The 57,671-nt window shown below is 45.8% G+C and carries 53 protein-coding genes (2 of these 53 only partly in view); 45 read left to right on the top strand and 8 right to left on the bottom strand.

Going from position 1 to position 57,671, the window contains the following annotated elements; translation table 11 throughout:
• The 10 genes from dnaK to thiI all read left to right on the top strand — a co-directional run.
• A protein-coding gene (gene dnaK / locus AC27IJ_RS12110) for a molecular chaperone DnaK (protein ID WP_312500538.1) crosses the window boundary here: on the top strand, positions 1-634 show its end. The gene continues 1,229 nt to the left of window position 1, outside the view; 634 of the gene's 1,863 nt are visible here — the last part of the coding sequence; its start codon lies beyond the left edge, outside the window; it ends in the stop codon at positions 632-634.
• A gap of 190 nt (positions 635-824) precedes the next feature.
• The gene (dnaJ, locus tag AC27IJ_RS12105) at positions 825-1,961 is read left to right on the top strand and encodes a molecular chaperone DnaJ (protein WP_312442434.1); all 1,137 of its coding nucleotides are present in this window, start codon (positions 825-827) and stop codon (positions 1,959-1,961) included.
• 40 nt (positions 1,962-2,001) lie between these two features.
• Positions 2,002-2,565, top strand: coding sequence for a glucan-binding protein (locus tag AC27IJ_RS12100; RefSeq protein WP_487149016.1), 564 nt, complete (start codon positions 2,002-2,004; stop codon positions 2,563-2,565).
• A 206-nt stretch (positions 2,566-2,771) separates the two neighbouring features.
• On the top strand, positions 2,772-3,122 hold the full coding sequence (locus AC27IJ_RS12095; protein ID WP_312442436.1) for a nucleotidyltransferase domain-containing protein: 351 nt from the start codon (positions 2,772-2,774) through the stop codon (positions 3,120-3,122).
• On the top strand, positions 3,107-3,511 hold the full coding sequence (locus AC27IJ_RS12090; RefSeq protein WP_312442438.1) for a HEPN domain-containing protein: 405 nt from the start codon (positions 3,107-3,109) through the stop codon (positions 3,509-3,511). Before AC27IJ_RS12095 ends, AC27IJ_RS12090 begins: the two co-directional genes overlap by 16 nt.
• 468 nt (positions 3,512-3,979) lie before the next feature.
• Positions 3,980-4,726 (top strand): sulfite exporter TauE/SafE family protein, encoded by a 747-nt coding sequence (locus AC27IJ_RS12085; RefSeq protein ID WP_312442439.1) that lies wholly within the window; start codon positions 3,980-3,982, stop codon positions 4,724-4,726.
• 9 nt (positions 4,727-4,735) lie between these two features.
• On the top strand, positions 4,736-5,692 hold the full coding sequence (gene prmA / locus AC27IJ_RS12080) for a 50S ribosomal protein L11 methyltransferase (RefSeq protein ID WP_312500542.1): 957 nt from the start codon (positions 4,736-4,738) through the stop codon (positions 5,690-5,692).
• Positions 5,693-5,755: 63 nt separating this feature from the next.
• Complete coding sequence (locus tag AC27IJ_RS12075) at positions 5,756-6,493, top strand: 16S rRNA (uracil(1498)-N(3))-methyltransferase (RefSeq protein ID WP_312442442.1); 738 nt, start codon at positions 5,756-5,758, stop codon at positions 6,491-6,493.
• 76 nt (positions 6,494-6,569) lie between these two features.
• On the top strand, positions 6,570-7,724 hold the full coding sequence (locus AC27IJ_RS12070) for a cysteine desulfurase family protein (protein WP_312500544.1): 1,155 nt from the start codon (positions 6,570-6,572) through the stop codon (positions 7,722-7,724).
• Between the two features lie 94 nt (positions 7,725-7,818).
• On the top strand, positions 7,819-8,997 hold the full coding sequence (thiI, locus tag AC27IJ_RS12065) for a tRNA uracil 4-sulfurtransferase ThiI (RefSeq protein WP_312500546.1): 1,179 nt from the start codon (positions 7,819-7,821) through the stop codon (positions 8,995-8,997).
• 150 nt (positions 8,998-9,147) lie between these two features.
• Here thiI and AC27IJ_RS12060 read toward each other — a convergent pair whose 3' ends face one another.
• Positions 9,148-9,381, bottom strand: a complete 234-nt coding sequence (locus AC27IJ_RS12060; protein WP_312442446.1) for an HPr family phosphocarrier protein — start codon at positions 9,379-9,381, stop codon at positions 9,148-9,150.
• A 152-nt stretch (positions 9,382-9,533) separates the two neighbouring features.
• Between AC27IJ_RS12060 and mtaB the strand changes: the two genes are divergently transcribed.
• From mtaB to AC27IJ_RS12015, 9 genes are all read left to right on the top strand, one after another.
• Entirely contained in the window at positions 9,534-10,895 is a 1,362-nt protein-coding gene (mtaB, locus tag AC27IJ_RS12055; RefSeq protein WP_487149011.1) for a tRNA (N(6)-L-threonylcarbamoyladenosine(37)-C(2))-methylthiotransferase MtaB, read from the top strand.
• A gap of 80 nt (positions 10,896-10,975) precedes the next feature.
• Positions 10,976-11,236, top strand: coding sequence for an IreB family regulatory phosphoprotein (locus tag AC27IJ_RS12050; RefSeq protein WP_312442448.1), 261 nt, complete (start codon positions 10,976-10,978; stop codon positions 11,234-11,236).
• 141 nt (positions 11,237-11,377) lie between these two features.
• Complete coding sequence (gene ruvX / locus AC27IJ_RS12045; protein ID WP_312442449.1) at positions 11,378-11,818, top strand: Holliday junction resolvase RuvX; 441 nt, start codon at positions 11,378-11,380, stop codon at positions 11,816-11,818.
• Complete coding sequence (locus AC27IJ_RS12040) at positions 11,808-12,089, top strand: DUF1292 domain-containing protein (RefSeq protein WP_312442450.1); 282 nt, start codon at positions 11,808-11,810, stop codon at positions 12,087-12,089. Before ruvX ends, AC27IJ_RS12040 begins: the two co-directional genes overlap by 11 nt.
• Positions 12,090-12,244: 155 nt before the next feature.
• Positions 12,245-12,712, top strand: a complete 468-nt coding sequence (locus AC27IJ_RS12035; RefSeq protein WP_312442452.1) for a Fur family transcriptional regulator — start codon at positions 12,245-12,247, stop codon at positions 12,710-12,712.
• 15 nt (positions 12,713-12,727) lie between these two features.
• A complete protein-coding gene (locus AC27IJ_RS12030; protein ID WP_312442454.1) occupies positions 12,728-14,395 on the top strand; it encodes a ribonuclease J in 1,668 nt (555 codons plus the stop codon).
• 52 nt (positions 14,396-14,447) lie between these two features.
• Positions 14,448-14,936, top strand: a complete 489-nt coding sequence (locus AC27IJ_RS12025) for an endolytic transglycosylase MltG (protein WP_487149007.1) — start codon at positions 14,448-14,450, stop codon at positions 14,934-14,936.
• A complete protein-coding gene (locus AC27IJ_RS12020; RefSeq protein ID WP_312500551.1) occupies positions 14,933-15,574 on the top strand; it encodes an O-methyltransferase in 642 nt (213 codons plus the stop codon). The genes AC27IJ_RS12025 and AC27IJ_RS12020 overlap by 4 nt, the downstream gene beginning before the upstream one ends.
• Positions 15,575-15,697: 123 nt before the next feature.
• The gene (locus AC27IJ_RS12015) at positions 15,698-16,924 is read left to right on the top strand and encodes a peptidase U32 family protein (RefSeq protein WP_312500553.1); all 1,227 of its coding nucleotides are present in this window, start codon (positions 15,698-15,700) and stop codon (positions 16,922-16,924) included.
• On the opposite strand, the gene AC27IJ_RS12010 is transcribed toward AC27IJ_RS12015, so the two are convergent.
• Positions 16,925-17,788 carry an AraC family transcriptional regulator gene (locus AC27IJ_RS12010; RefSeq protein WP_312500555.1) on the bottom strand — a complete coding sequence of 288 codons (864 nt, stop codon included), beginning with the start codon at positions 17,786-17,788 and terminating at the stop codon, positions 16,925-16,927. It lies immediately after the preceding gene.
• Between the two features lie 277 nt (positions 17,789-18,065).
• Between AC27IJ_RS12010 and AC27IJ_RS12005 the strand changes: the two genes are divergently transcribed.
• The 19 genes from AC27IJ_RS12005 to AC27IJ_RS11915 all read left to right on the top strand — a co-directional run bounded on the left by AC27IJ_RS12005 (position 18,066) and on the right by AC27IJ_RS11915 (position 40,500).
• Positions 18,066-18,512, top strand: coding sequence for a VOC family protein (locus AC27IJ_RS12005; RefSeq protein ID WP_312442461.1), 447 nt, complete (start codon positions 18,066-18,068; stop codon positions 18,510-18,512).
• Positions 18,513-18,574: 62 nt separating this feature from the next.
• Positions 18,575-20,032 (top strand): extracellular solute-binding protein, encoded by a 1,458-nt coding sequence (locus AC27IJ_RS12000; protein ID WP_487149003.1) that lies wholly within the window; start codon positions 18,575-18,577, stop codon positions 20,030-20,032.
• A gap of 55 nt (positions 20,033-20,087) precedes the next feature.
• Positions 20,088-20,942, top strand: a complete 855-nt coding sequence (locus AC27IJ_RS11995; protein ID WP_312442463.1) for a carbohydrate ABC transporter permease — start codon at positions 20,088-20,090, stop codon at positions 20,940-20,942.
• A gap of 6 nt (positions 20,943-20,948) precedes the next feature.
• A complete protein-coding gene (locus AC27IJ_RS11990; protein WP_487149000.1) occupies positions 20,949-21,839 on the top strand; it encodes a carbohydrate ABC transporter permease in 891 nt (296 codons plus the stop codon).
• A gap of 9 nt (positions 21,840-21,848) precedes the next feature.
• A complete protein-coding gene (locus AC27IJ_RS11985) occupies positions 21,849-22,583 on the top strand; it encodes an SDR family NAD(P)-dependent oxidoreductase (protein WP_312442465.1) in 735 nt (244 codons plus the stop codon).
• Between the two features lie 33 nt (positions 22,584-22,616).
• The gene (locus tag AC27IJ_RS11980) at positions 22,617-23,777 is read left to right on the top strand and encodes a Gfo/Idh/MocA family protein (protein WP_312442466.1); all 1,161 of its coding nucleotides are present in this window, start codon (positions 22,617-22,619) and stop codon (positions 23,775-23,777) included.
• 92 nt (positions 23,778-23,869) lie between these two features.
• Complete coding sequence (locus AC27IJ_RS11975; RefSeq protein ID WP_312500563.1) at positions 23,870-24,340, top strand: VOC family protein; 471 nt, start codon at positions 23,870-23,872, stop codon at positions 24,338-24,340.
• Positions 24,341-24,356: 16 nt separating this feature from the next.
• Positions 24,357-25,190 (top strand): sugar phosphate isomerase/epimerase family protein, encoded by an 834-nt coding sequence (locus tag AC27IJ_RS11970; RefSeq protein ID WP_487148998.1) that lies wholly within the window; start codon positions 24,357-24,359, stop codon positions 25,188-25,190.
• Positions 25,191-25,523: 333 nt separating this feature from the next.
• A complete protein-coding gene (locus tag AC27IJ_RS11965) occupies positions 25,524-26,825 on the top strand; it encodes a citrate transporter (protein ID WP_312442471.1) in 1,302 nt (433 codons plus the stop codon).
• Between the two features lie 89 nt (positions 26,826-26,914).
• A complete protein-coding gene (locus AC27IJ_RS11960; protein ID WP_312442473.1) occupies positions 26,915-29,041 on the top strand; it encodes a hydantoinase/oxoprolinase family protein in 2,127 nt (708 codons plus the stop codon).
• Between the two features lie 12 nt (positions 29,042-29,053).
• Entirely contained in the window at positions 29,054-29,689 is a 636-nt protein-coding gene (locus tag AC27IJ_RS11955) for a hypothetical protein (protein ID WP_312442474.1), read from the top strand.
• 78 nt (positions 29,690-29,767) lie between these two features.
• On the top strand, positions 29,768-30,565 hold the full coding sequence (locus AC27IJ_RS11950) for a GntR family transcriptional regulator (RefSeq protein WP_312442475.1): 798 nt from the start codon (positions 29,768-29,770) through the stop codon (positions 30,563-30,565).
• Between the two features lie 551 nt (positions 30,566-31,116).
• Positions 31,117-32,502 carry a TrpB-like pyridoxal phosphate-dependent enzyme gene (locus AC27IJ_RS11945; protein WP_312442477.1) on the top strand — a complete coding sequence of 462 codons (1,386 nt, stop codon included), beginning with the start codon at positions 31,117-31,119 and terminating at the stop codon, positions 32,500-32,502.
• A gap of 227 nt (positions 32,503-32,729) precedes the next feature.
• Complete coding sequence (locus AC27IJ_RS11940) at positions 32,730-33,554, top strand: YdcF family protein (protein ID WP_312442479.1); 825 nt, start codon at positions 32,730-32,732, stop codon at positions 33,552-33,554.
• Between the two features lie 190 nt (positions 33,555-33,744).
• Entirely contained in the window at positions 33,745-36,669 is a 2,925-nt protein-coding gene (locus AC27IJ_RS11935) for an insulinase family protein (RefSeq protein WP_487148997.1), read from the top strand.
• 17 nt (positions 36,670-36,686) lie between these two features.
• Positions 36,687-37,592, top strand: a complete 906-nt coding sequence (gene era / locus AC27IJ_RS11930) for a GTPase Era (protein WP_312442481.1) — start codon at positions 36,687-36,689, stop codon at positions 37,590-37,592.
• 15 nt (positions 37,593-37,607) lie between these two features.
• Positions 37,608-38,273, top strand: a complete 666-nt coding sequence (recO, locus tag AC27IJ_RS11925) for a DNA repair protein RecO (protein ID WP_487148996.1) — start codon at positions 37,608-37,610, stop codon at positions 38,271-38,273.
• A gap of 194 nt (positions 38,274-38,467) precedes the next feature.
• Positions 38,468-39,097, top strand: a complete 630-nt coding sequence (locus tag AC27IJ_RS11920) for a hypothetical protein (protein WP_312442484.1) — start codon at positions 38,468-38,470, stop codon at positions 39,095-39,097.
• A 14-nt stretch (positions 39,098-39,111) separates the two neighbouring features.
• Positions 39,112-40,500 (top strand): glycine--tRNA ligase, encoded by a 1,389-nt coding sequence (locus AC27IJ_RS11915; RefSeq protein WP_312442485.1) that lies wholly within the window; start codon positions 39,112-39,114, stop codon positions 40,498-40,500.
• 102 nt (positions 40,501-40,602) lie between these two features.
• Here AC27IJ_RS11915 and AC27IJ_RS11910 read toward each other — a convergent pair whose 3' ends face one another.
• The 5 genes from AC27IJ_RS11910 to AC27IJ_RS11890 all read right to left on the bottom strand — a co-directional run bounded on the left by AC27IJ_RS11910 (position 40,603) and on the right by AC27IJ_RS11890 (position 46,270).
• A complete protein-coding gene (locus AC27IJ_RS11910; RefSeq protein WP_312500570.1) occupies positions 40,603-41,070 on the bottom strand; it encodes a cupin domain-containing protein in 468 nt (155 codons plus the stop codon).
• A 231-nt stretch (positions 41,071-41,301) separates the two neighbouring features.
• On the bottom strand, positions 41,302-42,255 hold the full coding sequence (locus AC27IJ_RS11905) for an ABC transporter permease (protein ID WP_312442488.1): 954 nt from the start codon (positions 42,253-42,255) through the stop codon (positions 41,302-41,304).
• Positions 42,252-43,361, bottom strand: coding sequence for an ABC transporter permease (locus AC27IJ_RS11900; protein ID WP_312442489.1), 1,110 nt, complete (start codon positions 43,359-43,361; stop codon positions 42,252-42,254). The genes AC27IJ_RS11905 and AC27IJ_RS11900 overlap by 4 nt, the downstream gene beginning before the upstream one ends.
• Positions 43,358-44,893 (bottom strand): ABC transporter ATP-binding protein, encoded by a 1,536-nt coding sequence (locus AC27IJ_RS11895; protein WP_312442490.1) that lies wholly within the window; start codon positions 44,891-44,893, stop codon positions 43,358-43,360. The genes AC27IJ_RS11900 and AC27IJ_RS11895 overlap by 4 nt, the downstream gene beginning before the upstream one ends.
• A gap of 207 nt (positions 44,894-45,100) precedes the next feature.
• Entirely contained in the window at positions 45,101-46,270 is a 1,170-nt protein-coding gene (locus AC27IJ_RS11890) for a BMP family lipoprotein (RefSeq protein WP_312442491.1), read from the bottom strand.
• Positions 46,271-46,505: 235 nt separating this feature from the next.
• Between AC27IJ_RS11890 and AC27IJ_RS11885 the strand changes: the two genes are divergently transcribed.
• Complete coding sequence (locus tag AC27IJ_RS11885; RefSeq protein ID WP_487148991.1) at positions 46,506-47,837, top strand: MATE family efflux transporter; 1,332 nt, start codon at positions 46,506-46,508, stop codon at positions 47,835-47,837.
• A 267-nt stretch (positions 47,838-48,104) separates the two neighbouring features.
• Positions 48,105-50,729, top strand: coding sequence for a pyruvate, phosphate dikinase (gene ppdK / locus AC27IJ_RS11880; RefSeq protein WP_312442494.1), 2,625 nt, complete (start codon positions 48,105-48,107; stop codon positions 50,727-50,729).
• A gap of 251 nt (positions 50,730-50,980) precedes the next feature.
• Here the strand turns inward: ppdK and AC27IJ_RS11875 are convergent, their stop codons facing one another.
• Positions 50,981-51,463 carry a MarR family winged helix-turn-helix transcriptional regulator gene (locus tag AC27IJ_RS11875; RefSeq protein ID WP_312442496.1) on the bottom strand — a complete coding sequence of 161 codons (483 nt, stop codon included), beginning with the start codon at positions 51,461-51,463 and terminating at the stop codon, positions 50,981-50,983.
• 277 nt (positions 51,464-51,740) lie between these two features.
• On the opposite strand from AC27IJ_RS11875, the gene AC27IJ_RS11870 reads away from it, so the two are divergent.
• The 5 genes from AC27IJ_RS11870 to cooS all read left to right on the top strand — a co-directional run.
• Complete coding sequence (locus AC27IJ_RS11870) at positions 51,741-52,934, top strand: MalY/PatB family protein (protein WP_487148988.1); 1,194 nt, start codon at positions 51,741-51,743, stop codon at positions 52,932-52,934.
• A complete protein-coding gene (locus tag AC27IJ_RS11865) occupies positions 52,935-54,320 on the top strand; it encodes a cation:dicarboxylate symporter family transporter (RefSeq protein ID WP_487148986.1) in 1,386 nt (461 codons plus the stop codon).
• Positions 54,321-54,352: 32 nt separating this feature from the next.
• On the top strand, positions 54,353-56,050 hold the full coding sequence (locus AC27IJ_RS11860) for an FAD-dependent oxidoreductase (RefSeq protein ID WP_487148984.1): 1,698 nt from the start codon (positions 54,353-54,355) through the stop codon (positions 56,048-56,050).
• Between the two features lie 143 nt (positions 56,051-56,193).
• The gene (locus AC27IJ_RS11855) at positions 56,194-56,817 is read left to right on the top strand and encodes an undecaprenyl diphosphate synthase family protein (RefSeq protein ID WP_312442501.1); all 624 of its coding nucleotides are present in this window, start codon (positions 56,194-56,196) and stop codon (positions 56,815-56,817) included.
• Positions 56,818-56,915: 98 nt separating this feature from the next.
• Positions 56,916-57,671, top strand: the 5' end (the start) of a protein-coding gene (gene cooS / locus AC27IJ_RS11850; protein WP_487148981.1) for an anaerobic carbon-monoxide dehydrogenase catalytic subunit. It continues 1,158 nt past the right edge of the window; the window shows 756 of its 1,914 coding nt (coding positions 1-756); it begins with the start codon at positions 56,916-56,918; its stop codon lies beyond the right edge, outside the window.

Raw genomic sequence — 57,671 nt, 5'->3', positions numbered from 1 at the left:
CATCCACGTGGTACAGGGTGAGAGACAGTTTGCAAGAGATAACAAGACCTTAGGCCAATTCCGTCTGGATGGAATTCCGCCTGCAAGAAGAGGCGTTCCTCAGGTCGAGGTTACCTTTGATATCGATGCCAACGGTATCGTAAATGTTTCTGCTAAGGATTTGGGTACAGGCAAGGAACAGCATATTACCATCACTTCCGGCTCCAACATGTCTGACACCGATATTGATAAGGCAGTCAAGGAAGCAGCTGAATATGAGGCTCAGGATAAGAAGCGTAAGGACGGCATTGACGCAAGAAACGATGCGGACTCCATGGTATTCCAGACAGAGAAAGCTCTGCAGGAAGTAGGAGAAAAGATCGATGCAAACGATAAGGCATCTGTGGAAGCAGATTTAAATGCATTAAAAGAAGCGATAGGCAGAGCTCCGATCGATGATATGACTGATGCTCAGATTGAAGACATCAAGTCCGGCAAAGAAAAACTGATGAACAGTGCACAGGCTTTGTTTGCAAAGGTTTATGAGCAGGCCCAGGCTGGGGGCGGAGCCCAGGGCGCAGGCCCTGATATGGGAGCAGAAAATGCCACCTATCAGGACAGCGATGTAGTTGACGGCGATTACAAAGAGGTGTAAACTAGTCTGGTCAGTAGACAGGACTTTGGAGAAAGTGTTGTAGCGATACAGCACTTTTTCCGAATTTCTTCAGGCATGAGTTCCTCGACAGCGAAGACTGTGGTTTACCCTTAAGGGTATTTGGGAGCTTTGCCGTTCGGTGAGCCAAAGGTGAATCGAATTTCCTTAATCTATGAAAGGTAGACCTAAGATGGCAGAGAGTAAGAAAGATTATTATGAAACCCTGGGCATTCCAAAGGATGCGGATGATGCAGCGATTAAGAAAGCTTACAGGGCATTAGCTAAGAAATACCATCCTGACACAAATCCCGGAGATGCTGCGGCTGCTGAGAAGTTTAAGCTGGCTTCCGAGGCCTACAGTGTCCTTAGCGATCCTGATAAGAGACGCCAGTATGACCAGTTCGGTTCTGCTGCCTTTGACGGAAGCGGGGGAGCAGGTGGCTTTGGCGGCTTTGATTTTAGCGGAGCAGACATGGGAGATATATTCGGAGATATATTCGGAGATATCTTTGGCGGAGGACGAAGAAGCAGCGCCCAATATAATGGGCCATCTAGGGGAGCCAATGTCAGAACAAGCATCCGCATCACGTTTGAGGATGCGATTTTCGGCTGCGAGAAGGAGATTGAGATCAATTTCAAGGAAGAGTGTTCCTCCTGTCATGGAAGTGGCGCAAAAGCTGGAACCTCACCAGTTACATGTTCAAAATGTAATGGAAAAGGAAAGATCATGTATACCCAGCAATCCTTCTTCGGCCAGATACAGAACGTCCAGACCTGTCCGGACTGCGGAGGCAGCGGGAAAATCGTTAAAGAGAAATGTCCGGATTGCTATGGCAGCGGATACAATACAAAAAGAAAGAAATTTAAAGTCACCATTCCGGCAGGAATTGACAACGGACAGTCCGTGCGCCTTGCAGGTGCAGGAGAGCCGGGAACCAATGGCGGAGAGAGAGGCGATCTGCTGGTAGAGGCAGTGGTATCCAACCATCCGATCTTCAAACGCCAGGATACCAGCATTTTCTCAACGGTACCTGTTTCCTTTGCTAATGCTGCCTTAGGCGGAACCATCCGGATCAAGACTGTGGATGGGGAAGTGGAATACGAAGTGAAGTCGGGGACCCAGACAGATACCAAGGTACGTTTAAAAGGAAAGGGTGTTCCTTCCTTACGCAACCGGGCCATTCGGGGCGACCATTTTGTCACTTTGGTGGTTTCAGTGCCGGAGCGTATGTCAGAGGCTCAAAAAGAAGCGCTTCGTAAGTTTGACGAAGCCATGAACGGCACAGGGGAAGGCGACAAACATAAAAAAAAGGGAATCTTTAAATAAAGAATCCGTAAGGTACATGGTTTTAAATGGAGGGGAAGGTATGGGAAGGTTTGCAAAAAAGCTGGCCCTGACAGTTGCTGTTATATGGATAGCAGTTCTGTTTCCGGCGGCCGCCATGGCCGCAGACGGGCAGGCTGTCCGGGATTTTCCGGGTTGGAACGGCTCAGGCACGAAAATCAGAGGGCCTATTGAAGGAAGTCAATCCTTTGACTTCTGGGATGATGACGATGATGACGATGACGACGGACCAGGCAGCTACAGTTGTCAGAGAGGCTGGCGCTACAGTCCTTCCGGCTGGTGGTTTCAGTACAGTGACGGAAGCTGGCCTTCAAACTGCTGGAAGTATATCGATGGCAGATGGTACCGGTTTAACTGGGAAGGCCATATGCTGACCGGCTGGTATGCTGATGAGGGAGGCCTCCGGTATTACTTAAATCCGGTGGATGACGGTACAATGGGCGCTATGAGGATAGGCTGGCAGATCATTGGTGGAAAAGCTTATTACTTTAACACCATGTCCGATGGCTATCTGGGCAGGCTGCTTACCAATACGACCACTCCTGACGGATATAAGGTGGGAGCTGACGGCGTATGGATACAGTAAACTTGACTGAATGGTATTAAAAGGTATGGCGGAAATTTTCTGCTGTACCTTTTCTTTCATTTGAAATTCATGTATAATAATGGAAAAGAAGTTCGGTTCGCCTAAGGGCTCATCGAACGGCTGATTTACTAAGTGCCCTATGGGTAGAATTCAGGCTGTACTTTGTTTGCCTTCGTTAAGTAAATTATGCCAAAGGAATTAATCAGATGAGTGTTGAACGGAGGGATCTCATGGAGCGGCATATGCAGTCAATAAAAAGTGCTTTAGAGGTACTTTGCAGTGAAGCTTACAGGCCTTATGTAGAAGCGGTTTATCTTTATGGAAGCTGTGGGAGAGGAAATCAAAGATTTGACAGCGATGTGGACCTTTTAGTGCAGTGTAGCGAGAAATTCACGACTGATATTGGACGCAGTATGAGGATTCATGCAATGCCGGAGGATTGGAACCTGCCGGATGTGGAATTAAAATTTGTCTATGGAGACAGCTGGAAGGCCGGGAAGGACCAGTTTTCCCGCAATTTAATAAAGGAGGGAGTTCTGCTGTGGGAAAGGAAGTAAATTATTATACGTTTGCTGAAGAGGATTATTTATTTTTAAAGGCCAATATAGAAGAAAAGAGGATAGGTAATGCGATGACAAGCATTGCACAAAATGTATGTGAACGATATTTAAAACATATAATATCCGTTTTTTGTATTGAGTTAGATAGTACAGCAGTCTTAAAAACTCATTCTTTAAGAAAGATTTTAAGGTTCATTGAAGAAAACCTGCCGGATTTTAAAATTAATAAAAATAAGGTGATTTTGTCAGATGGATATTATTTCTCTTCACGGTACCCGGGAGATGAATCATTCTTTGCAAATGGGGAAGATGTGGCAATATGCTGGGAAGCAGTTTTGGAGACAAAAAGAGCGGTTGACCATTATATGCAAAACCATAAAAAGTGAAATAGAAAGCTTGAATCATAAAAAGCAAGGGACGCACCAGACGGCTGAAATGCATCGGCCATAAGGTGCGTCCCCTGTTTTTCATTACAAATATATTTGCTTTGTAATTTGTGAAAATAGTTCCTGTTCCAATTCCAATCGCTCAGGCGGGTGTGATGGGGTGTAATGCATCAAGGAATTTCGTTTACTTGATATTTTTTTTTGCCCTTGCGATCGGAACGAAACAAAAGTTATTCTCATCCGTTCAATAGGTTAATGCAACAGCTACAGTTTTTATTGCATCTTTTTTAAAAAAATATTTTTTTTTTATTAATTGCGAAATAACCCTTCAAATTTCGTACATGTTAGACGCTTGCAAGCGATTTCATTGTATGTTATGATATCTTGTGATTTAAAGCTGAGAGCAAAACGTTCATATACTATAATGAGAAAGTCCGGCTCCCGGATGCCAAAGAAAGGAAACAGAATATGTACCAATATTTGATCGTATGCCCTCTTGTTTTTCTGGCGGGTTTTGTAGATTCCATAGCAGGAGGCGGAGGCCTTATATCCCTTCCGGCATATCTGGCAGCAGGGGTACCTCCTCATTTGGCCATTGGAACCAATAAACTGGGTTCTACCATGGGAACCGTGATCTCTACGGCCAGGTATGCGAAAGGCGGCTACATTAAAGCAAAGCTGTCTCTGCTAGCCGCAATTTTTGCTGTGGTCGGTTCTGTAATCGGAGCGCACTTATCCATGCTTGCCAGTGAGCGGCTATTAAAGGGCATGATGCTGGCGGTGCTTCCGGTTGTTGCCTTTTATGTTCTTAAGAATAAAAATTTGGGAGATCAGGAGGAGAGCAGCAGTCTGCCTGAAAAAAAGATGTTTTTGATCAGCATATGTGCAGCACTGGTCATTGGAGGCTATGACGGATTTTATGGACCAGGCACGGGAACTTTTTTACTGCTGATTCTGACTGGATTAGCCAAAATGGATGTCAGGAGTGCATCAGGCACCACGAAAGTGATTAACCTGTCCTCCAATATTGCAGCATTGGCGACTTTTTTAATAAATGGAAAGGTTTTGATTCCCCTGGGACTTGCATCAGGACTTTTCTGCATAGCAGGCCATTATATCGGATCAGGCTTAGTGGTGAAAAATGGATTAAAGATTGTGCGCCCGGTAGTTTTAGTGGTACTTTTGTGTCTGTTTGTGAAAATTATAAAAGGATAGGGAATTGTTATGAAATGGAAAAAATTTACGCTGACCACCACGACAGAAGCCGTGGATTTAGTCAGCAGCATGTTTGATGAAATCGGAATAGAAGGTATTGAAATCGAGGATAACATCCCTCTTACGGAAGCGGAGACAAAAGGCATGTTTATCGACATTCTGCCGGAGCTTCCGCCGGATGAGGGCGTTGCAAAGGTCAGCTTCTATCTGGAGCCGGATTCTGACATCGATGGTATGTTAAAGCGTGTGGAAGAAGGGCTTTCCGAACTTTCTATGTTCACGGATTTAGGGGAATGCACCATTGTGTCCGGCGAGACCGAGGATAAGGACTGGATCAATAACTGGAAACAGTATTTTAAGCCGTTTACCGTGGATGATATCCTGATCAAACCTACCTGGGAAGAAATCCCGGAGGAACACAAGGACAAGCTTTTGATTGAGATCGATCCGGGAACTGCCTTTGGAACCGGACAGCATGAGACGACCCAGCTTTGTATCCGTCAGCTGCAGAAATACGTTACGAATGAGACAACCCTTCTTGACGTGGGAACCGGAAGCGGTATTCTGGGGATCACTGCCTTAAAGCTGGGTGCAAAAGAGGTATTTGGAACGGACCTCGATGAAAATGCCATTGTTGCTGTTAAGGAAAACATGGAAGCCAATGATGTTCCTGTGGATAAGTTTTTAGTATTACAGGGAAATATTATTGATGACAGGACAATACAGGAGAAAGCAGGCTTTGAAAAATACGATGTGGTGGTAGCCAATATCCTGGCAGATATCATCATCCTGCTTCAGAAGGAAATTTCTGTTCACATGAAAAAAGACGCTATTTTCATTACTTCCGGTATCATTAACATGAAGGAAGAGGCTGTGAAGAAAGCATTTGAGGAAAATGATGCTTTTGAGCTTGTGGAAACCACCTATCAGGGGGAATGGGTTTCTATAACAGTCAGAAAGAAATAAGAAGAGGAACGCCTTGCAGGCATACCTCTAGTCCAGAAGGCATGGACAGGAAAGAGGAATGAGATGTATCACTTTTTTGTTAATCCTGATCAGATCGGAGATTCCGCAATCCGGATCATAGGGCCGGATGTGAACCATATTAAAAATGTCCTGCGCATGGGCGCCGGAGAACAAATTTTAATCAGCAATGGTGTAGACAAAGATTACTTATGCGAAATTATTGAAGTAGCTTCCTCGGAAGTGACGTCCAAAATCCTGTCTGTAGATGAGGGAGGTGCAGAGCTTCCTGCAAGGCTCTATCTGTTTCAGGGGCTGCCAAAGGGCGACAAAATGGAGTTAATCATTCAGAAGGCCGTAGAGCTTGGAGTACACCAGATCATCCCGGTGGAGACCAGACGGGCTGTAGTGCGTTTGGATAAAAAGAAGGAAGAATCAAAACTCCGCCGATGGAGGGCAGTGTCTGAAAGCGCTGCCAAGCAGTCCAAGCGGCTTATTATACCGGAGGTGTCCGGTGTCATGACGTTTCAGGAAGCTCTTGCCTTTGCAAAGGAGCTTGATATAACGGTCATTCCGTTTGAACATGCAAAAGATATGGCAGAGACAAAAGAAATCCTGTCCGGTATAAAACCCGGAATGAGCGCGGGGATATTTATCGGACCGGAGGGCGGCTTTGAGGATTCTGAAATGGAACTTGCAAAGAGTTTCGGAGCAAAATTGATTACCCTGGGAAAACGGATCTTAAGGACGGAAACCGCTGGCCTTGCTATTGTATCCGTGCTGGCCTTCCAGCTGGAAGGCTGACGGGGCCGGAGGAAATACCCTCCGGATATCCTTTAATGTCCGGAAATACGGGCAATAAGAGGAAAGGAAGACACATATGGAAGCTTATTTTGATAATTCGGCGACAACCAGAGTGTTGGAGTCGGTAAAAGATATTGTTGTAAAAATCATGACGGAGGATTATGGAAATCCTTCCGCCAAGCATAAAAAAGGAATGGATGCGGAACGGTATATTAAGGAAGCGGCAGAGATCATAGCCGGGACGTTAAAAGTCGCGCCAAAGGAGATCGTTTTCACCTCCGGTGGTTCTGAATCCAACAATATGGCCTTAATTGAGACAGCCATGGCCAATAAAAGGGCAGGAAACCACATCATCAGCACCGGCATTGAACATGCCTCAGTATATAATCCTCTGGCATTTTTAGAGGAACAGGGCTTTTCCGTGACTTATCTTCCTGTGGATGCCCAAGGCCATATCCGCCTGGAAGAACTGGAGGCGGCTATCCGCCCGGAAACTATTCTGGTCTCCATCATGTATGTGAATAATGAAATCGGCGCAGTGGAACCGATCGAGGCCATTTCAAAGGTCATAAAAAAGAAGAATCCGTCCATCCTGTTTCATGTGGACGCCATTCAGGCTTACGGAAAATTTGTCATCCGGCCAAAGCGCCAGGGGATTGACCTTTTATCCGTCAGCGCCCATAAGATACATGGACCAAAAGGAGTGGGATTTTTATACGTTGACCAGAGGGTGAAAATAAGACCTTTGATTTATGGAGGCGGCCAGCAGAGAGGGATGCGTTCCGGTACGGAAAATGTTCCGGGAATCGCAGGCATGGGAGTGGCGGCTAAAATCATGTATACGGATCATGGAGAGAAGATGCAGTCCATGACCGCCCTTAAGGATTATATGATAGACAGGCTTTCAGAGATCGACGGGGTTACGGTAAACAGCCTTTCCGGTGATTTGTCGGCGCCTCAGATCGTCAGTGCAAGCTTTTCAGACATCCGAAGCGAAGTGCTTTTGCATGCTCTGGAAGAAAGGGAGATTTATGTGTCATCCGGATCTGCTTGCTCTTCCAACCATCCGGCTGTCAGCGGAACGTTAAAAGGAATCGGTGTAAAGCCTGAGCTTCTGGATTCCACGCTGCGGTTCAGCTTCGGGGTTTATAGCACCAAAGAGGAGATCGATTACAGCATTGATGTGCTTAAGGAGCTTTTGCCTGTTTTAAGGCGGTATCAGAGAGGTTAAGCAAGAGCGCGTTCCCTTAAGCAACTCATGTTAGATAAAATTACCATACCTTTATGCCCAAAAACCACGGGCAGGAAAACAGAAAGGATAACAGATGCAATATCAATCATTTTTAATTAAATATGCAGAGATCGGAGTAAAGGGAAAAAACCGTTATCTGTTCGAGGATGCCCTGGTGGCACAGATCCGCCACTCTTTAAAGAGGGTAGACGGCGATTTTGTGGTTTCCAAGGAATCAGGACGTATCTATGTTACTGCAGAGTCGGACTATGATTTTGACGAGGTCATAGAAGCTCTTAAATGCATTTTCGGCATTGCCGCCATCTGTCCCATGGTTCAGGTGGAGGACAATGGTTATGAAGATTTAAAGAAGCAGGTGCTGTCCTATGTGGATGAATTCTATGAAGATAAGAATTTCACCTTTAAAGTCAATGCCCGAAGAGGAAACAAAAAGTATCCGGTAAATTCGGAGCAGATCAACCGGAATCTTGGGGAACTGGTACTTAATGCTTTTCCTGAGACAAGGGTGGATGTCCATAAGCCGGATGTGATGCTTCATGTGGAAGTCCGGAATAAGATCAATATTTACTCCCATACTATCCCTGGTCCGGGCGGTATGCCGGTGGGAACCAATGGAAAAGCCATGCTTCTTTTATCCGGCGGTATTGACAGCCCGGTAGCAGGCTACATGATTGCAAAGCGCGGCGTTAAGATCGATGCCGTTTACTTCCATGCGCCGCCATATACCAGCGAGCGGGCCAAGCAGAAAGTGATCGATTTAGCAAAGCTGGTTTCTAAATATTCCGGGCCGATTCACCTTCATATTGTGAATTTCACGGATATCCAGCTTTACATTTATGACAAATGCCCTCATGAGGAGCTTACCATCATCATGAGGCGTTATATGATGCGGATTGCAGAGCGTTTGTCAGTGGAAAGCGGAAGCCTTGCCCTAATTACGGGAGAGAGCATCGGCCAGGTGGCTTCCCAGACCATGCAGTCTCTGACAGCTACGGATGCAGCCACCACCATGCCGGTATTCCGCCCTGTCATTGGCTTTGATAAACAGGAAATCGTGGATGTATCGGAAAAGATCGGAACTTATGAGACTTCTGTGCTTCCGTTTGAGGATTGCTGCACCATTTTTGTGGCAAAGCATCCGGTGACGAAGCCAAATTTAAAGATGATTGAACGGTCGGAAGAAAAATTAGAAGAAAAGATTGGTGAATTGGTCGAGACAGCAATAAGCACGGTGGAAAAGGTTTGGTGTTAAAGGAAAAATGAAATCGGGGTCCGGCTCCTTCTGGAAAAGGCCGGGCCCCGATAGACATTAAGGAAGTTCGATTCGCCTGACGGCTTACCGAACGGCTGATTTTCTAAGTCCAGTATGCACTTGCGCTTGACTACACGAAGAAAAGTATGCTTAATCTACAATATATGGAGATAAAACGTCTAAGATTTCATCGGCATTATTTTCGGAGTGGATATTTAAATCGATGGGTTTGGAAAGATCCAGGCTGAAAATGCCCATAATAGATTTTGCGTCAATTACGTATCTACCGGATACCAGATCAAAATCAGTATCAAATTTTGTTAAATCGTTTACGAAAGATTTTACTTTGTCGATGGAATTTAAAGATATACGAACTGTTTTCATGTGAAAAACCTCCTTAGGTGAGCTCTTTTATTTAATTAATAGGGACCGCCCCTTTTTCAATTCAATACTACTGATATATTGTATAAAAGTCAATGGTAATTTTACATGAAAATACTGAAAATAAACTGATTATTTAGATAGGAGAAAACAAGATGAAAAAGGCAGCCCTGCATAATCTTGGGTGCAAAGTTAATTCCTATGAAACAGAGGCCATGCAGCAGCTTCTTGAAAGCGCCGGATATGAAATCGTTCCTTTTGCGGAAGGAGCTGATGTTTATATCATTAATACGTGTTCCGTAACAAATATCGCGGACCGCAAGTCCAGGCAGATGCTTCACAGGGCAAAAAAAATGAACCCGGAGGCAGTGGTCGTGGCGGCTGGATGCTACGTCCAGGCGGCAGGAGAAGAGCTTAAAAAGGATGAAGCAGTGGATTTAGTCGTTGGCAACAACAAAAAAACTGAGCTGGTTTCCATTCTGGAGGATTACTTTGTACAAAGGAAAAATACGGAAGAAGAATCATCCTGGGAGCATACCGCTGCGCCCGGTAAAGCGTTGGAACATGTAATTGATATCAGTGACACCAGAGAGTATGAGAATCTGTCCATTGACAGGATCTCGGACCATACCAGGGCATTTATCAAGGTTCAGGATGGCTGCAACCAGTTTTGCAGCTATTGCATCATACCCTATACCAGAGGACGGGTGAGAAGCCGGAGGTCCGATGAGGTGTTAGAGGAAGTAAAACGTCTGACCGCTTCCGGTTACAAAGAGATCGTTCTTACAGGAATCCACTTAAGCTCTTATGGAATGGATTTTCCCGAGGAAGAGCGGCTTACCCTTCTGGATCTGATCAGGAGCATTCATGAAGTGGAAGGCTTAAAACGGATCCGCCTTGGTTCTCTGGAGCCCAGGATCGTGACCGAAGAGTTTGCGTCGGCACTTGCAGGACTCGATAAAATATGCCCCCATTTCCACTTATCCCTTCAAAGCGGATGCAATGATACCTTAAAGAGGATGAACCGCCACTATACCACAGAGGATTATTTAAACCGCTGCCAGATTTTGCGGAAGGCATTTCATAATCCTGCCATTACCACCGATGTGATCGTAGGATTTCCGGGAGAAACAGAAGATGAATTCCAGATGACCAGGGAATACTTGAAAAATGTCCGGTTTTATGAGATGCATGTTTTTAAATATTCCAAAAGAAACGGTACCAGGGCGGCGGTGATGCCGGAACAGATACCGGAATCCGCAAAGGCGGAGCGGAGCAATGAACTTCTTTGCCTGGAAAAGGAAATGTCCCTTGAGTACCGGAAGTCATGGTTAGGCTCCAGGACTGAGGTGCTTATGGAAGAGGAATACTGGTTAAATGACGTCCATTATATGATCGGCCACACCAGAGAGTATGTGAAGGCCGCAGTTCCCTATGAAGAGGGCTTAAAGGGCGTGGTGACAGATGGAATTCTAATGGAAATGATGAACGATGAAGTGGCATTTTTAAAGCATTAATAGACAAAATTTATTTTTGGCTTGCCGAATCCTAAATTTTGGTTTAGAATATAGTAGAACAGTTAAAGGACGTGAGAAACATGGGCGATATTCATAATACGCAATTTTTCAAGACAGTGCAGGAAAATAAACTGAATGTAAGCCAGGTACTGGAACAGGTTTATATTGCCCTTACTGAGAAGGGCTATAATCCTATCAATCAGATCGTGGGCTATATTATGTCAGGAGATCCTACTTATATTACCAGCCACAAGAACGCCAGAAGTCTTATCATGAAAGTAGAGCGGGATGAGATTCTGGAAGAGCTTATGGGGGTATATATTGATACGAAGTTGAAGTAAGGCTGTGGATAATCATAAGTCTAGCTGTCAGATGAAGTGAACGAAGGCGGAGTCTGACAGTTTGTTTTTATATGGTTGGCTTTGGACCAGCTTTCTTTTGCTGCATAAAGATTGGAAGAAAAGCAACCTTGGAGGATAAATATGAGGATTATGGGGCTTGATTACGGTTCTAAAACTGTAGGAGTTGCAGTTTCCGACTTACTTGGTATAACAGCCCAGGGAGTGGAGACAATTACGAGAGAAGACGAGAATAAACTGAGAAAAACCTGTGCCCGGATTGAGGAACTGATCCGGGAATATGAGATTGAAGCCATTGTCCTCGGTTACCCGAAAAATATGAATAATACGGCCGGTGAACGGGCCGAAAAAACAGAGCAGTTTAAAGAGATGCTCATGAGGCGGACCGGACTGACCGTCATACTCTGGGATGAGAGGCTTACGACTGTGGCATCGGAGAGAATATTACAGGAAAGCGGTGTAAGACGGGAACACCGCAAGGCAGTCATTGATAAGGTGGCGGCAGGACTGATCCTGCAGGGCTATCTGGACAGCTTAAGTCAGGAGACAGGAAATGAACAGTGAAGAGAAGAAGATTACCCTGACAACGGATTCAGGGGAAACCGTGGAGTTTTACGTTCTGGAGGAAACCAGAATTAATGGGATGAATTATCTGCTGGTAACTGATGCGGCAGATGAAGATGACGAAGGGGAATGTTACATCTTAAAGGATTTGTCAAAGCAGGAAGATAGCCAGGCTTTGTATGAGTTTGTAGAGGATGATAACGAGATAGATTATTTATTTAAGATATTTTCCGAACTGCTTGAAGGAGCAGATGTGGATATTCAGATTTGAAAGAAAAGCATCTTTCAAGCCTGGGTTTGTGAACAGCATGCCCCGCTTTAATGGGCACAGTGCGCCCCGCTTCACCGGGCGCCAATTGGATATGCAGGCATATCCGCTTGAACACTCGTACACAAAAATGATGGTGAGTAATTGAGGAATGTTGCATGAAACAGGATATTTTTAAAAATATGCTTCGAGAGAAAGGACTCAAGGTGACCAACCAGCGCATGCTGGTTCTGGAACTCATGGCAGAGCGCCCCGGGCAGCATCTGACTGCGGAAGAGATCTATGATCTGGCCAGGCAGAAGTGCCCGGAGATTGGGCTTGCCACGATTTACAGGACCGTGCAGGTACTTGTGGATCTATCGGTGATTGACAAGGTCAGTTTTGACGATGGATTCGCCCGCTATGAATTAGGGGGCTTGGATCGTGAGTCCAGACACCACCACCACCACGCGATTTGCAACCGATGCGGAAACGTATTTTCCTTTCAAGGCGATTTACTGGATACGCTGGAGCAGGCCCTTCTTGACAGGACAGGTTTTTTTGTGACAGATCATGAAGTGAAGCTGCACGGGTATTGCAGGGAATGCCGGGAGGCAATGGAAGAAGAACAGGACGGAAAATCATAAGATGGAGGTAAAATATTGAAAAAACAAGACAGCAACGCGAAAGTTAAAATCATTCCTTTAGGTGGAATGGAGCAGATCGGTATGAATATCACTGCTTTTGAATGTGAAGACAGCATCATCATAGTGGACTGCGGACTGGCATTTCCCACAGATGATATGCTTGGGATCGATCTGGTCATACCGGATGTCTCTTACCTGAAACAGAACATAGATAAGGTAAAGGGATTCCTTATCACCCATGGTCACGAAGACCATATCGGCGCCCTTCCTTATATCCTAAGGGATATTAATGTACCGGTATACGGAACAAAACTTACCATTGCCCTGATTGAGAACAAACTGAAAGAACATAATTTACTGAAGAACACCAAGAGAAAGGTGATCAAGCACGGTCAGTCCGTAAACTTAGGCTGTTTCCGTATCGAATTTATTAAAACAAACCACAGCATCGCCGATGCCTCCGCCCTTGCCATTTTTTCACCGGCCGGCGTGATTCTGCATACAGGCGATTTTAAGATTGATTATACTCCCGTATTCGGGGAACCGGCTGATTTGGAGCGTTTTGCCGAGCTGGGTAAAAAGGGCGTTCTGGCCCTGATGTGTGACAGCACCAATGCTACGAGAGCAGGGTTCACTCCTTCGGAAAAGACCGTGGGAAAAACCTTTGATAACATTTTTGCAGATCATAAGAATAACCGCATCATTGTAGCCACTTTTGCCTCAAACGTGGACCGGGTGCAGCAGGTCATCAATTCCGCAGCCAAGTATGGACGCAAGGTAGTGGTAGAGGGCCGCAGCATGGTCAATGTCATCGGCACGGCCAGTGAGCTTGGCTATATAAATATTCCTGATGGAACCTTAATTGAAATTGACCAGTTAAAAAATTATCCCGATGAGCAGACCGTGCTCATCACTACCGGAAGCCAGGGGGAATCCATGGCAGCCCTTTCCCGAATGGCAGCCAGTACCCATAAGAAGATTTCCATTAAACCAACTGATGTGGTGATTTTAAGTTCACATCCGATTCCTGGCAATGAAAAGGCTGTTTCCAAGGTCATTAACGAGCTTTCCAGGAAGGGAGCAGAGGTGATCAGCGATGACACTCATGTATCGGGACATGCATGCCAGGAAGAAATCAAGTTGATGTATGCCCTGGTCCGTCCTAAATACGCGATTCCCGTCCATGGCGAATACCGTCACATCATGGCCCAGAAAAATTTAGTTCAGGCGATGGGAACCCCCAAGGAGAATGTGATCATCATGTCATCCGGTGATGTGGTGGAGCTGGGTCAGGAATCCTGGAAGATCGTAGACCACGTGCAGGCAGGAGGAATCCTGGTAGACGGCCTTGGTGTCGGAGATGTAGGAAATATTGTTTTAAGAGACAGACAGAACCTGGCACAGAACGGAATTATCGTGGTGGTTCTGACCCTGGAGAAATATTCCAATCAGCTTTTGGCCGGACCGGATATTGTGTCCAGAGGATTTGTCTATGTGCGTGAGTCGGAGGATTTAATGGAGGAAGCCAGGAACATTGTCAATGACGCTGTTTCAGACTGTCTGGACCGCCATGTCAATGACTGGGGCAAGATTAAGAATGTTATACGGGACAGTTTAAGCGACTTTTTATGGAAGAGAATGAAACGGAATCCTATGATTCTGCCGATCATTATGGAAGTATAGCACAAGGAAAAAACCATACCTCTAAGGCGAAACACCCTGGGGGTATGCCTTTATGCTCTGTGAAGCGGACGATAATAATGAAACACCCTGGGGGTATACCTTTATGCCCTGTAAAGCGGGCGATAATATTGAAAGGAAGCAGGAAATGAGCCGTGCAACGAATGAGATAAATAAAATAACAGGAGCGGTTATCGCGATTTCAAGCAGGCTTATTATCCTTGCCCTGGTGATCCTTCTGCTTTATGAGGGAGTCACCAGAGGATATGAGTTCGGTCATGAAATATTCTACGCCTCTGCAGTGGAAGCAGAGCCGGGACGGGACAAGGAGATAACCATCAGCAAAGGTACTTCTGTGGCCCAGGCGGCAAAGCTATTAAAGGACAATGGTTTGATATCCAATGAATATTCTTTTATCATACAGGCGGAGTTTTTTGATTATAAGGTAAAACAGGGAGATTATACCTTTAATACTTCCATGACCTCCAAAGAAATCCTTCAGTTAATGAATGAGAATACAGAGGAAAAGGAAGAAAAAAAATGATTGTAAATGACAGGATAACGGAATATATCAAATCTCTGGAAACAGACAGAAGTCCGCTCCTTTCAGAGATCGGAAAAAAGGCAAGGCAGGAAGGCGTTCCAATTATCAGGGAAGAGACTGCCGCATTTCTTCAGACGATGACCGCTGCCATGAGGCCAAAGGCCATACTGGAGGTTGGTACTGCGGTGGGTTATTCCACTCTGTTAATGGCCAAAGCCATGCCGCAAAACTGTCATATCACCACCATAGAAAAATATGAAAAAAGGATTCCAGAGGCGAAAGAAAATTTTAAAGAGGCCGGAGAGACAGAGCGGATCACCCTGCTTGAGGGAGATGCTCAGGAGATATTAAAGGGGCTTGACCGCCCCTTTGACCTTGTTTTCATGGATGCGGCCAAGGGGCAGTACCTTTTGTGGCTGCCAAGGATTTTAGAGCTTATGGCACCCGGAGGTATGCTGATTTCTGATAATGTCCTACAGGATGGAGATATCATAGAATCCCGCTATGCAGTGGAACGCCGGAACCGGACCATTCACGGTCGGATGCGGGAATACCTCTATGAGCTAAAGCATTCTGAGCGGCTTATAACAACCATTGTACCAATCGGTGACGGAATTACCGTCAGCATTCTGATCTGATTTATTTCATGAAGGCAGCAAGGAGCGGCCCGAGTTTTACCCATATAACATTGTAAACTAGTCGTTCGATGAGCCGCCAGGCGAGTCGAACTTCTTTAAATATAGACATAAGAAAGGATTTTCATGAGAAAGACCGAACTTTTGATTCCGGCGGGCAGCCTGGAAGTACTTAAAACTGCGGTTGTTTACGGCGCAGATGCTGTCTACATCGGAGGAGAAGCCTTTGGCCTCCGTGCCAAGGCAAAGAATTTTTCAATAGAAGAGATCCGGGAAGGAATTGCTTTTGCCCACGAAAAAGGGGTAAAGGTTTATATCACGGCCAATATTCTGGCCCACAATGATGACCTGACCGGTGTAGAGGAATATTTTAAAGAATTAAAGGAAACAGGCCTTGATGCCTTGATTATTTCCGATCCGGGAGTATTTGCTATCGCAAAGCGCATGATGCCGGATCTGGAAATCCACATCAGCACCCAGGCCAACAACACCAATTACGGGACCTATCTGTTCTGGCACCAGCTTGGAGCCAAGCGGGTCGTTTCTGCCAGGGAGCTTTCTCTGGCAGAGATTAAAGAAATACGCAGCCAGATTCCGGAAGACATGGAGATCGAAAGCTTCATCCATGGGGCGATGTGCATTTCCTATTCCGGACGCTGTCTTTTAAGCAATTTTATGACAGGAAGAGATGCCAATCAGGGAGCCTGTACCCATCCATGCCGCTGGAAGTATTCCATCGTTGAGGAACAACGTCCCGGAGAATACATGCCAGTCTATGAAAATGAACGGGGAACTTATATCTTCAATTCCAAGGATTTATGCATGATCGAACACATCCCGGAGATGATGGATGCGGGGATTGACAGCTTTAAGATCGAGGGCCGCATGAAAACCGCCCTTTACGTAGCCACCGTGGCCAGAACCTACCGGAAGGCCATTGATGATTATAACAAGGACCCTGAAATCTACCGTGCCAATATGGAGTGGTACCGCTCTGAAATCGGCAAATGTACTTACCGGGAATTTACCACCGGCTTTTATTTTAGTAAGCCTGATTCTACCACTCAGATCTATGACAATAATACTTATGTGAAAAACTATACGTATCTGGGAACTATTGAAGCAGTGGATGAGAGAGGGTTTGCCCGTACCACGCAGAAGAACAAGTTTTCCGTAGGAGACACCATTGAGGTGATGAAGCCCGATGGCAGGAACTTGGAAGTCCTTGTAAAAGCCATTTATGATGAAGAAGGAAAATCCCAGGAAAGCGCCCCCCATTCCAAGCAGGTGCTGTACTTAGAATTTGAGGGAGACGTACCGCAGGAATACGACATTTTGCGCTGCAAGGCCTGATCAGGCTGGAAAATGGTCGAACATTTTCCGGAACTGGGAAGGCGTGCAGTTGTTACTCTGTTTAAAGGTCCGGTTAAAGGACGACAGGCTTAAAAAGCCGGACTGGAGTGCCACGTCCACAATGGATATCTCCGGATTTTCCAACAGCTCCTTGGCTTTGGAAATACGGAAGGAAGTGATGTACTCCGGCAGGGAGGTCTGGTAGTGGGCCTTAAAGATTCTGGAAAAGTGGTATTTGCTGAAGCCTGCAAAGGCAGCTAAGTCCTCTAAGCTGACCTGTTCCATATAGTGCTGCCCGATATAGTCTGACACCATATCGAACTTTTTGTCATAAACCTTTTGCTGCGGCGTTTTCTGGGCAGAAAGCTTGTTTTCGATCTGGTAGTTGTGTTCTCCTATAACAATAAAAAAATGTAGAAGCTCTTCATACATGCGCATTTCTTTAAAGGAAATGCCGCTGTAGTAGAGCTTTTTTATTTTTAACAAAATATCAATAGGGTTTTCCATAAAAGAAGCGCTGCCGTTTACCTCCAGAATGGGCTGACAGAACAAAAGCTGCTTATGGTGGATGAAATCCTGCAGTTGAGGTAAAAACAAGTCGGAGAACTGGACGACCAGACAGGGGCTTAAACTGTTTTTGGTCAGAGAATGGAGGTTGCGGGGAGGGATTAGGACAAACTGGTTTGCTTTTAGCGTAAAGACTTCATTGTCCAGGGTAATGGACATGTCATCGGATAAAGGCGCTAAAATCTCCATAAAGCTGTGCCAGTGAGTTGGGAAAACGGAGTAAAAATGCCCGTAAGACACATTGATGGACATGTCGTGTATAAATTGCATAGGCTCTGATAAATCCGGTTTAATCATAAAAAGCCGCTCCTTCTGTCAGGTTTTATAAAAATACTGACCATATTTTTTAATTATAGTTCAAAAATTGCTTTTGAAATATAGGAAAAGTGCATAAAAATATAGTGTTGTATATAATAAAATGTACTATATACATATTTGTAAAATGTAATCCCTTATAAAAATGAGCAATAACTAATGTATGAGTAGCAATATATAGTTAGAAATGCAGGAGCCGGAATGTTATAGTGAATATAACAAAAAGGAAATAAAAACCAACTGCGGAAAGGAGATTAAAATGGGAGTGATCGATGGAAAGACCATATGCCAGGTGGCATTGGTGGTAAAGGATTTGGACAAGACAGTGGAAGAATATGCAAAGCTGTTTGGAGTTCAAATACCGGCGCCCTTTTGTGTGCCGGAGGAATCGGAGGCCCATACGAGGTTTCAGGGAAAGCCAACCAAAACCAGGGCCAGGCTTGCGGTGTTTGATTTGGGGCAGGTGGTGCTTGAAATTACAGAGCCGGACGAGGAACCCAGTTCATGGAAGGATTTTCTGGAAAAGAACGGGGATGGGATTCACCACATAGCCTTTATGACGGAAGACCGGGAGGCTGCGGTAACGTATTTTGAAGAAAACGGTATGCCGGTCCGCCACTACGGGGAATACGAGGGAGGCAATTATACGGTATTTGACAGCAAGGAGAAATTAGGAACCTTCGTACAGGTAAAATACGAGCCGTAAAACTTTAAAAGCATGGGGTATAGCATTGTCTTAAATTTATTAACGATGGAAAGGAGAAAGGTATGAGAAGAAGATTAACAGCAGGCTTGCTGGCCTTTGTGACGGCAGCAGGAGCATTGGCAGGGTGCGGCAGCTCATCAACCGGAGGCCCACAGGCAGGAGGATCCCAGGCGGCCCAGGCCCAGGAAAGCCAGACCATAAGCGAGGATGTAAAGAAAGCTCAGGAGTCCGTTAAGACCTCGGCGGACAGGCTGAAGGAGTTGGGGATTGAAGTAGAGGATACAGATTTGACCGGAGAATTTACATACTGGTCCGGTTTTACCGGAGATTCTAAGGTATGGGATCAAAGCCGGGTAGATGCATTTAACGAGCTTTATGCTGACAAGGGAATCAAATGCAATGTGCAGTTTGTACCAGAAGGAGCGGGAATAGATAATGGAAAGCTGTTGTCCGCCATTGCCGGAGGTCAGGCACCGGATCTGATTGTCTGTGACAGAGCGGTATCCGCTTATTCCTATGCGGCCAACGGAAGCTTTGAGATGCTGGAAACCTATTTAAATCAGGTTGGCCTGGACGTAGACAGCTTTTTTGAGGGCTGCAAGGATATTATTTATTATAAAAATGAACCTTACTTAATCCCTCAGGATACCAATGTCATATTGCTTTATTACAATCCGGACATTGCTGCGGAGGCAGGGCTTGATGTGGATAATCCTCCCAGGACTTTAGAGGAGTTAGACGCCTGGGCGGAGGCTATGACCATACAGAATGAGGATGGGAGCTATCAGAGGTTTGGCTTAATCCCGTGGCTGGATTTAAAGAGCGACGCTTTCACCCTGCCATTCTTCTTTGGGGCAAACGTATATGATGCAAAAACCAACCAATTAAACTTAACTTCTCCGGAGATGGTTGCCAGCATGGAATGGCTTCAGGCTTATGGGGAAAAGTACGACCCGGAGCGGATCTCGTCCTTTACCTCCGGCCTTGGAGGAATGTTCTCCCCGGACCACGCCTTTATGACGGGAAAGGTCGCTATGACCATTACCGGAAACTGGTTCTCCAACGCCCTTCGGGTTTATGCACCTGATATCAATTTCCGTGTGTGCAGCGTGCCTGTGCCGGAAGGCGGACGGGCGGACAGCACCCCCTTCGGAACCAATGTATTTGCAATTCCGAAAGGCTCTAAGAATCCGGAGCTTGCCACCTTATTTATCAAATTCTGTATGTCAGGAGCCGTAAACGAGGACAACTTTGCCCAGTGGAGAAGCATTCCAACCAGCGACAAGGAATTTGACAACATAAGCTTAACGAAAAACGGGGATGAAATGTACGCCCTGGAAAGAAAGATAGCCAATTCGCCGAAAAACGGAATTCCAGCCATGTGCGCCGTTTCCGCAGAGCTCTCCCAGGTACTTATCACCTTCCGGGAAGGAGTAATTTACGGAAATATCCAGGACATTGAAGGAGAATTAGGAAAGCTGCAGGAGAAATACCAGGCGCAGCTTGACAACAGCCAGTAAGGGTATCCCTCTATGCCCAAAGTACATGGGCAGGAATAAGGAAAGGAGAAGTAAAATGGCAAGAGCGAAAGGAAAGACAAAGCAGGCCCTGCCCAGTCTGGAAGTGGTTTTTCTATATGCATTCCTGATTGTCTTAGGCGTGTTGTTTGTCCTGCCTGTTTTTTATTTATTCATGGGCGCCTTTAAAGCCCAGAGCGAATTGTTCCGGGTACCTTTTAAATGGCTGCCGGATCGTTTCACACCGGACAACTTCGTAAACATGTTCCGATCCATTCCATTTCTTTTGTATTTTAAAAATACAATGGTTATCGTATTCTTTAATATTGTCGGGTCCCTGATTTCCTGCTCCTTAACGGCCTACGGCTTTTCCAGGCTGCGCTGGCCCGGCAGGGACAAGGTGTTTGTCCTGGTGCTGGTAACGATGATCCTGCCTTCACAGGTTACGCTGGTTCCCTTGTTTCTCATGTTTACCAAAATGAGGTGGGTTGGAACCTTTCTGCCTCTTACTGTGACCTGCTTTTTCGGAAATCCTTTTTTCATCTTCCTTCTGCGCCAGTTCTTTACCGGAATTCCCCAGGATATTTCCGAGGCGGCCCGCATTGATGGGGCAGGGGAGCTAACGATTTTCTGGAGGCTGGTGATTCCTGTTGCAAAGCCGGTTCTGACGACTGTTTCGATTTTTGCTTTTATCCGGTCCTGGAATGATTTTTTAGGCCCGCTGGTATTTTTGGGAAGGGACCAGCTCTATACCCTGTCCTTAGCGGCTTCCATGTTGAAGTCTAATTTAGACCCAAACTGGAGCGTGCTGTTAGCTTTGGGTACTGTTATGGTTCTGCCTGTACTTGTTTTGTTTTTCGTAATGCAGAAGTACTTTATCCAGGGCATCGCAATGTCCGGAATCAAAGGGTAAGGAGGAATGAATGTGAAAAAAATGACAATTAGAAAAAGAGAACTGATTTACGGACTGCTGTTTATTTCTCCGTGGCTGGTGGGATTTTTGGTGTTTACCTTATTTCCCATCTGTTCCTCCTTATATTATTCTATGTGTGAGTACCAGGTAATTAAGGCTCCGGTTTTTGTTGGGCTTGACAACTACAAGACCATGTTTCAGGATAAAACATTTTTAAAGGCATTAAGTAATACTTTTTATATGGTACTGTTTGGAGTTCCCATTACCACCATTACTGCGGTAGGAATTTCCATTATTATGAATCATAAGGAACTAAAGGTTACGGGACCCTTCCGGGTGGTGTTTTTTATTCCTACCCTGGTACCGACCGTTGTGGCTTCCCTGCTGTGGATCTGGGTTATGCAGCCGGAAACGGGAATTATCAACAGGCTCCTAGGCTATATCGGAATACGTGGGCCGGGCTGGCTCTCCAGTATTTTCTGGTCCAAGCCTGCGCTGATTGTCATGATGATATGGACCTGCGGAAATGCAATTATCATTTACTTAGCCGGTCTTCAGGATATTCCTGTAAGCCTTTATGAATCAGCCTCCTTAGACGGAGCCGGATTTTTCAGCCAGACCTTATTTGTTACCATACCGCTTTTGCGCTCCACCATCCTTTACAATGTGGTGACGCTGATTATTAACGTGTTCCAGTGGTTTGCGGAGCCTTACATCATGACCAACGGAGGGCCGGACAACTCGACGATGTTTTACTCTCTGTACTTGTATCAGAATGCATTTTCCTATTTTAAGATGGGCTACGCCTCGGCCATGGCCTGGATTCTGCTTCTGATCGCCCTTGGTGTTATTCTGGTGCTTTTTAAAGTGTTCCGCTTCGGGGAATCCGACTATTAGGAGGTTTCTATGATTGGACTGATAACAGGAGCCAGCCGGGGACTTGGCTATGAGCTGGTGAAGGAAGGGCTTTTACGGGGGCATACCATGATTGCCGCCTGCCGCAAGGGCTTTAAGGGAAATGGAAGCGGGGACTTGCTCCGCTTAAAAGAGCAGTACGGGGACAGGCTTTTCGTCCTTTCCATGGATGTTACGGACGAGGAGGAGATAAAGAGGGCGGCACAGGCGGTCAGGCGTCAATACGGATACATAGATTTTCTGGTAAACAACGCCGGAGTGCTGTTTGAGAAAATGAAGATGCCGGGGGACGCCATAGAGGATCTGGACATAGGAAGGTTTCGGGAAACCCTGGAGGTGAACGTAACAGGCCAGGCCCTTGTGCTCAAATACTTTATCGGCCTGATTTACGATTCCGGGGACGCCTGTATTATGAATATCAGCTCGGAAGCTGGGCATTTAAGCCCCCATGGCTACAACTATCTGGCCTATTCCGTTTCCAAGCACGCTTTAAACATGTATACCCAGAAAATCCGTAATTATTTAGCGGAGGAAAAGGCAGATAAGCACATACGGGTATATATGGTTCATCCAGGCCGCATGGATACGGTGATGGGGAAGGAAAATGCCCAGATCCCGCCTTCCCTGCCAGCGTTAAGTATTATAGACATTCTGGAAAGGAAAACGAGAGTTCCGGATATGGAAGTTCCGTTTATCAATTACAAAGGGGAGCTGATGCCTTATTAGGCTCCATAGGGAAAGGAGGATTGTTGAGTCTATATGAGAAAGGTAAATGTGGGAATCCTGGGCTGCGGCGTGATCAGCAACACCTATATCCGGGATATGAAACGGTTTTACAAAAACCTTCATATAGCGGCCTGTGCAGACGTAAATCCAGGGCTTGCAAAGGCCCATGCTGAAAAATACGGAATCCCCGCAGGCTGTACGCCGGAAGAACTGCTGGCAATGGAGGAAGTGGAGCTGATCGTCAATTTGACACCGCCTCAGCTTCATGGAGAGTTAAACAGTAAGATCCTGAAAGCAGGCAAGCACGTATTCTGCGAAAAGCCCTTTGCCCTTACGGTGGAAGAAGCAAAGGAGGTCATGAACCTTGCAAAAGAGAAAAACCTGTTAATCGGCAGTGCACCGGACACCTTTTTAGGCTCCTCCTTACAGACCTGCCGAAAGCTATTAGACGACGGGTGGATTGGAACACCTCTTTATGCAAGCGCTAATATGACTTCCATAGGGGTGGAAACCTGGCACCCTGCGCCGGAGCATTTTTACAGGAAGGGAGCAGGACCTCTCTATGATATGGGGCCCTATTACTTTACCGCCCTTGCCGCCCTTTTGGGACCGGTGAAATCCGTCAGCGCCTTTTGTGCCACAGGCTTTTTAGAAAGAAATATTTATGCAGGCCCTCGTGCAGGGAATCAGATTTCCGTAGAAACGCCTACCCATTATTCGGGAGTTGCCAGACTTTCGTCAGGGGTGATTGTAAGCCTGAATTTGAGCTTTGATATCTGGCATTCCAGCCTGCCCAAAATGGAAATTTACGGGACGGAAGGCACCTTAGAGGTTCCGGACCCCAACATGTCCGGAGGAAAGCCCAGGGTTTACCGGAAGGAGCGCACCCTTGACCCGCTGTACGACGACAGCATTCAGACCAGGGAAAAGCTGGGGGTCAGCGTGGAGATTCCGGAGCTGTATCCCCATATCGGAGATTATACCAGGGGCAGCGGAGTATTTGATTTGGCATGTGCGGTGGCAGAAGGCCACAGACCCAGGGTGAATGCGGAAATGGCTTGCCATGTGGTTGAGGCTATTACGGGGATGATGGAGTCGGCGGAAACGAAGAAGGTTTATGAGATGAAGACGTCTTGTGAAAGGCCGCTGCCTCTTGCCATGGGGGTAGATGGTTTGATCATTACACAAAAATAAGAAAGAAAGGTACGCCATGGGGGCATGCTTTACACCCTGTAAACACGGAGTGGGTCTTGCCCAATGAAAATAGGCGGAAAAGAGGAAGAATCATGAACGGAGCAGTAGGAACAGAACTGGTTTGCCAGGTAGGATTTATTGTAAAGGACATTAACGAGGCAAAGAAGAAATGGGCTCAGTTTTTAGGAGTGGAGGAACCGGAAGCCACTCTGTGCGGAGAATATGGGATTACACAGACGGAATTTATGGGCCAGCCAGCGCCGGAGGCCAACAGCCTATTAGCATTTTTTGACGTAGGCCCCGGTTTGCAGCTTGAACTGATCCAGCCCAATGAAGCGCCCTCTACATGGAGAAATGCGTTAAATGAAAAGGGGGAGGGAATCCACCACGTAGCCTTTCAGATCCAAGGAATGAAAATGCAGGAAGCGGTAAAGCGCTGCGAGGATTTTGGCATGACTTTGGAACAAAAAGGTGAATACGGGGACGCCAGCGGAAGATATACCTATATGAATGCTTACAAAGATTTAAAATGTATTGTGGAACTTTTGGAAAGCGATAAGTAACAGGAGGAAAACGCATATGAAATTGGGACTTTCCAGCTCTCTGGAACATAAAACCCCACAGGAATGGGCCCGGAAGCTTAAGGGATTGGGCTGTGGCTGCGTGAACTTTCCGCTGGATTACAGCCACGGGGAAGCGCTGATACAAGAATATGCGGAAGCTGCAAGAGAGAACGGTCTTGTAATTGCGGAAGTGGGAGCCTGGTGCAACCCCATCTCTCCGGATAAGGAAGTAAGGGAAGCAGCCCTTTTCCGGTGTAAGGAACAGCTTAAGCTGGCGGACCGGATTGGCGCCAAGTGCTGCGTCAATGTATCAGGCTCCAGGGGAGAACGCTGGGACGGGCCTTATAAAGAGAATTTGACGGAAGAAACCTGGGGTCTTGTGGTGAAAAGCATTCAGGAAATCATTGATGAGGGGAAGCCGGAGCATACCTATTACACCATTGAGCCTATGCCCTGGATGTATCCTATGGGTCCGGATGAGTACCTCCGCCTGATCAAAGATGTGGACAGGGAGCATTTTGCCGTACATATGGATGTGTTTAACTGGATCACCACATTGGAACGGTATTTTAACAATGAGGATTTTATGGAAGAGTGCTTTTCCAAGCTAGGGCCTTATATTAAAAGCTGCCATTTAAAGGATGTGGCTCTGAAACAGGAATTTACCCTGCAATTTAGTGAAACAGGCTGCGGAAAAGGCGGCTTAAACTTGGAAAAGTACGTTTGCCTTGCGCAGGAGGCCGATCCGGATATGCCTTTGATTATCGAACACCTGGAAGGGGATAAGGCCTATGTGGAAAGCCTTGGTTATGTGAAGCAGCGATTTGCCGCTATGGAAGTAATGCTCTAGGCCGGCAGAACGCGCATCAGGAAATTAAATCAGACAATTGCTGGCAATGTGGAAGTCTTTGCACCTCCACTTTGCCAGCTTTTTTAGATTCATGGCGGCATACTTATTATCCTATCTTTTCTTTTGGCTGGTTGGACACTCCTTAAATGTGTATTATTTATAAAAAATTATTTATTTTTTATAAATAATGCATATAGTATCTCTACTTTTTATGTGATATATTATATCTGATAACTGATATATCAGATGAAATTTTAGTTGCAGTACCAAGTAACAAATCCGGAAACAGGTATGAAGCTGCTAAAAATTACAATGAAAAAGGAGAGAGAAACTATGCTTGACATTATTACTGGCATACTGCTGCTGCTGGTCTTTGTGGGGCTGGTAGTGTACTGCATGAAAGGCGGAAATCTATTGATCGGATTTATTGCCACAGCCGTTTTATGGTGTGTAATTGGACGTGTGCCGATCAATGAGGTGGTAAGCGATGTATTCCAAAAACCCCTTGATGATTATGGAAAAACCATAGCAATCATTATCTTTGGTGCATGGTTTGGACGTATCCTGGTGGATACGGGAATTGCCGGCTATATCATTAAGAAGACCGTAGAGTTTGCGGGCGACAGACCTTTGGTGACTACATTGCTGCTGTGCATCACCTGCAATCTGCTTTTTACCAGCGTTTTTGGTGTAGGTTCCGTTATGGCAATCGGTATGATTGTACTTCCCATTCTGTTTTCCATGGGAGTGGAAAAAAGAGCGGCTTTAGGCGCCTATATGCTGTCAGTAGCCGGCGGAATGTACTTAAATATTGCTTATGTGAGCCAGTTTGAAAAGGTATTCGGGGAAGAGGTGGCTTCCTATAATGACAACTACATTCGTTTTGCCCTGATGGCAACTGCCATTCACATGGTCATTATGATCGCGTTTGTCGTGTACCATCATTTCAAGAACAGTAAAAGGGGAAGAAGACGGGCCTGGGAAGCCGGCTTCCAGGAAAGCTACGAGGAAAGACCACTTGGCTGGTATTGCTTCATCGTACCTTTTGTACCCATTGCAATGGTAGGCATTTTTAAATGGCAGCCGGTTCCCGCCTTCCTGTTAGGAAGCTTTATAGGACTTTTATTTACACGGAATTTAAGGACTTACAAGACTGCGGTGGATAAGACCCAGAAGACGTTATATGATGGAGTTGCAGACAGCGGACTTTTGATCGGTATGCTTTACAGCGTAAATATTTTCCAGGGAGCCGCTACCAAGGTTGTGCCTTATCTCCAGACCTTGCTTGGGGATGTTGTTCCCAGATCCGAAATCGTGGTTCTGGTTGCATTCTGCATCCTGGCGCCTCTGGCATTGTTCCGCGGACCGTTAATGATCTGGGGTTCCGGTATAGCACTGTATTCGATCTTAAATGCAACGGGGGCATTTAATCCCCATTTCCTGTATGCTATTTTCTTAATCCCTCCGGTTGCTATCGTAGCAAGTGCATGTCCTACCCAGTCCTGGACCATGTGGGGCTTAAGCTATGCAAAGGTAGAACCCAAACAGTACATAAAAACCAATCTGCCCTGGGCCTGGGCGAGCCTCATTGCCATTGAAATCCTTATTTACTTCACGATAGGAAGAATGGTTTAATTCTCAGCTTTGGCAGATGAAAAAGTTTCACAGACAGGGGCATACAAAATGTCTGTATGCCCTTGTCCGTTTTAGATGGAGGACAACGAATGAGCAACAGAGCAATAAGAATTGGCATTGATGTGGGCGGAACCCACACAAAGGCCGTAGCGATTGACAACAGCACAAACGAAATTGTGGGAAAAGGATCGGTAATGACAACCCACCACGACGAAAACGGCGTGGCAGCAGGTGTTGTGGAAGCATTTAAGAAATGCCTTTCTGAGAACGATATTAAACCGGAGGAAGTAATTTTTATTGCTCACAGTACCACTCAGGCTACCAATGCTTTGCTGGAAGGAGATGTGGCCAGAGTCGGAGTGATCGGAATGAGCGGTGGCGGTCTGGAGGCATTCTTTACAAAACGCCAGACAAAAATCAAGGACATTGATTTGGGCACCGGAAAGTGGATTAATATTGACCATAGTTTTATGAAAACCAAGGACATGACCCCGGATAGCGTATCATCTGTGATCAAAAAGATGACAGATCAGGGAGATAAGGTGATTGTGGCAAGCAAGGCATTTGGCGTGGATAATATGAAAGAAGAGCGCATGGTTGCAGAGATTGCGGAAGGTCAGGGAATCCCCTGCACAGTGGCTTCTGATATTACAAAACTCTATGGCTTAACGACCCGTACCCGCACCGCCTGCTTAAATGCGTCTATCCTGCCCAAAATGCTGGATACGGCCAACTCCACGGAGCGGAGCGTACGTGCCGCAAAGGTAACGGTACCCCTTATGATCATGCGTGGTGACGGCGGAGTCATGGAAATCAACGAAATGAAAAAGCGTCCTATCCTTACCATGCTCTCAGGACCTGCGGCCAGCGTGATCGGGGCCCTTATGTATCTGCGGGCCTCCAACGGCATTTATTTTGAGGTCGGCGGAACCTCTACCAATATCGGAGTGATCAAAAACGGCCGTCCGGCAGTGGATTATTCCATTATCGGCGGACACAGAACTTACGTAAACAGTCTGGATGTCCGGGTACTTGGTGTTGCCGGCGGAAGCATGATACGGGCGAAAAAGGGCGCGATCATTGATGTGGGCCCACGTTCCGCACATATTGCTGATATGGGATATGCCTGTTTTACAGAGACGGCGCTTTTTGAAGGGGCAGAATTATATTACATCAGGCCTCGTGAAAATGACCCAAGTGACTATGTGGCAATCCGCTTAAAGAATGGTGAAAGCGTAACCATCACAAATACCTGCGCAGCCAATGTACTGGGAATCCTGGAAGACGGGGATTATGCAATGGGCAATTACGAATCCAGCTGTAAAGCCATGCAGCTTCTGGCTGATGAAGTGGGCATGTCCATTGAAGATACGGCAAGGGCGGTGCTTCAAAAGGCTTGTGATAAAATCAAACCCGTCATTGAAGACCTGATCGATAAATATAAAATTGAAAGAGAACAGATCGTACTGGTAGGCGCCGGAGGCGGTGCCGGAACACTGTTGACCTTTACGGCCAATGAAATGAATTTTAAATACCAGATACCGGTAAATGCCGAGGTTATTTCTTCTATCGGCGTGGCGCTGGCCATGGTCAGGGAAATGGTAGAACGGACCATTCCCAATCCAACTGCAGAAGATATTGCGGCCCTTAAGAAAGAAGCAAAAGCTTTGGCAATGAACAGCGGTGCAGTGGAAGACAGCATTGAAGTCTATGTGGAAATTGATGAGCAGGCCCAGAAGGTTACGGCCATCGCCATGGGGTCTACGGAAGTTAAGACCACGGACTTAATGAAGAATTGTGATGAGGAAGAGGCGCTTCAAATTGCGGCGGAATCCATTGGCCTGGAACGGTCAAAGATGAAGATGGCAGGAAGCAATGGTTCTATATTTGTGGTAACTGCAGAAAAAGATGGGAAAACTTCCGTTAGAGTGATAGATAAAAAAGGCTTTGTGAAAGTGCAAAGGTCCAATGGTACGGTGCTGGTAACAACAAAATCCAGGCTCAATGAGGATTTGAAACTTGCCTGGGATAAGGCAAGCAACTTTTCAAGTGAAGTCAGGATCAATCCGGATTGCTATATTGCCGCAGAATCCAGGGTTATCGATTATTCCGGAATTCCGGCCTTGGATCAGGTATCAGGATTAGCCGGGGTTGAGCTTATTGATATAAAAGAGGATGCAAAAATCATCCTGGTCCTGGCGCGCAACGAGCTGTAAAAGATGGTGTGTATGCGAGAGCTGATAGAAAAAATTGCTGCTGCCCACGATGTAAAATGGTATAGCCGGGTGCTGAAAAATCACCCGGCTTCCTGTGAACTGTCAAAAGAGGAAGAACAGGAAATTCTGTTTTACTCCATGCAAACGGCAGAAAAATATGCGTCAGAGTTAAAAAAAGGCTATGGGACAGTTTCCGGCGTTTCTCTGGCCGGTACCATGGGATTATCCATAAAAAGAACAAAAGAAGAATTGAGAAAGCCATTTTTATATATGGGAATATTTGAGCCGGAAGAAGGTACTGTCATTTTAAATGATAGTACCTTAAACGCAATAAGAGGTTTTATAAAAGAATATAATTTATCGGAAATAATCCGGGAGGAAGCACTGGAAGAAGCTGTCCTGTTCCATGAAATTTTTCACTGGATGGAAGAAAACACACCGGGGATCTATACCCGCAGCAAAATGTTAAAAAGGCCGGTATGGAATCTGTTTCCAAGGTCCAGAGGTCTTGACGGGGCAGGAGAGGTGGGAGCCATTCATTTTTCTAAAATAATGAGCGGGATATCCTATTCTCCCTGCTTATATGAAATGTGTTTATTAATTAAGACGGGTGTTTGTTCTATTGATTTTTTCTCCTCTATCCTATAAAATGGAATATGATTATTTTATTGTTGGAAAATGGCGATGATAGAAAAAATATGGTCAATAATAAAAGGAGGTTCAAAGTTGGAAGTATATAATGGAACCATATCGTCTTCCGCTGACGGCCAGGAGGAGGCTTCCCGTCAGGGAGAAAGCACAGATAACAACAATGCGTATCAGCTTCTCCGTGAGAAAATCCTGGATCTTCATTTAAGACCGGGAATCAACCTAAGTATCAGGGATATTTGTGATTTATTAAACATTGGGCGTACTCCGGTCAGAGACGCGCTCATCAGGCTTGAACAGGAAGACTTGGTGACCCTTCTCCCGCAGAGAGGAACAAGGGTGTCCAAGATAGATTTAGATAGAGTGGAACAGGAGCGTTTTCTAAGGCTTGCCGTAGAAGAGGAGGTCATGAAACTGTTTATGGCATGCCATACTCCTACGGATTTAGTGGAATTACAGAACAACCTGATGGAGCAGAAAGCCTTTGCCGAGACGGGCAATGGTGATGTACGGAAGTTTTTGCATATGGATGACGAGTTCCATAAGATATTTTACCGGGTAACAGACCGCCTTTTCAGTTATCAGACCCTCAATAACGTTGGAGGCCATTTCAGGAGAATACGGCTTCTCAGTTGCCGGGAAATGCAGAACGTAAAAGAAATTGTTGCACAGCATGAGGAGATCATACTCGCTCTGCAGACAAGGGATACCAAAGCAATGCTGTACGTGCTGCAAAAGCATCTCTTTAAACTGGACAGGGATAAAAAAGAATTAATTAAAAAGTACCCAAGTTTGTTTAAGCGCAACATCAATGAAGATTACGTGAATATTCCATGGACGGATGACTTCTTTGAAACATTTCAGTCTTTTATGTAGGGAGAAATGGAAAAATGGCGTTAGGAACAGGAAGCCAGACGAAAGAAATAAAGTGGATGAATCTGCGAAAAACTCTAGTATAAATGATTGACAATTAACACTTCCCGTGATAGAGTTTTTTTAAACCTTTGAGGAAGAGCAAGTACCGTTGTACTTACCACACAGAGAGCTGCAGACGGTGGAATTGCGGCAGGGAAAGGCAGTTGGAAATGGGCTTCTGAGGGCGAACTGAATGGTAAGTAGGTAAGCCGGAGAGTAAACTCCGTTATAAAAGTCAGCATATGTCAGTATGCGTGAGAGGATGCGCCAGATGGATGCATCAAGCCGGGTGGCACCGCAGGAGTTTTGACGATTCATACTCTTGTCCCTGCAATAATTTATTGTGAGGGATAAGAGTATTTTTATTATAAAAATCTACTTATCCCGGAAAAAAGAATGCCTTACAGGCATACCATTATGCCCAAAAACCATGGGCAGGAAAGAGGAAACACCCTACGGGTATACCATTATGCCCAAAAACCATGGGCAGGAAAGAGGAAAGGAGATTTTGCATGAGTGAAAAAAAGATTCCCTACAAAATTTATCTGGAAGAAAGCGAGATGCCAAGAGCGTGGTACAATGTACGTGCCGACATGAAGAATAAGCCAGCTCCCCTTCTAAATCCGGGGACCTTAAATCCAATGTCAGAGGAAGAACTTGGAACTGTATTTTGTAAGGAACTGGTAAAACAAGAGCTGGATAATGATAATCGTTTTATAGAAATTCCGGAAAAGATACTTGACTTTTATAAAATGTACCGTCCGGCACCGTTAGTAAGAGCATACTGTCTGGAAGAAAAGCTTAAGACTCCGGCTAAAATTTATTACAAATTTGAAGGCAATAATACAAGCGGAAGCCATAAGCTGAATTCCGCTATTGCACAGGCTTATTACGCAAAGGAACAGGGATTAAAGGGAGTGACTACTGAGACCGGGGCAGGGCAGTGGGGAACGGCCCTTTCCATGGCATGCTCTTATCTGGAGCTGGATTGCAAGGTGTATATGGTTAAGTGTTCGTACGAACAAAAACCCTTCCGAAGAGAAGTGATGCGCACCTATGGAGCAAGCGTGACCCCATCTCCGTCTGAGGAAACAGAGGTAGGAAGGAAGATCCTGGCTGAGCATCCCGGAACCACAGGAAGTCTGGGATGTGCCATTTCTGAGGCGGTGGAAGTGGCAACACATACAGATGGATATCGATATGTGCTTGGAAGCGTTTTGAACCAGGTGCTGCTGCATCAGTCGGTGATTGGAATGGAGGCCAAGATTGCAATGGATAAATATGGAATTAAGCCTGATATTATCATCGGATGTGCAGGCGGCGGCTCCAATCTGGGAGGACTCATATCTCCGTTTATGGGTGAAAAACTCAGGGGCGAAGCAGATTACCGGTTTATCGCTGTAGAACCCGCATCCTGCCCAAGCCTGACACGGGGCGTTTTTGCTTATGATTTTTGTGATACCGGAATGGTTTGTCCGCTTGCAAAAATGTATACACTGGGAAGTGGATTTATTCCATCAGCAAACCATGCAGGAGGCCTGCGGTATCATGGGATGAGTTCCACCTTGTCACAGCTTTATCATGACGGATACATGGAAGCGCGTTCTGTAGAGCAGACAGCTGTGTTTGAGGCAGCAGAACAGTTTGCGAGAGTAGAAGGAATCCTCCCGGCGCCGGAGAGCAGTCATGCGATTAAAGCGGCAATCGATGAGGCTCTGAAATGCAAAGAGACAGGAGAAGAGAAGACGATCCTCTTTGGCCTTACAGGCACAGGGTATTTTGATATGATGGCATATGAGAAGTTCCATGACGGAGTGATGACAGACTATATCCCGACAGATGATGATTTAAAGGTTGGATTTGACGGAATTCCAAGATTCCCGGGGAATATGGAATAAAGGACCTTTTATGTGAGATAAGGGCGGCTGGCAAAAGAAGACAGGTACTGTTTTTCTTTTTGTCGGCCGCCTTTTACTGTTTTATCATAAAAGCATCTGGTGCATCCATACCTGAATTCGCTATAATTTCAGTGACAGTTGTAGAAATTCCTATATTGTGGTATGCTATAAAGGAATTATGCCCAGAATTTACCTGGCTTTAAAATGTGTAGAATGGAGGATGGCATATGGCATTAATTTTTTGGCTGATGGCCGTTTCCTGCATTATTTATTATGTTGTGATCATTCTTTATTCAGGTCTGACCACGTCTATTTCTTTTATATGGCTTGTATTTGCTGCCATATGCATATTGCTGCCGTTGGGATGGGAAGCCTATGTGAAACATAAGGATAAGGTTCCCTTGTGGATTCCGGTGTCGGTGATTACCATGTGCTGTACCGGAATTCTGGTGTTTCTGGTAGTGGAGATCCTGGTATTTACGGGAGTTGCTGCCCGGGATACTTCCAATCTGGACTATGTCATTGTGCTGGGAGCCAGGGTAAAGGAAACAGGAATCAGCAAATCCTTAAAAAAACGGCTGGATAAAGCCATGGAGTACTTGGATGACAATCCGTCCACGATTCTGGTGCTGTCCGGCGGCCAGGGGGATGATGAACCTGTCAGCGAAGCCGCAGCCATGCGGGATTATCTGGTCTTTAACGGAGTAAAAGAGAAGCAGCTGATCTTAGAGACCCGCTCCACCAGCACGGTCGAGAATATTGCATACAGCCGTGTAGCCATTGAGGAAGATCAGGCGGAAAGGAAAGCCCGCCGTCAGGATCAACCGATTTTCATGGAGCCGGGAACATTTGAAGAGGTGCCGGATAAGCCAATTAAAATTGGTGTCCTCACCAGTGATTTTCATGTATTCCGGGCTCTGCAGATTGGGAAAAAATGGGGAATACCGGATATCTATGGCATATCCTGTGAATCTGACCCCATTCTTTTCGTCCACTTTTGCGTCAGAGAGTGCGCGGCTATATTAAAAGACAAATTAGTGGGCAACATGTAATTACACGAATGTAATGAGCAGTGCGAAACAGGACAGGAGAAGATTTTCGTTGTGCTTGCACATAAGAAAATCTTGTCATGGCCTATTTCATAGGGCAAATGCCCGTGAGCCGGCGAATCTGTAAGATTCGCTGGCTGCACTGCGGACTCACGTATAATAAATATGAACATGCAGGAGGAAAAAACACAGAATGAATCAGTTTAAAAACCTTGCAGCCTATGAGGTTGTAGAAGAAAAGGCAATAAAAGAGATCAATGCATCAGGATCTGTGCTCCGACATAAAAAAAGCGGAGCCAGGCTATTCCTCTTATCCTGTGATGATGAGAACAAAGTATTTTCCATCGGATTCCGTACACCGCCGTCAGACAGCACCGGAGTTGCTCATATCCTGGAGCACAGCGTGCTCTGCGGGTCAGATAAGTTTCCGGTGAAGGATCCGTTTGTGGAGCTGGTAAAGGGATCTCTTAACACGTTCTTAAATGCAATGACCTATCCAGATAAAACGGTATATCCGGTGGCCAGCTGCAATGAAAAGGATTTCCAGAATTTGATGAATGTGTACCTGGATGCAGTACTTCATCCCAATATTTACAGGGAACCGAAGATTTTCATGCAGGAAGGCTGGCATTATGAGCTTGAAAACCCGGAATCTGATCTGATTTACAATGGAGTGGTATATAATGAGATGAAGGGAGCATTTTCTTCCCCGGAAGAAGTGCTGGACCGCTACACCAGGAAAACTCTTTTCCCGGATAACTGCTATGGCCAGGAATCAGGCGGGGATCCTGCCTTTATTCCGGACCTGACCTATAAAGACTTTCTGGCCTTTCATAAGAGATATTATCATCCTTCCAACAGCTATATTTACCTATATGGTGATATGGATATGGAAGAGAAGCTTGTATGGCTTGATAAAGAATACTTAAGCCAATACGATGAAATAACCATTGATTCCAGGATTCCAAGACAGAAGCCTTTTTTAAATCCGGTGGAGGGAGAGACTTTCTATTCCATCACCGAAGGGGAATCCGAGGAAAATGCCACCTATCTTTCCATCAGTACGGCAGTTGGGACGGATCTGGATCCCAGGCTTTATATCGCATTCCAGATTCTGGAATATACCCTCTTGGATGCGCCGGGCGCGCCCTTAAAGCAGGCTTTAATTGATGCCGGGATCGGCCAGGACATTTTAGGCGGATATGACAGCGGTATTCTCCAGCCCTATTTTACCGTCGTTGCCAAAAATGCAAACAAGGAGCAGAGAGGGGAATTTCTCGCAGTTGTAAAAGGCACCTTAAGAAAGCTTGCAGATGAGGGAATCAACAGGAAGAGCTTAAAGGCCGGAATGAACTATTACGAATTCCGTTACCGGGAGGCGGATTACGGTTCAGCGCCAAAGGGCCTGATGTATGGGCTTCAATGCATGGACAGCTGGCTCTACGACGGGGATCCCATGATGCACTTAGAATACCAGGATACCTTTGATTATCTGAAAAAAGTGGTGGATGACGGATATTTTGAGCAGCTCATCAGGGAATACCTTCTGGATAATCCTTTTGAGGCCGTCTTGACCGTAAGCCCCAAAAAGAACTTAACAGCAATGGAAGATGAGAAAGAAGCGAAGAAGCTGGCAGCCTATAAAGCCTCCCTTACGGAAGAGGAGCTTCGTGAACTGGCTGAACAGACCCGTGCTTTAAAGGAATACCAGGAAACACCTTCTCCCCAGGAGACGCTGGAGAAGATTCCAATGCTGTCAAGAGAAGATATAAGCAGAGAGGCGGAGGAAATCATATGGGAGGAAAAAACGGCCCATGGCGTGAAGGTGATCCATCATGAGATGGCTACCTCCGGAATCGGATATTTAAAGGTCCTGTTCGATACTTCCGCAGTTCCTGTTGAGGATCTGCCTTACGTTGGATTTTTAAAATCCCTGCTTGGCTATGTGAATACGGAAAATTTCACCTATGGGGATTTGACCAGTGAAATTCATTTAAACAGCGGCGGCGTCAGCTTTAGTGTGACCTCTTATCCTGACTTAAAGAATAAAGGAGAGTTTAAAGGCTTTTTTCTGGCAAGTGCCAGGGTGCTTTATGAGAAGCTGGATTTTGGTTTCTCCATTCTTGGTGAGATCCTGACCCGTTCTATTTTGGATGACGAAAAGCGGGTAAGTGAAATCATCAGTGAAACAAGGTCAAGGGCCAGAATGAGGCTGGAAGGCTCCTGTCATTCGGCAGCAGTGGCCAGGGCCACTTCTTATTATTCCGCCACTTCTTCATTTAACGATTTAACCGGCGGAATCGGGTACTATGAATTTTTGGAGAATCTGGAAAAGGAATATCCGTCCCATAAAAAGGAGATCATTACCCGTTTAAAAGCGGTCATGGAAAAGCTTTTCACCACCCAAAACATGCTGGTCAGCTATACGGCAGATGAAGAAGGATATAAACTGCTTCCCGAGGCATTGAAAAAGCTTACGGACTTGCTGCCGGAAGGAGAAGGAAAGCGCTATCCCTTTACTTTTTTGGCAGGAAACAGGAACGAGGGCTTCTGCACGGCTTCCCAGGTCAATTACGTGGCCAGATGCGGATCCTTTGCAGGAAGCGGCAAGGAATATACCGGCGCTCTTAAAATATTAAAGGTCATTTTAAGCTATGATTATCTGTGGATCAATTTAAGAGTCAAGGGAGGAGCCTATGGCTGCATGAGCGGCTTTGGGCGCTCGGGAGAAGGGTACTTTACCTCCTACCGGGATCCAAACGTAAGAGAAACAAACCGGATTTATGACGGAATCGTGGATTATTTGGAAAGCTTCCAGGCCACGGACCGGGATATGACAAAGTACGTCATCGGCACTATCAGCGACATGGATGTGCCCTACCCTCCGTCCACCAGAGGCAACCGCGGTCTTTCCGCCTATTTATCCGGCGTTGACCGGGAAATGATGGAAAAAGAGCGGGAAGAGGTATTAAACGCTGCCCAGGAAGACATCCGCAGCCTTGCCTCTTTTGTGAAAGCCGTTTTGGATACCGGAAGTCTCTGCGTTATTGGAAATGAAGAAAAAATCGGAGCTGAGAAGGATTTGTTTGGGGAAACAAAGAACCTGTTCCACTCATAATACTAAGGAGAACCTATATGGAAAACAACTTAAAATCAGGCTTTGTGACCCTGATCGGGCGTCCCAACGTTGGGAAGTCCACCCTGATGAATCATCTCATAGGCCAGAAGATTGCCATAACTTCTGATAAGCCCCAGACTACCAGAAACCGGATCCAGACTGTTTATACGGATGAAAGAGGACAGATTATTTTTCTTGATACTCCCGGAATCCATAAGGCAAAAAACAAACTGGGCGAATATATGGTAAGTGTCGCGGAGCGCACCTTAAAGGAAGTGGATGTGGTGCTATGGCTTGTGGAGCCGAGTACCTACATCGGGGCCGGGGAGCAGCATATTGCAGAGCAGTTAAGCCAGGTAAAAACTCCTGTGATCCTTGTGATCAATAAAATTGATACAGTGAAAAACCAGGAGGAAATCTTAACCTTTATAAACGCTTACAAGGATGTGTGCCAGTTTGCTGAGATCGTGCCTGTTTCCGCTTTAAAGGATAAAAATACGGATCTGATGTTGGAGCTAATTTATAAATATCTTCCAAAGGGGCCTCAGTATTACGATGAGGATACGGTCACAGACCAGCCTATGCGTCAGATTTCTGCAGAGCTTATCAGGGAAAAGGCCCTTCGTCTTTTAAATGATGAGATTCCCCACGGAATCGCGGTTACGATTGAGAAGATGAAGGAGCGGGAAAACGGCATCATTGATATTGAAGCCGAAATTATCTGTGAGCGGGAATCCCATAAGGGAATCATCATTGGAAAAGGCGGTGCCATGCTTAAAAAAATCGGAAGCTCTGCCCGCAGGGAAATTGAAGGCCTGCTGGATACCAAGGTAAATTTACAGCTCTGGGTCAAGGTCCGGAAAGAATGGCGTGACAGCGAGCTGTTTATGAAGAATTATGGATATAATGAAAAAGACATTTAAAAGTGGTGGTAGGAATTGAGGGAAGTTGAAACCATGACGGGGATGGTAATAAGAGTGTCCCCGGTTGGAGAAATGGATAAGCGTCTTGTGATACTCACCAGGGAAAGAGGAAAGATCACCGTATTTGCCAGAGGGGCCAGAAGACCGGGAAGTCCGTTTTTGGCGGTAAGCCGCCCCTTTGCCTTCGGGCAGTTTTCTCTTTATGAGGGCAGGGATTCCTATACCCTTAGGTCGGCGGAGATCACCAATTATTTTGAAGCATTGGCCCTGGATATGGAAGGAACCTGTTATGGATCTTACTTTCTGGAGCTGGCTGATTATTATGCCCGGGAGAATATGGACGGAACAGGGCTTTTAAAGCTTCTTTACCAGTCCATCCGGGCGCTGTTAAAACCGGCCCTTAAAAATGAACTGGTACAGAGAGTTTTTGAACTGAAAGCAATGGTGTTAAACGGCGAATACACGGAAGCCCCTCCCTGCTCCGTCAGTGATTCGGCAGGTTATACATGGGAATATGTAATTGCTTCACCCGCAGAGCACCTATATACCTTTACCTTAACAGAACCCGTGCTGGAGGAATTCAGCCGCTGCGTAGAAATCAATAAGAAACGCTATGTAGACCGGGAATTTCACTCTCTGGAGATTTTGCACACCATGACCGGGGGGAAAGTATTGAAATGATGGGGGGGATTTGGTATAATGTTCAAGAATGCTATGAGCGGTGCGAATCAGGGCACGAGAAAATTTTCGTTGTGCTTGCACATAAGAAAATTTTCTCGTGCCCTGATTCATAGGGCGAATGCCTGTGAGCGATGGAATCCTTCGGATTCCATCGCTGCACTGCGGTCTCGAGGGCATATGCAGGAGGGAAATGGATGAAAAAAAAGAAAGCCGTTCTGGCTGCTTTTCTGGCTGCCGGAATGCTGACAGGCTGCTTGGGCAGGAGCGGCGGCAGCACCTTGAATGCGGAGAGCAGCAGAATTTATGTAACGGAAGAAGGAACCCTTCAGTCCGCGACGGTGGAAACCTATGCGGATCAGGATTATTATCGTGCAGATGAATTGAAAGCCTATCTGGAAGACGCTGTTTCCAGATATAACGAGTCCCATGGTCAGGGAGCGGTAACCCTGGATTCCTGTACTCTGGAAAAAGGGAATGCCAGAATGGTTTTCCACTATGGGTCAGGAAGCGATCTGATCGGCTTTTCCGGTGAGTATGAGGATGAAGTAAACCAGGTGGATTCCATTTCTGTGACCCCTTTGTCCGATGTATTAGGGCAAAGTGAGTCAGAAGGAGTGACATTTGTAAAAGCCTCTGATGGGAAACGGGCAGAAAAAAAAGCTTTATCCAGTAAAGGGGAATGCTTTGCCATTGTTGTGGAGACACAGCAGCCGGTGACAATACAAACCCAGGGAAAACTTTTATTTGTTTCCAATAATGTAGTTATAAAGGATCACTATACCGTTCAGACAGCACAAGGGAAAAATTACATCATTTTTAAATAAGAGAGGTTAAGATCATGGAAAAGACAATGGAAAAGATTGTGGGACTTGCAAAATCGAGAGGATTTGTATATCCTGGCTCCGAAATTTACGGCGGCCTTGCAAATACCTGGGATTACGGCAACTTAGGCGTGGAACTGAAGAACAATGTAAAAAAAGCATGGTGGCAGAAATTTATTCAGGAAAGCCCGTACAACGTGGGCGTAGACTGCGCCATTTTGATGAATTCCCAGACCTGGGTCGCCTCCGGACACTTAGGCGGCTTTTCCGACCCGCTGATGGACTGCAAGGCATGTAAGGAGCGTTTCCGTGCAGATAAACTGATTGAAGATTATATGGCTGAAAACAATATTACCATCGAAGGTGCTGTGGATGCCTGGTCCCAGGAAGAGATGAAGAGCTATATTGATGAGAAAAACATCTGCTGCCCAAGCTGCGGAAAGCATGACTTTACAGATATCCGTCAGTTCAACCTGATGTTTAAAACCTTCCAGGGAGTTACAGAGGATGCTAAAAACACCGTGTACTTAAGGCCTGAGACAGCTCAGGGTATATTCGTAAACTTTAAGAATGTACAGAGAACCTCCCGCAAGAAAATTCCTTTCGGAATCGGACAGATCGGTAAATCTTTCCGTAACGAGATCACTCCGGGAAACTTCACCTTCCGTACCAGGGAATTTGAGCAGATGGAGCTGGAATTTTTCTGTGAGCCGGATACAGATCTGGAATGGTTCGCATACTGGAAAGAGTTCTGCGTCAACTGGCTGAAGACCCTTGGAATCAAAGAAGACGAGATGCGTGTCAGGGATCATGAGAAGGAAGAGCTTTCTTTCTACAGTAAGGCAACTTCTGACATTGAATTCCTGTTCCCATTCGGCTGGGGCGAGTTATGGGGAATTGCAGACAGAACGGATTACGACTTGACCCAGCATCAGAATACTTCCAGTCAGGATTTAACATATTTTGACGATGAAAAGAAGGAGCGGTATATTCCCTATGTGGTAGAGCCGTCTCTTGGAGCTGACCGTGTGACCCTTGCCTTCCTTTGCGCTGCTTATGATGAGGAGGAGATCGCAGAAGGAGATGTGCGTACAGTGCTTCACTTCCATCCTGCCATTGCTCCTGTTAAGATCGGCGTGCTGCCTCTTTCCAAAAAGCTGAATGAAGGCGCAGAAAAGGTGTATGAAGAGCTTTGCAAATATTATAACTGCGAATTCGATGACAGAGGCAATATCGGAAAGCGCTATAGAAGACAGGATGAGATCGGTACCCCATTCTGCGTTACCTATGACTTTGATTCCGAGGAAGACTTTGCAGTAACTGTCCGTGACCGTGATACCATGGACCAGGTGAGAGTTCCCATTGCAGAACTGAAAAGTTATTTTGAGGATAAATTCCGTTTCTAAATATGTTCATTTCCCTTTGACGGGCAGCCGCCCGTGGGAAGTGTAAAAAAAGGTGCAGGAAGAGGCAAACCCTCCTTCCTGCACCTTTTTATTTCACTGTTATTACCCTTCCCGAGAATCATCCATTCTCCAATGTACTGTTCCAAAAGGATATTCACTGGGAGAATAGATGGAAAAAAGCTTTAAGGCTTCTTTCCCGGTATTTATGAGATTGTGCCAGGTATTCGCTGGGACGATAACGGCACATTTGTTATTCACAGGCTCCTGGAAAGTAAGATTATAAGGACTGTCCCCCATAAGAAGCAGCCCTTCTCCCTCTTCTATGCGAATAAACTGATCTAGCCCCGGATGGTTTTCTAAACCGATTTCCCCGTCCACCGGGATGCTCATGAGGGTAAGCTGCATGTAGTTCCCGGTCCAGCGGGTTGTGAGGAAGGTGGGGTTGCGAAGGGTATCATGAACAATGTTGAGTACCAGCGGTGCCGGTCCGTAGTCATTTATGTCCCAGGAAAGATAAGTATTGTCCGATACGCAGCTAGTCTGGCTGGTATAACAGTTATATGATATCATAGAATCACTCTTTTCGTGCATTGTAGTGTATTATATGGTTTTGACATTCCCAGGTGACTGATATTGGAATATATTGCCCAGATATTATAGAAAATTTCCTAAGGGCGGCTGTGGCCTGCTGCGGCAGGATTTCCCCATAAACAGGAGGGATACAGGCAGCGGAATAAAAAAAAGGCATCCGCAAAAAAGAAAGTTCATACCTTCTTTTTTGCGGATGCCTTTCACTGTCTTTTATCTCTGTCCCTTATCGTAAGGAATACCCTCTGCCTTTGGAGCCTGAGAGTTTCTGGAAGTGAAGATCAGCACGATCAAAGTGATGATATAAGGCACCATTTTATAGAAGTAGCTTGGAATGCCCATTGCGCTTAAGAACGGGATACCGGAATAAGCGGATGCGATAGCCTTCATGAGTCCGAAGAAAAGGGAGGCAAGCATGATATTGACCGGTTTCCACTGGCCGAAGATCAATACAGCCAGAGCCAGGAAGCCATATCCGGCTACGTCTGCGTTAAAATTGGTGGAGGTGGGAACCACAAAAACCAGTCCTCCAAGTCCGCCAAGGGCGCCGGAGATCATTACTCCTGCATACTGCATCCGGTATACGTTAATGCCGGCGGAATCGGCCGCCTGGGGATGCTCGCCGCAGGCCCTAAGCCTTAAACCAAACCTGGTTTTATAAAGAACTATGGCTGAAAGCAAAAAGATTGCGATCCCAATATAAGTGGTGATATAAGCGTTCTGGAACAGGAGAGGACCGAAAAACGGAATTTTTCCTAATAACGGAACAGATGTAATGCGGAAGGTGTTGTTAAACTGTACCTGCTGTACTCCCTGAATGACACGGGCCACAAAAATGGCAAAGGCAGGAGCAAACATGTTTAATGCCGTACCGCTTATTACCTGATTGGATTTCATGTTGATGGACGCGTAAGCGTGGAACAGGGAAAATACCATACCGGTCGCCATGGAGATCAGCACCGCAATGATGAGCTGGAGCTGTCCAGTCATGGAGCCGCCTGTAAAATGAATGAACAGGATTCCGGTAAAGGCTCCCATGGTCATGATTCCTTCCAGGGCAATGTTAATGATGCCGCTTCGTTCGGAGAACATGGCTCCCAAAGCCACGATCATGAGAGGAATCATGAAGTACATGGTCTGCTGGAAAATAAAATAAATTACGTTCATGATTTCGTTCCTCCTTCCTTTGTGCTTTCGGCTTTTTCGCCTTTCTGCCTGTGGATCTTAGAAAGAATAATCTTTACCATAAGGGCAAAGGCGCTGAAATAGATGATGACTGCTACGATGATGTCAATGATTTCCGTTGAAAACTCAAATAGCTGCAAGTAAAAGCCTCCGGCTGTTAAGTATGCGATAAAGATGCCGGAGAAGAGAACTCCGATGGGGTTGCTTAAACCCAGCAATGCAACGGAAATACCGGTAAAGCCTTCCGATGCCAGCACGTCCTTGATTTCAATGTGCTTTCCGGTACCGGCCAGATACAAAAGCCCTCCTGCAAGTCCTGCAATGGCTCCTGCGATCACCATAGACAGGATGATGCTCTTTTTCTCATTGATGCCGGCGTATTTACTGGCATCCCGGTTAAAGCCCACGGCCTTTAACTCATAGCCAAAGGTTGTTTTGTTAAGGAGGAGCCAGATCAGGATCACCGTAAGGATTGCAATGAGGATTCCGCCGTTTACGCTGGAACCCGGGAATATCTTATCAAGTCCCATCTTTGGGATGTTGGCTGTTGCCGCCACATTCCTGGATTCATTGCGCAGGTTGTTAAATAAGGGCTTATAGCTTTTTACGATCCAGTTTACCAGATACATGCCGATGTAGTTCATCATTATGGAAGCGATTACTTCATTTACGTTAAAATAAGCCTTTAATAGTCCTGGAACAAGACCCCATACGGCTCCCAGGATGATGCTGGCAAGTAGAGCGGCTACCCAGTGAGCCGGTCCTAAGGACGTCCAGAGAATTCCTACATAGACAGCGCCAAATCCGCCCATGATAAACTGGCCGGGAGTTCCGATGTTAAAAAGCCCGGTCTTAAAGGCAAATCCCACAGAAAGCCCGGTGAGGATGATAGGAGTCGCATAGTAAAACACCTGTCCAATGCCTTTCGCTCCATGGGTAAATGCACCAGATAAAATCGTTGCAAATCCGGGAAGTGCCTGCTTCGGATTGCAGAGGAACAAGATGATCAGGCCTACGATCAATCCAAGCACAATGGCAAAGATGGAAGAGAGAATTCCTGTATGATCCTTTATCTGTTTCGGTTTCATGATCTGCCACCTTCTTTCTTTACGCCTGCCATATAAAGACCCAATTCCTGAACAGTGACGTTCTTGGGGTTTAAGTCGGCTGCTATTCCGCCTTCAAACATGACTAAAATCCGGTCGCTTAAATTCATGACTTCATCTAATTCCAGGGATACTAAGAGAATCGCTGCTCCGGCATCTCTTTGTTTTATCAGCTGGCGGTGGATGTATTCAATGGCCCCAACGTCTAAGCCGCGGGTGGGCTGAACGGCCAGAAGGATATCGGGAACCTTAGAGATCTCTCTTGCCACAATGGCCTTTTGCTGGTTTCCGCCGGACATGCTGCGGGCTGTGGTAAAGGGACCTTCACTGCTTCTAATATCGTAATCCTGGATCAGTTTTTCCGCATATTCATAAATCTTGTCATTTTTTAAGAATGTACTGCTTTGGAAGTCCTTTTCAAAATACTGCTGAAGCACCAGGTTGTAAGCCAGGTTATAATCCAGGACAAGCCCGTGTTTGTGCCGGTCCTCCGGTATGTGGGATAAACCATGGGTATTTTTGTAGCGGATGCTCTTTTTTGTCACATCTTCCCCGTTGATGGTAACGGTACCGGTGCTCATATCGGAAATGCCGGTAATCGCATGGATGAGCTCTGTCTGGCCGTTGCCGTCAATGCCGGCGATACAGACGATTTCACCTCTTTTTACCTTGAAGGAGACATCATGGACCAGCTTCTTTGTCTGGCCTTCCCTTTTGGCTTCTACGGAAAGATCCTTAACTTCCAGCACAACTTCTCCGGGCTTGGAAGGATTCTTGTCAACAGTTAAGTTCACCTTGCGGCCAACCATCATTTCTGACATTTCTTCAGGCGTTGTATCTGCTACCTCTACCGTTCCAATATATTTACCGCGGCGCAGGACAGAACAGCGGTCCGCAACCGCCTTGATTTCATTGAGCTTGTGGGTGATAAACAGGATGGACTTGCCTTCCTTTACCAGATCTTTCATGATCTGCATCAGTTCCTCAATTTCCTGAGGGGTAAGAACCGCAGTGGGTTCATCAAAAATCATGATTTCGTTGTCGCGATAAAGCATTTTCAAAATCTCGACCCTTTGCTGCATGCCAACGGTAATATCCGATATGATTGCATCCGGGTTTACGAATAATTTGTATTTCTCGCTTAAATCCATAACCTTTTTGCGGGCGTCATCCATCTTTAAAAACCCGCGTTTCGTCGTTTCAATGCCCAGAACAATATTCTGAAGCACGGTAAAATTCTCTACCAGCTTAAAATGCTGATGAACCATACCAATACCCAGGGCATTGGCATCTAAAGGTCCGGTGATTTTTTCTTCCTTGCCTCTGACCTTAATGACGCCTTTTTCCGGCTGGTACAGGCCGAATAAGACACTCATGAGCGTGGATTTTCCAGCGCCGTTTTCACCAAGCAGAGCAAGTATCTCGCCTTTCTCTAATTGCAGAGTGATGTCATCATTGGCGATGATACCAGGAAATTCTTTCGTGATGTGAAGCATCTCAATAATGTAGTCCATAAAATCCCCCTTAATTCGGTACCTATCTATGGGACCTGGTTAATTATATATACCTTGGTATTTTTCTGCTTTTATGAAAAATAAAAAAGAGATGCCGTAAGAGACCAGGTCTGTTCTGACTGGTGAATCAAACGGCATCTCCTTTCCACTTTCATTGCCCAGCTTTTTGGGCATATAGGTATGCCTAAAGGACGTTCCTTATGCAGGCTATTCTACAAAGTTAATTTTTGTTTTATCAAGCTTTAAGTCAACTGTAGGATTGTTGTTATCCTGAGAAGGCTGTACAAGTTCGATCTTACCGTCTTTTAACTGAGTAAAGATAGCATCATAATCCTGCTGTGTGAACTTGGCGAATTTGGACGTTTCCATTGGAAGTCCGATACCATTGTTCTTAGCAGAGAAAATGCTTGTCTTTCCGCCTGGGAAAGCATTGTCATAGAAAGCTTTTACTCCGTCGTAAACGGAAACGGACAGCTCTTTCATTGCTGAGGTGATAACAGTATTGGATTCATAGCTCTGGTCAACGTCAACGCCGATAACCTTTGTGTTTTTTTCTTCCGCAGCAGCCATAACGGAGTTACCAACTGCGCCTCCGCATCCAAAGATCACTTCGGTTCCGTTCTGGTACCAGGAAGCTGCCATGGACTGTGCTTCCGGTGTAGCTGCAAATGCTCCTGTGTAGTTGTACATGATTTCTACGCTGTCGATTCCCATTTCCTTTGCTGCAAAGTCAGCACCTTCTGCAAATCCGTAGCCGTAACGGATAACTGCCGGAACTGCCATACCGCCTAAGAAGCCAAGCTTTGTATAGCCGTCTTTCACTGCAGCATAGCCGGCTAAGAATCCGGGCTCGTCTTCCTGGAACAGGATCGGCATTACATTAGCCTCTGTTCTGAATTCTGAATAATCGCCATTGTGAGGCTCGCCATCCAGAAGGATGAAGTGAACATCCTTGTACTGATCCTGGGCAAGGAATACAGGCTCTTCAAATAAAAATCCGGGGCAAACAACTAACTTAGCGCCGCCTTCGATTGCAAGGCCGATAGTCTCAAGATAAGAATCGGTGGTGCCTTCCTGAGGCTGGTAGTATTTGTAGGAAAGTTTGTTTTCCTCCGCATACTTCTTCATGCCTTCCCATGCGCCCTGGTTGAAGGACTTGTCATCAATGGTTCCTAAGTCTGTAACTAATGCAAGCTCATACCCGTTGTCTGATTTTTCTGAAGCTGCGGCGGTTGTATCTGCCGTTTTTTCAGCAGCAGTTGTGGTTTCCGCAGGTGCAGCTGTAGTAGCGTTACTGCCTGGATTGGAAGAACCGCATCCGCTTAAGGCTGCAGTCATCATGACTGCCATCGCTAATGCTAATGCTCTCTTTTTCATAATCTTGTTTTTCCTCCTGTTTTTGATTAATTTTAGAGACACCACTAATGTACCACATTTTCTTTCCAGAAACAATCTCATTTGGTGTTATTTTACAGAAAAAATCAAAAAACAATCGATCATTTTATGGAATATATTCCTTAGTCTTGTATACTGGACGATTATTCCCGGATTTTACTTGTTATTTAAGAAAAAAATGATAAACTGTTAAAAGACTTGAAAAAGGAGAATATTTATGAAAAAGGCAAACTTACTGGAAGAACCGGTGAAGAATTTATTTTTAAGGTATCTGATGCCCTCCATCAGTGCCACTCTGGTCACCTCCATATATATATTGGCGGATACCTTAATGATCGGGCGGGGAGTAGGCCCCATCGGAATTGCTGCCTTAAACCTGCTTCTGCCCTTATACAGCTTGTTTTTCGGAACCGGCCTTCTGTTTGGCGTTGGCGGGGGAGTGCTCTTATCCATTTCCAAGGGAAAGGGAGATGAGCAAGGGGCCAGGGAGTATTTTACGGCTGCACTCTGTATGGCGGCCGTTGCCGGCGTATTCTATGTAACGGCAGGGCATCTGCTGTTTGATCCTGTGACAAAGTTTCTGGGGAGAAATGAAACCATGGATCTCTATGTCAGGGGATACGGAAGGATCCTGGTGTCAGGTGCGCCTGTATTCCTGCTTTCCTCTTTCCTGCAATCCTTTGTCAGAAATGACAGGGCTCCCAAAATGGCCATGGCCGCCGTGATCACCGGCGGCGTCACCAACGTGATCCTGGATTATATTTTCATCTTTCCCATGAACATGGGAATGGCGGGAGCGGCGGCGGCTACCGTGATCGGCTCCTGCCTGACCTTAGGCATCCTGCTCAGCCACTTGTTTTCCAAGGGAAATTCCCTGAAAATCGTCCTTCATATTAAATGGAGAAGAGCAGGAGAAATCCTGATAAACGGCCTTTCCAGCTTCTTATTGGAAACGTGCAGCGGTATTGTCATGTTTTTATTCAACCGCCAGCTTTTGGCTTACGTTGGCGACCTTGGAGTGGTGGTGTATGGCATTATATCCAACAGCGCTCTGATCGTTGCTTCTATTAATAATGGTATCTCCCAGGCGTCCCAGCCCATTCTGGCCTTGAATTACGGGGCCGGAAAAAAAGAGCGGTTAAAGGAAACACGCCGCATGGGAGAGTTGGCCGTTTGTTTTGCCGGTTTGCTGTTTGCTGGAATCGGTATGCTTTTCCCGGCTCTTGTAACAAAGGCTTTTGTAAGGCCCACGGATGAGATTTTAGCGATGTCGGTTCCTGCTGTCAGGATTTACTTCCTGTCATTTCTGCCCATGGGATTTAATATATTGTTCAGCACCTGGTTCCAGTCTGTGTTAAAGCCGGGAAAGGCACTGTTCATCTGCCTGATGAGAGGACTTGTTTTAAGCAGCGTTCTGGTATTTCTTCTTCCGACGGCATTGGGAGTAACCGGAATCTGGTCCGTCATGCCTGCAGCAGAATTTTTAACGCTTGGGATCTGCCTGATATTGCTGAAAGAAAAGAAATCTGTTTTGACTGAAAATTTCTGAAATTGTCTGGTTAAAATCAGGAGGTAAAACAGTGGGACTCAGGTGCAAAATTCGTATATACGAACAGAAATCGCATATCAGAAAATGACAGAATATGGAAGTACTTTCATTATAATTGTATTGAAAAAAGAGCTAATTTTTGACAATAATTAAAGAAACCCCCTTTACTAGCGGTTGAATTATGCTATAATATCTGCAGGGCTTTTCCGCAAAAGATAACGGCAGAAGAGCTGAACAACCAACACAATTTGAGGAGGATATTTACTTATGGCAAGAAAATGGGTTTATTTGTTTACCGAAGGTAATACAAGCATGAAAAACCTGTTAGGAGGAAAAGGCGCCAATTTGGCAGAGATGACAAATTTAGGCCTGCCGGTTCCCCAGGGGTTTACCATAACAACAGAGGCTTGTACTCAGTATTATGAGGACGGCGAGAAGATTAACGATGAAATCATGGACCAGATCATGGAACACATCACTAAGATGGAAGAGATCACCGGAAAGAAGTTCGGCGATAAGGAAAATCCTCTTCTGGTTTCTGTTCGCTCCGGTGCAAGAGCATCCATGCCTGGTATGATGGATACCATCTTAAATCTTGGTTTAAATGATGAAGTAGTGGAAGTTCTGGCTGCAAAATCCGGCAATCCCCGTTGGGCTTGGGATTGCTACCGCAGATTTATCCAGATGTTCTCCGACGTAGTTATGGAAGTTGGCAAAAAGTTCTTTGAAGAGCTTATCGATAAGATGAAGGAAGCAAAGGGAATCACAGAGGACGTAGATTTAACGGCTGAGGATTTAAAAGAGCTAGCTAAACAGTTCCAGGCAGAATATAAGGAAAAGATCGGAGCTGAATTCCCGACAGATCCGAAGTTACAGCTGATGGAGGCCATCAAGGCTGTTTTCCGTTCCTGGAACAATCCAAGAGCAAACGTATACCGCCGCGACAACGATATCCCATATTCCTGGGGTACTGCTGTTAACGTTCAGATGATGGCGTTCGGAAACTTAGGCGAGACCTCCGGTACCGGTGTTGCATTTACACGTGACCCAGCAACCGGCGAAAGACACCTTATGGGTGAGTTCTTAATGAACGCACAGGGCGAGGACGTAGTTGCCGGTATCCGTACACCGCAGAAGATCGACCAGTTAAAGGAAGTTATGCCAGAGGCCTATGAGCAGTTCGTAGGAATCTGCAACAAGCTGGAAGACCACTACAGAGATATGCAGGATATGGAATTTACCATTGAAGATAGAACGCTTTACATGCTTCAGACCCGTAACGGCAAGAGAACAGCAAAGGCTGCTTTAAAGATTGCATGTGATCTGGTTGACGAAGGCATGATTTCAGAGGAAAAGGCAGTTAAGATGATCGATCCAAGAAACTTAGATACCTTACTCCATCCTCAGTTTGATACAGAAGCTTTAAAGAAGACAGAACCCATTGGAAAGGCTCTGGCAGCATCTCCAGGAGCTGCATGCGGTAAGATCGTATTTACAGCTGACGAAGCAAAAGCATGGCATGAAAGAGGCGAGAAGGTTGTTCTGGTTCGCCTTGAGACCTCTCCGGAGGATATTGAAGGTATGAAGGCCGCTCAGGGTATCTTAACCGTACGCGGCGGCATGACTTCTCATGCAGCAGTTGTTGCACGTGGAATGGGTACATGCTGTGTATCCGGCTGTTCCGAAATCGTTATGAATGAAGAGAACAAGAAATTCGTCCTGGCAGGCAAGGAATATCATGAAGGAGACTTCTTATCCCTTGATGGATCTACCGGAAAGATCTATGACGGAATCATTCCGACAGTAGACGCAGCCATTATCGGTGAATTCGGAAGAATCATGTCATGGGCAGACAAGTACAGAAGGCTGAAAGTAAGAACCAATGCTGATACACCTGCCGATGCAAGAAAAGCAAGAGAACTGGGTGCAGAAGGAATCGGCCTTTGCCGTACCGAGCATATGTTCTTTGAAGGAGACAGAATCGACGCATTCCGCGAGATGATCTGCTCCGATACTGTTGCAGAGAGAGAAGCAGCTCTTGAAAAGATCCTTCCTGTACAGCAGGATGACTTTGAAAAGCTTTATGAAGCATTGGAAGGAAATCCTGTTACCATCCGTTTCTTAGATCCGCCTCTGCATGAGTTCGTTCCAACAGAGGAAGATGACATTAAGAAGCTGGCAGATACACAGGGCAAGACTGTTGCTCAGATCAAGAGCATCATCGATTCCTTACACGAGTTTAACCCAATGATGGGACATCGTGGATGCCGTCTGACAGTTACCTATCCTGAGATCGCAAAAATGCAGACAAAGGCAGTGATCCGTGCAGCCATCAACGTTCAGAAGACACATTCTGACTGGAACGTTTGCCCGGAAATCATGATTCCGCTGATCTGTGATGAGAAGGAATTAAAGTTTGTTAAGAAGATCGTAGTTGAAACTGCTGACGCAGAGATCGCTGCAGCAGGAAGCAACTTAAAATATGAAGTAGGTACCATGATCGAGATCCCAAGAGCATGCTTAACCGCTGATGACATTGCAAAAGATGCAGAATTCTTTTGCTTCGGAACCAATGACTTAACTCAGATGACCTATGGCTTCTCCCGTGACGATGCAGGCAAATTCTTAAATGCTTACTATGACACCAAGATCTTTGAGAATGACCCATTTGCAAAACTGGATCAGACCGGTGTAGGCAAGCTTATGGAAACAGCAATCAAGTTAGGCAAGGGCGTTCGTCCGGAAATGCATGTTGGTATCTGCGGCGAGCACGGCGGAGATCCTACTTCTGTAGAGTTCTGCCATAAGATCGGTTTGGATTATGTATCCTGTTCTCCATTCCGTGTGCCGATTGCAAAACTGGCAGCAGCACAGGCAGCGCTTAACAATTAAGGAAAACATTAGATTCTAAAAATATGTTTCCTTCATGACGCTGAAGGCGAAGCGATTTTAAGATATTATATGTATCATCTATATATGATAGTCGAAGGGGGTTGTGGTACCGGCAGTTTCGTACACGGCCCCTTTTGATGTTTAAAATACTATAAAGAATGCAACATATCAGAAAAGCTGCTCAATCTGACCATACGGTTTCGATCATGCAGCTTTTTTGCTGTTCTTAAATATATTTACGGTTGATGTGCCTATGATTCCAAATCAGATTTCAGAAGTTCATTATACTTTTCAATAATCCGGTAAAAGGCGTCTAAGTCTGACTCACCGCACTGTTCAATCAGATAGGAGGTGGTCTGTGTGATGTCTGCAACATCGTAAGCTTTGTGAACCGAGGAAAGTCTCTGTCCCTTGTCTGTCACGTACAGGCATACGGACTTTTCATTATTCTCCTTGAAGCGTTTTTCTATATATCCGGAGTCAACCAGCTTCTTGATGACCTGGGAAATGGCACTTTTGCTTTTGTGCCATATCTTTGACAGCTCAGTGGCAGTAATCCCGGGGGAGTCGTCAATGTAGGTAAGAGTGTGTATCTCCATCATGTTAAAATTTTCATTCTCATATGTGTGATGGGCATAGATGTAGTTGTGATATAAGATGATGAATTCATACAATGTATCTGCCCGTGCATTCAACTTTTGATACGCGCTGTTTATATCTGAAATATGACTCATATAGATGCTCCTGTTCCAATTGATGATGACTGCTCATGTAATAGTACCATATATAGAATAGGGCTTCAATATATTATTTCAAACAAGGCTGGAAATATTGTTAAGTGAATTAACTATAAAAAATAAAATTCAATATTTTATGTGAAAAATGCCCTAATTATAAAAAATGTATTAAAATTATATTGACAATATGCACTAGTTATTTTATAATATTGTTCAGTTAGTAAACAATATTTAGCACTATCTTGCTTATACTAGAAAAAGGATGGTATTTTTAATGGACATTGAGAAGTTCTGTAGGGAAAATTGTGTGGAGCGACGGGGAACGGGTACATTAAAGTGGGACTCACTTCAGGAGATTTTTGGAGATGCAGACTTACTTCCGCTCTGGGTTGCCGATATGGAGATCCAGTCACCGGCAGCAGTAAGGGAGGCGCTGGTGAAGCGTGTGGAGCACGGCGTGTTTGGCTATGGCACGGTGGAGGATACATGTTTTGAGTCTTTCTTTGCGTGGCAGAAGAAGCATCATAATGTAGAACTTGCCAGGGAAAATATAAGGTTTGCTACCGGGGTGGTGGGATCCTTATATGCGGCTGTAAGGGCATATACCAAAGAGGAAGCGTCCGTTATTATCTGCCCCCCTGTATACTACCCATTTTATGATGCCATACTGAACACCGGCAGAAAGCTGGTAACCTGTGAGCTTGATAATAACAACGGTTATTACACTCTGGATTTTGAAAGGTTTGAGAAGGAGATCGTGGACAATAAGGTAGAGATGTTCATCCTGTGTTCTCCCCATAACCCTGTAAGCCGGGTATGGTCAGAGGAAGAGCTGGATACCATGTTCGGCATCTGCCGCAGACATGGGGTATTGGTGGTTTCAGATGAGATTCATCAGGATTTTACTTATGAGGGGAAAAAGTTCGTATCATCCGCACTGGTCAGGAACGGTAAGTATAAGGATATTCTGATTACCTTAAATGCAGGTTCCAAGACATTTAACTTAGCCGGGCTGATTCACTCCCATGTAATCATATTTGACAAACCGCTGATGGAAACCTATGATGCATACATCAAAGGAATTGGTTCACCGGAAGTCAACCTCATGGGTGTTGCAGGCGTGGAGGCCGCTTTCCGGGGAGGGGAAGAATGGCTGGAGAATGTGAAAGCGCTGATTATTCACAATTACAATTATATGAAGCAGGAGTTTGCAAGGGAACTCCCTAAGATCGTGGTTACGCCTCTGGAAGGAACATATCTGTCCTGGATTGACTTAAGGGGCTATCTCACAGGGGAAGAGACTGCCGGCTTTATCCAGAATAAGTGCCGTCTTGCCTGCGACGCTGGGGAATGGTTCAGCCTCATGGCACACGGATTTATCCGGATTAACCTGGCTACGGATACAAAGAATGTTGTTACTGCTGTTGAGAGCATTATCAAAAACATCAAAGAAAAGGTGGGGGAATAAATGGCTGTTTATATCAGTGTAATCTGTTTTTTAATCTATCTGGGTGTTCTGTTTGTATTACAGAAAAAGGGCAAATCTTTTAATGTACGTGTAGTAGCCGGTCTGTTCGGTGGTATTATATTTGGTGCGATTTTAAAGACAGTGGCAGATGATGCAGCGGTTTCTGAGAGCCTGCGCTGGATCAGTCTGGTGGGTACTGCTTATACCAAGCTTTTGAAGATGATGGTTATCCCACTGATTTTTGTATCCATCGTGTGCGCTATCATTAACCAGAAGTCAGGCAAGAACCTTGGAAAGATTACCGCTCTTGTACTGGCAATCCTCCTGTCCACGGCAGCAGTTTCAGCAATGGTAGGCGGTGTTACAGCTATGGCATTTGGTGTCAGCGCAGAGGGACTGGAGATTGGCGAGGCTGAGAGCAAGAAGACTTCCCAGCTGGAGGAGAAGGCTAAAGAGGGTCTTTCCATTGAAGATACCATTATTGACATCATTCCATCCAACCCAATCTTTGCCCTGTCCGGACAGGGAAACAATGCAACCCTTTCCGTGGTGCTCTTTGCAGCATTCCTTGGAATCGGAGTAATCGGGGTACGGACATATGCTCCGGAACAGGCGGAGTTTTTCGGGAAAATAATGAATTCGCTAAACACCTTGGTGGTGGAAGTGGTCATGATGATTATTATGCTTACGCCATTCGGTATCTTCTCATTGATGACCAAGACCATTGCCGGAAGTGACTACACCAGCATCCTGCGGCTTGTTACCTTTGTTCTTGCTTCCTATACAGCTATATTTATCATGTTCATCATCCACGGACTAATACTGGCTGCAGTGGGAGTCAGCCCGCTTACATATTTTAAGAAGGCCATGACAACCCTGGTATTTGCATTTACTTCCCGTACCAGTGCAGGAACCCTGCCGCTGACCATCAGAACCCTGACAGATGAGATGGGCATGGATAACGGAGTTTCCAACCTGGCCGGTTCCCTCAGTACCTCCATCGGACAGAATGGCTGTGCGGCTATTTATCCTGCCATGCTGGTAGTCATGGTGGCTCCTGCTGTGGGCCGGCCCATTACACCTTCCTTCTTTATCCTGATGGTAGTCATCATCACATTTGCCTCCATCGGTATCGCCGGTGTAGGCGGCGGCGCAACCTTTGCAGGTATCACTGTGTTATCCGCACTTGGACTCCCGGTTGGTCTCGCAGGTTTGCTGGTAGGAATTGAGCCAGTCATCGACATGGCCAGAACTGCCCTGAATGTAAGCGATGGTATGGTAACCGGTTTAGTAGCTGCAAAACTGACCAAAAATATTGATATGACAGTATATAATGACAAGTCGCGGAACCTGGAAAAGAAGTCAGCTTCAGCAAAAGGGGATTAATAATAAAAATAATTTACAAAGGATGTGCGAACATGGGTAAACGTGTTCTTATTGTAGGAGGTGTTGCCGGCGGTGCGTCCGCCGCAGCCAGAATAAGGCGTCTGGATGCAGATGCGTCCATAACCATATTTGAACGGGGAGAGCATGTATCCTTCTCCAACTGTTCACTTCCCTATTATTTAAGCAGGACCGTGGAGGATAAGGACTATCTGGTGCTGATGACGCCGGAGGGATTTGAGGATTCCTATGATATTGAGGTGCGTGTTAACTGTGAGGTGTGCAGCATTGACCGCAGTCTCAGGAAAATACGTATTAAAGACAGTGTATCCGGCCGGGAATATGAAGAATCATATGATGAGCTGGTGCTTTCGCCGGGATCATTTCCGATCCGCCCTAAGTCAATCGAGGGAGTATCTCTCCCTCATGTATTCACAGTGCGCAATGTGAATGATATTGCAATGCTGGATCAATATGTTACCAGGGAAGAAGTCCGCAGTGTGGTTGTAATCGGAGGCGGCTTTATCGGCCTGGAGGTGTCGGAAAATCTGAAATCTGCAGGAAAGCAGGTAGCTGTGGCAGAGGCTGCCAGCCAGATCATGGCACCTTTTGATTATGATATGAGCCAGATTCTGCAAAAAGAGCTCTATGATCAGGGCGTGGAACTGGCTGTGGGTGACGGTGTTAAGGCCATCACTGAGGATAAGGTAATCTTAAATTCAGGCAGGGAGTTACCCTGTGATGCAGTGGTGCTCTCCATTGGAGTACTGCCGGAGACAGAGCTTGCAAAGCAGGCCGGTCTGGAAATCGGTGAGACTGGTGCAATCAAGGTGACACCGGATTACCGGACCAGCGACCCGCATATCTATGCAGTGGGTGATGCCATCGAAGTCTACCAGCGTCTGACCCACAAACCAACCAGGCTCCCGTTAGCTGGTCCGGCTCTGCGCCAGGCAAGGGCAGCCGCTGATGCCATATATGGCATGTCCACCAGGAATAACGGAGTCATTGGCTCCTGCGCTGTCAGGCTGTTTGAGTTTAACGCTGCTGCCACAGGCCTTAATGAGAGAACCGCAAAAGCAAATAATATACCATGTGATTCTGTCTACACCATGGCCATGGATAAGGTAGGCCTGATGCCCGGCAGTTCTCCCATGCACTTTAAGCTTGTATTCGAAGTACCCACAGGAAGGATCCTGGGAGCCCAGGCCATCGGCAAAGGCAATGTAGACAAGCGGATCGACGTTATCGCAACCCTTATTGCCATGAACGGAACACTGGAGGACTTAAAAGGACTGGAACTCTGCTACTCACCGGTGTTTGGCACAGCAAGGGATGTGGTTAATTTATCTGCACTGGTGGCACTCAACGTCCTGCACGGAGTCTTTAAACAGGTTCATGTTAGTGAAGTGAGAGAATTGGTGGAGAGCAAAGCCTGCATCATCGATGTGAGAGGCCGGGACGAGTTTGAGATGGGTCATCTCATTGGAGCTGTGAATATCCCCTTAGGTGAATTGAGGAAGCGTGTATCAGAGATTCCTCATGACAGGCCGGTATACTTACACTGCAGGACCAGCCAGAGAAGCTATAATGCATGCATGGCGTTAAAGGGCCGAGGTTTTGACAATATCATTAACATTTCCGGTTCCTTCCTGGGAATCAGTTGTTATGAATATTTTACGGATATGACTACGAGGCGGGAGAAGATACTAACGGAATATAATTTTATGTAAAAGTCATATATGGAGATGGACGGTAAGCCCTGGGAAAAGGGGCATACCGTCTGTTTTTATGGGGGGAAGAATTATGGAAGAGAAAAAAATGGCTATACTTTCTATATAATTCAAATATAGCAGGTAAAAATGGAGGAATGTATATGAGAATTCCAAAGCACATCGGGATCATACCAGACGGCAACCGCCGCTGGGCCCTTGGAAAAGGGATGGGGAAAGAGGCAGGATATGACAATGGAATATCCCCTGGAATGGTCCTTTACCACCTTTGCAGAAAACTTGGGATTAACGAAATGACCTTTTACGGCTTTACCGTGGACAACACAAAGCGTCCATCAATCCAAAGGGAAGCCTTTTCAAAGGCGTGCGTAAAAGCCGTGGAGGAACTGTCAAAGGAAGATGCCGAGCTTTTGGTTCTGGGAAAAACAACGTCAGCCATGTTTCCGGAGGAGTTAAAGCCATATACCAACAGACACCAGTTCGGCAATGGGGGTATGAAGATCAACTTTCTGGTCAATTACAGTTGGGAGTGGGATCTGGGACTTCATGACGGAGCCATAGGTCCTGAATTAAAAACCGCCGATGTTTCCAGGATCGATCTGGTGATCCGGTGGGGAGGCCGCAGAAGGCTGTCCGGTTTCTTGCCGGTACAGTCCGTTTACTCGGATATGTATGTGATCGATGATTATTGGCCGGATTTTACACCCCAGCACGTATACGATGCGATTGAATGGTACTCCAGGCAGGATGTGACCCTGGGAGGTTAACGATACACGGAGCGGACCGTTTGGTTCCGTTGCAAAAAGAATAGGGTTTCTAAAATTTGACATACTACTGACTGAATGATATTTTAATGGAGGTAATTATGCCAGAGACGGTTTTAGAAAAGACAGAAGGACGGGTAAGCTATCATGACTCCGTGGAAGAGATGCTGGTGAGGATAAGGGATGACGGATTATCAAGCGTATTTTCCAGATGGGACGAGCAGGAAAAGATACGGTGTAAATTTTGCCTGCAGGGATTAAGCTGCCAATTATGTACCAATGGACCTTGCAGGATCAATGAACAGAAGGGACCAGAAAAAGGTGTTTGCGGAATTGGACCAGATGCCATGGCCATGAGAAATCTTCTTATGAGAAACATTATGGGAGCGGCCACCTATGCCCATCATGCTTATGAGGCCTTCCGGACCTTAAAAGAAACTGGAAAAGGAAATACAGTTTTTCAGATTACAGACGTTGATAAATTAAAGTGGATGTGTGAAAAAACCGGGATCAATACAAATCAGGATGTGAACCAGATGGCTGTCTGCCTGGCAGAGTTTCTTGACCGGGAGATGAAAATAAACCCTGATGAGAAAAGTGTGATGGTGGAAGTCTTTTCACCGAAGAAACGAAAAAAGATTTGGGAAGACTTACACATTTACCCATCAGGCGTTGAACACGAAGTGCAGAACAGCATTGCAAGCTGCCTTACCAACGTAGATGGCGATTATGTTTCCTTGGCAACAAAAGCTCTGCGCTTAGGTCTTTCTACGATTTATACTGCGCAGATTGGCCTTGAAATGACGCAGGATATCTTATTTGGAACGCCGATGCCTCATGAAGTGGATGTGGATTTG

This window comes from Lacrimispora sp. YZC11 (genome assembly GCF_057543815.1).
Note: the sequence above shows the minus strand (reverse complement) of the source record. Positions and strands in the feature narration are given on the sequence as shown.

Excerpts from the sequence above, each read along its gene's own strand:
- dnaJ (WP_312442434.1), top strand. The coding sequence starts at position 825 with ATGGCAGAGAGTAAGAAAGATTATTATGAAACCCTGGGCATTCCAAAG.
- AC27IJ_RS12100 (WP_487149016.1), top strand. The coding sequence starts at position 2,002 with ATGGGAAGGTTTGCAAAAAAGCTGGCCCTGACAGTTGCTGTTATATGG.
- AC27IJ_RS12095 (WP_312442436.1), top strand. The coding sequence starts at position 2,772 with ATGAGTGTTGAACGGAGGGATCTCATGGAGCGGCATATGCAGTCAATA.
- AC27IJ_RS12085 (WP_312442439.1), top strand. The coding sequence starts at position 3,980 with ATGTACCAATATTTGATCGTATGCCCTCTTGTTTTTCTGGCGGGTTTT.
- prmA (WP_312500542.1), top strand. The coding sequence starts at position 4,736 with ATGAAATGGAAAAAATTTACGCTGACCACCACGACAGAAGCCGTGGAT.
- AC27IJ_RS12075 (WP_312442442.1), top strand. The coding sequence starts at position 5,756 with ATGTATCACTTTTTTGTTAATCCTGATCAGATCGGAGATTCCGCAATC.
- AC27IJ_RS12070 (WP_312500544.1), top strand. The coding sequence starts at position 6,570 with ATGGAAGCTTATTTTGATAATTCGGCGACAACCAGAGTGTTGGAGTCG.
- thiI (WP_312500546.1), top strand. The coding sequence starts at position 7,819 with ATGCAATATCAATCATTTTTAATTAAATATGCAGAGATCGGAGTAAAG.
- AC27IJ_RS12060 (WP_312442446.1), bottom strand. The coding sequence starts at position 9,381 with ATGAAAACAGTTCGTATATCTTTAAATTCCATCGACAAAGTAAAATCT.
- mtaB (WP_487149011.1), top strand. The coding sequence starts at position 9,534 with ATGAAAAAGGCAGCCCTGCATAATCTTGGGTGCAAAGTTAATTCCTAT.
- AC27IJ_RS12050 (WP_312442448.1), top strand. The coding sequence starts at position 10,976 with ATGGGCGATATTCATAATACGCAATTTTTCAAGACAGTGCAGGAAAAT.
- ruvX (WP_312442449.1), top strand. The coding sequence starts at position 11,378 with ATGAGGATTATGGGGCTTGATTACGGTTCTAAAACTGTAGGAGTTGCA.
- AC27IJ_RS12040 (WP_312442450.1), top strand. The coding sequence starts at position 11,808 with ATGAACAGTGAAGAGAAGAAGATTACCCTGACAACGGATTCAGGGGAA.
- AC27IJ_RS12035 (WP_312442452.1), top strand. The coding sequence starts at position 12,245 with ATGAAACAGGATATTTTTAAAAATATGCTTCGAGAGAAAGGACTCAAG.
- AC27IJ_RS12025 (WP_487149007.1), top strand. The coding sequence starts at position 14,448 with ATGCTCTGTGAAGCGGACGATAATAATGAAACACCCTGGGGGTATACC.
- AC27IJ_RS12020 (WP_312500551.1), top strand. The coding sequence starts at position 14,933 with ATGATTGTAAATGACAGGATAACGGAATATATCAAATCTCTGGAAACA.
- AC27IJ_RS12015 (WP_312500553.1), top strand. The coding sequence starts at position 15,698 with ATGAGAAAGACCGAACTTTTGATTCCGGCGGGCAGCCTGGAAGTACTT.
- AC27IJ_RS12010 (WP_312500555.1), bottom strand. The coding sequence starts at position 17,788 with ATGATTAAACCGGATTTATCAGAGCCTATGCAATTTATACACGACATG.
- AC27IJ_RS12005 (WP_312442461.1), top strand. The coding sequence starts at position 18,066 with ATGGGAGTGATCGATGGAAAGACCATATGCCAGGTGGCATTGGTGGTA.
- AC27IJ_RS12000 (WP_487149003.1), top strand. The coding sequence starts at position 18,575 with ATGAGAAGAAGATTAACAGCAGGCTTGCTGGCCTTTGTGACGGCAGCA.
- AC27IJ_RS11995 (WP_312442463.1), top strand. The coding sequence starts at position 20,088 with ATGGCAAGAGCGAAAGGAAAGACAAAGCAGGCCCTGCCCAGTCTGGAA.
- AC27IJ_RS11990 (WP_487149000.1), top strand. The coding sequence starts at position 20,949 with ATGAATGTGAAAAAAATGACAATTAGAAAAAGAGAACTGATTTACGGA.
- AC27IJ_RS11985 (WP_312442465.1), top strand. The coding sequence starts at position 21,849 with ATGATTGGACTGATAACAGGAGCCAGCCGGGGACTTGGCTATGAGCTG.
- AC27IJ_RS11980 (WP_312442466.1), top strand. The coding sequence starts at position 22,617 with ATGAGAAAGGTAAATGTGGGAATCCTGGGCTGCGGCGTGATCAGCAAC.
- AC27IJ_RS11975 (WP_312500563.1), top strand. The coding sequence starts at position 23,870 with ATGAACGGAGCAGTAGGAACAGAACTGGTTTGCCAGGTAGGATTTATT.
- AC27IJ_RS11970 (WP_487148998.1), top strand. The coding sequence starts at position 24,357 with ATGAAATTGGGACTTTCCAGCTCTCTGGAACATAAAACCCCACAGGAA.
- AC27IJ_RS11965 (WP_312442471.1), top strand. The coding sequence starts at position 25,524 with ATGCTTGACATTATTACTGGCATACTGCTGCTGCTGGTCTTTGTGGGG.
- AC27IJ_RS11960 (WP_312442473.1), top strand. The coding sequence starts at position 26,915 with ATGAGCAACAGAGCAATAAGAATTGGCATTGATGTGGGCGGAACCCAC.
- AC27IJ_RS11955 (WP_312442474.1), top strand. The coding sequence starts at position 29,054 with ATGCGAGAGCTGATAGAAAAAATTGCTGCTGCCCACGATGTAAAATGG.
- AC27IJ_RS11945 (WP_312442477.1), top strand. The coding sequence starts at position 31,117 with ATGAGTGAAAAAAAGATTCCCTACAAAATTTATCTGGAAGAAAGCGAG.
- AC27IJ_RS11940 (WP_312442479.1), top strand. The coding sequence starts at position 32,730 with ATGGCATTAATTTTTTGGCTGATGGCCGTTTCCTGCATTATTTATTAT.
- AC27IJ_RS11935 (WP_487148997.1), top strand. The coding sequence starts at position 33,745 with ATGAATCAGTTTAAAAACCTTGCAGCCTATGAGGTTGTAGAAGAAAAG.
- era (WP_312442481.1), top strand. The coding sequence starts at position 36,687 with ATGGAAAACAACTTAAAATCAGGCTTTGTGACCCTGATCGGGCGTCCC.
- AC27IJ_RS11920 (WP_312442484.1), top strand. The coding sequence starts at position 38,468 with ATGAAAAAAAAGAAAGCCGTTCTGGCTGCTTTTCTGGCTGCCGGAATG.
- AC27IJ_RS11915 (WP_312442485.1), top strand. The coding sequence starts at position 39,112 with ATGGAAAAGACAATGGAAAAGATTGTGGGACTTGCAAAATCGAGAGGA.
- AC27IJ_RS11910 (WP_312500570.1), bottom strand. The coding sequence starts at position 41,070 with ATGATATCATATAACTGTTATACCAGCCAGACTAGCTGCGTATCGGAC.
- AC27IJ_RS11905 (WP_312442488.1), bottom strand. The coding sequence starts at position 42,255 with ATGAACGTAATTTATTTTATTTTCCAGCAGACCATGTACTTCATGATT.
- AC27IJ_RS11900 (WP_312442489.1), bottom strand. The coding sequence starts at position 43,361 with ATGAAACCGAAACAGATAAAGGATCATACAGGAATTCTCTCTTCCATC.
- AC27IJ_RS11895 (WP_312442490.1), bottom strand. The coding sequence starts at position 44,893 with ATGGACTACATTATTGAGATGCTTCACATCACGAAAGAATTTCCTGGT.
- AC27IJ_RS11890 (WP_312442491.1), bottom strand. The coding sequence starts at position 46,270 with ATGAAAAAGAGAGCATTAGCATTAGCGATGGCAGTCATGATGACTGCA.
- AC27IJ_RS11885 (WP_487148991.1), top strand. The coding sequence starts at position 46,506 with ATGAAAAAGGCAAACTTACTGGAAGAACCGGTGAAGAATTTATTTTTA.
- ppdK (WP_312442494.1), top strand. The coding sequence starts at position 48,105 with ATGGCAAGAAAATGGGTTTATTTGTTTACCGAAGGTAATACAAGCATG.
- AC27IJ_RS11875 (WP_312442496.1), bottom strand. The coding sequence starts at position 51,463 with ATGAGTCATATTTCAGATATAAACAGCGCGTATCAAAAGTTGAATGCA.
- AC27IJ_RS11870 (WP_487148988.1), top strand. The coding sequence starts at position 51,741 with ATGGACATTGAGAAGTTCTGTAGGGAAAATTGTGTGGAGCGACGGGGA.
- AC27IJ_RS11865 (WP_487148986.1), top strand. The coding sequence starts at position 52,935 with ATGGCTGTTTATATCAGTGTAATCTGTTTTTTAATCTATCTGGGTGTT.
- AC27IJ_RS11860 (WP_487148984.1), top strand. The coding sequence starts at position 54,353 with ATGGGTAAACGTGTTCTTATTGTAGGAGGTGTTGCCGGCGGTGCGTCC.
- AC27IJ_RS11855 (WP_312442501.1), top strand. The coding sequence starts at position 56,194 with ATGAGAATTCCAAAGCACATCGGGATCATACCAGACGGCAACCGCCGC.